43 protein-coding genes (1 of these 43 running past the window's edge) are annotated in these 57671 nt (G+C 50.7%); 23 read left to right on the top strand and 20 right to left on the bottom strand.

What is annotated here, in order from left to right:
• Nucleotides 1–767: the 3' portion of a magnesium/cobalt transporter CorA gene (gene corA, locus EHSB41UT_RS19020; RefSeq protein WP_087112449.1), read on the top strand. It extends 193 nt beyond the left edge of the window; 767 of the gene's 960 nt are visible here — the last part of the coding sequence; the start codon falls outside the window, past its left edge; the stop codon is at nucleotides 765–767.
• Here the strand turns inward: corA and EHSB41UT_RS19015 are convergent.
• Nucleotides 764–2086 carry a hypothetical protein gene (locus EHSB41UT_RS19015; protein ID WP_087112448.1) on the bottom strand — a complete coding sequence of 441 codons (1323 nt, stop codon included), beginning with the start codon at nucleotides 2084–2086 and terminating at the stop codon, nucleotides 764–766. The genes corA and EHSB41UT_RS19015 overlap by 4 nt on opposite strands.
• Before the next feature lie 100 nt (nucleotides 2087–2186).
• Here EHSB41UT_RS19015 and EHSB41UT_RS19010 point away from each other — a divergent pair, with 100 nt between their 5' ends.
• Nucleotides 2187–3509 carry a hypothetical protein gene (locus EHSB41UT_RS19010; protein ID WP_087112447.1) on the top strand — a complete coding sequence of 441 codons (1323 nt, stop codon included), beginning with the start codon at nucleotides 2187–2189 and terminating at the stop codon, nucleotides 3507–3509.
• A 120-nt stretch (nucleotides 3510–3629) separates the two neighbouring features.
• Entirely contained in the window at nucleotides 3630–6020 is a 2391-nt protein-coding gene (locus EHSB41UT_RS19005; RefSeq protein WP_087112446.1) for a Lon protease family protein, read from the top strand.
• 240 nt (nucleotides 6021–6260) lie between these two features.
• Here the strand turns inward: EHSB41UT_RS19005 and amrS are convergent, their stop codons facing one another.
• Nucleotides 6261–7367, bottom strand: a complete 1107-nt coding sequence (gene amrS, locus EHSB41UT_RS19000; protein ID WP_087112445.1) for an AmmeMemoRadiSam system radical SAM enzyme — start codon at nucleotides 7365–7367, stop codon at nucleotides 6261–6263.
• A 97-nt stretch (nucleotides 7368–7464) separates the two neighbouring features.
• Here amrS and amrB point away from each other — a divergent pair, with 97 nt between their 5' ends.
• Nucleotides 7465–8247, top strand: coding sequence for an AmmeMemoRadiSam system protein B (gene amrB, locus EHSB41UT_RS18995; protein ID WP_087112444.1), 783 nt, complete (start codon nucleotides 7465–7467; stop codon nucleotides 8245–8247).
• Nucleotides 8248–8268: 21 nt separating this feature from the next.
• Nucleotides 8269–8847, top strand: a complete 579-nt coding sequence (gene amrA / locus EHSB41UT_RS18990; protein WP_087112443.1) for an AmmeMemoRadiSam system protein A — start codon at nucleotides 8269–8271, stop codon at nucleotides 8845–8847.
• Here the strand turns inward: amrA and EHSB41UT_RS18985 are convergent, their stop codons facing one another.
• The 5 genes from EHSB41UT_RS18985 to EHSB41UT_RS18965 form a co-directional block, all read right to left on the bottom strand.
• Complete coding sequence (locus EHSB41UT_RS18985) at nucleotides 8848–9552, bottom strand: anti-sigma factor (RefSeq protein ID WP_087112442.1); 705 nt, start codon at nucleotides 9550–9552, stop codon at nucleotides 8848–8850. It abuts the gene before it with no gap.
• On the bottom strand, nucleotides 9534–10100 hold the full coding sequence (locus EHSB41UT_RS18980; RefSeq protein ID WP_087112441.1) for a sigma-70 family RNA polymerase sigma factor: 567 nt from the start codon (nucleotides 10098–10100) through the stop codon (nucleotides 9534–9536). The genes EHSB41UT_RS18985 and EHSB41UT_RS18980 overlap by 19 nt, the downstream gene beginning before the upstream one ends.
• 57 nt (nucleotides 10101–10157) lie before the next feature.
• Nucleotides 10158–10484, bottom strand: coding sequence for an Hpt domain-containing protein (locus EHSB41UT_RS18975; protein WP_165767333.1), 327 nt, complete (start codon nucleotides 10482–10484; stop codon nucleotides 10158–10160).
• An 86-nt stretch (nucleotides 10485–10570) separates the two neighbouring features.
• Nucleotides 10571–11110, bottom strand: coding sequence for a 1,6-anhydro-N-acetylmuramyl-L-alanine amidase AmpD (gene ampD / locus EHSB41UT_RS18970; protein ID WP_087112439.1), 540 nt, complete (start codon nucleotides 11108–11110; stop codon nucleotides 10571–10573).
• Between the two features lie 33 nt (nucleotides 11111–11143).
• Complete coding sequence (locus EHSB41UT_RS18965; protein WP_165767332.1) at nucleotides 11144–13612, bottom strand: DUF1631 family protein; 2469 nt, start codon at nucleotides 13610–13612, stop codon at nucleotides 11144–11146.
• 252 nt (nucleotides 13613–13864) lie between these two features.
• On the opposite strand from EHSB41UT_RS18965, the gene EHSB41UT_RS18960 reads away from it, so the two are divergent.
• Nucleotides 13865–14248 (top strand): acyl-CoA thioesterase, encoded by a 384-nt coding sequence (locus EHSB41UT_RS18960; protein WP_087112437.1) that lies wholly within the window; start codon nucleotides 13865–13867, stop codon nucleotides 14246–14248.
• Between the two features lie 14 nt (nucleotides 14249–14262).
• Here the strand turns inward: EHSB41UT_RS18960 and EHSB41UT_RS18955 are convergent, their stop codons facing one another.
• Entirely contained in the window at nucleotides 14263–14535 is a 273-nt protein-coding gene (locus EHSB41UT_RS18955; protein WP_087112436.1) for a hypothetical protein, read from the bottom strand.
• Between the two features lie 139 nt (nucleotides 14536–14674).
• Here EHSB41UT_RS18955 and EHSB41UT_RS18950 point away from each other — a divergent pair, with 139 nt between their 5' ends.
• The 4 genes from EHSB41UT_RS18950 (at nucleotide 14675) to EHSB41UT_RS18935 (ending at nucleotide 18869) form a co-directional block, all read left to right on the top strand.
• Nucleotides 14675–16252, top strand: a complete 1578-nt coding sequence (locus EHSB41UT_RS18950) for a peptide ABC transporter substrate-binding protein (protein WP_087112435.1) — start codon at nucleotides 14675–14677, stop codon at nucleotides 16250–16252.
• Between the two features lie 70 nt (nucleotides 16253–16322).
• Entirely contained in the window at nucleotides 16323–16628 is a 306-nt protein-coding gene (locus EHSB41UT_RS18945; RefSeq protein ID WP_133060578.1) for a hypothetical protein, read from the top strand.
• A 154-nt stretch (nucleotides 16629–16782) separates the two neighbouring features.
• Nucleotides 16783–17688 carry a tRNA modification radical SAM protein MnmL/YtqA gene (mnmL, locus tag EHSB41UT_RS18940; protein ID WP_087112433.1) on the top strand — a complete coding sequence of 302 codons (906 nt, stop codon included), beginning with the start codon at nucleotides 16783–16785 and terminating at the stop codon, nucleotides 17686–17688.
• Between the two features lie 158 nt (nucleotides 17689–17846).
• Nucleotides 17847–18869 (top strand): DUF2860 family protein, encoded by a 1023-nt coding sequence (locus tag EHSB41UT_RS18935; RefSeq protein ID WP_087112432.1) that lies wholly within the window; start codon nucleotides 17847–17849, stop codon nucleotides 18867–18869.
• Nucleotides 18870–18932: 63 nt separating this feature from the next.
• Here EHSB41UT_RS18935 and EHSB41UT_RS18930 read toward each other — a convergent pair whose 3' ends face one another.
• The gene (locus EHSB41UT_RS18930; RefSeq protein WP_165767331.1) at nucleotides 18933–21848 is read right to left on the bottom strand and encodes an insulinase family protein; all 2916 of its coding nucleotides are present in this window, start codon (nucleotides 21846–21848) and stop codon (nucleotides 18933–18935) included.
• A gap of 147 nt (nucleotides 21849–21995) precedes the next feature.
• On the bottom strand, nucleotides 21996–22739 hold the full coding sequence (locus EHSB41UT_RS18925) for an amino acid ABC transporter permease (RefSeq protein ID WP_207626706.1): 744 nt from the start codon (nucleotides 22737–22739) through the stop codon (nucleotides 21996–21998).
• 105 nt (nucleotides 22740–22844) lie between these two features.
• On the opposite strand from EHSB41UT_RS18925, the gene EHSB41UT_RS18920 reads away from it, so the two are divergent.
• On the top strand, nucleotides 22845–23621 hold the full coding sequence (locus tag EHSB41UT_RS18920) for a transporter substrate-binding domain-containing protein (RefSeq protein ID WP_087112429.1): 777 nt from the start codon (nucleotides 22845–22847) through the stop codon (nucleotides 23619–23621).
• 54 nt (nucleotides 23622–23675) lie between these two features.
• Here EHSB41UT_RS18920 and EHSB41UT_RS18915 read toward each other — a convergent pair whose 3' ends face one another.
• On the bottom strand, nucleotides 23676–25055 hold the full coding sequence (locus tag EHSB41UT_RS18915) for a permease family protein (protein WP_207626705.1): 1380 nt from the start codon (nucleotides 25053–25055) through the stop codon (nucleotides 23676–23678).
• Nucleotides 25056–25432: 377 nt separating this feature from the next.
• On the opposite strand from EHSB41UT_RS18915, the gene EHSB41UT_RS18905 reads away from it, so the two are divergent.
• Nucleotides 25433–26644, top strand: a complete 1212-nt coding sequence (locus tag EHSB41UT_RS18905; protein ID WP_087112427.1) for an MFS transporter — start codon at nucleotides 25433–25435, stop codon at nucleotides 26642–26644.
• Between the two features lie 79 nt (nucleotides 26645–26723).
• Here EHSB41UT_RS18905 and EHSB41UT_RS18900 read toward each other — a convergent pair whose 3' ends face one another.
• Entirely contained in the window at nucleotides 26724–27056 is a 333-nt protein-coding gene (locus EHSB41UT_RS18900; RefSeq protein WP_242667361.1) for an HU family DNA-binding protein, read from the bottom strand.
• Between the two features lie 539 nt (nucleotides 27057–27595).
• Between EHSB41UT_RS18900 and EHSB41UT_RS25055 the strand changes: the two genes are divergently transcribed.
• Nucleotides 27596–28252, top strand: a complete 657-nt coding sequence (locus EHSB41UT_RS25055) for a cold-shock protein (protein ID WP_087112425.1) — start codon at nucleotides 27596–27598, stop codon at nucleotides 28250–28252.
• 108 nt (nucleotides 28253–28360) lie between these two features.
• Here EHSB41UT_RS25055 and EHSB41UT_RS18890 read toward each other — a convergent pair whose 3' ends face one another.
• The 3 genes from EHSB41UT_RS18890 to EHSB41UT_RS18880 form a co-directional block, all read right to left on the bottom strand.
• Complete coding sequence (locus tag EHSB41UT_RS18890) at nucleotides 28361–28564, bottom strand: SlyX family protein (RefSeq protein WP_087112424.1); 204 nt, start codon at nucleotides 28562–28564, stop codon at nucleotides 28361–28363.
• The gene (locus tag EHSB41UT_RS18885; protein ID WP_207626704.1) at nucleotides 28561–29013 is read right to left on the bottom strand and encodes an HIT domain-containing protein; all 453 of its coding nucleotides are present in this window, start codon (nucleotides 29011–29013) and stop codon (nucleotides 28561–28563) included. Before EHSB41UT_RS18885 ends, EHSB41UT_RS18890 begins: the two co-directional genes overlap by 4 nt.
• A 125-nt stretch (nucleotides 29014–29138) precedes the next feature.
• Nucleotides 29139–29741: a peroxiredoxin gene (locus EHSB41UT_RS18880; RefSeq protein ID WP_087112423.1), complete on the bottom strand. Its 603-nt coding sequence runs from the start codon at nucleotides 29739–29741 to the stop codon at nucleotides 29139–29141.
• 325 nt (nucleotides 29742–30066) lie between these two features.
• Between EHSB41UT_RS18880 and EHSB41UT_RS18875 the strand changes: the two genes are divergently transcribed.
• Nucleotides 30067–31431 (top strand): hypothetical protein, encoded by a 1365-nt coding sequence (locus EHSB41UT_RS18875; RefSeq protein ID WP_087112422.1) that lies wholly within the window; start codon nucleotides 30067–30069, stop codon nucleotides 31429–31431.
• A gap of 57 nt (nucleotides 31432–31488) precedes the next feature.
• Here the strand turns inward: EHSB41UT_RS18875 and grxD are convergent, their stop codons facing one another.
• Entirely contained in the window at nucleotides 31489–31818 is a 330-nt protein-coding gene (gene grxD / locus EHSB41UT_RS18870) for a Grx4 family monothiol glutaredoxin (protein ID WP_087112421.1), read from the bottom strand.
• A 352-nt stretch (nucleotides 31819–32170) separates the two neighbouring features.
• Here grxD and EHSB41UT_RS18865 point away from each other — a divergent pair, with 352 nt between their 5' ends.
• Nucleotides 32171–36793 carry a hypothetical protein gene (locus EHSB41UT_RS18865; RefSeq protein WP_133060577.1) on the top strand — a complete coding sequence of 1541 codons (4623 nt, stop codon included), beginning with the start codon at nucleotides 32171–32173 and terminating at the stop codon, nucleotides 36791–36793.
• An 88-nt stretch (nucleotides 36794–36881) separates the two neighbouring features.
• Nucleotides 36882–37937: an ABC transporter ATP-binding protein gene (locus EHSB41UT_RS18860; RefSeq protein WP_133060576.1), complete on the top strand. Its 1056-nt coding sequence runs from the start codon at nucleotides 36882–36884 to the stop codon at nucleotides 37935–37937.
• A 39-nt stretch (nucleotides 37938–37976) separates the two neighbouring features.
• Here EHSB41UT_RS18860 and EHSB41UT_RS18855 read toward each other — a convergent pair whose 3' ends face one another.
• Complete coding sequence (locus tag EHSB41UT_RS18855; RefSeq protein WP_242667360.1) at nucleotides 37977–38831, bottom strand: M48 family metallopeptidase; 855 nt, start codon at nucleotides 38829–38831, stop codon at nucleotides 37977–37979.
• Nucleotides 38832–39078: 247 nt separating this feature from the next.
• Between EHSB41UT_RS18855 and glpD the strand changes: the two genes are divergently transcribed.
• Nucleotides 39079–40608 (top strand): glycerol-3-phosphate dehydrogenase, encoded by a 1530-nt coding sequence (glpD, locus tag EHSB41UT_RS18850; protein WP_087112418.1) that lies wholly within the window; start codon nucleotides 39079–39081, stop codon nucleotides 40606–40608.
• A gap of 97 nt (nucleotides 40609–40705) precedes the next feature.
• Nucleotides 40706–41815 (top strand): mechanosensitive ion channel family protein, encoded by a 1110-nt coding sequence (locus tag EHSB41UT_RS18845; protein ID WP_165767330.1) that lies wholly within the window; start codon nucleotides 40706–40708, stop codon nucleotides 41813–41815.
• Here the strand turns inward: EHSB41UT_RS18845 and EHSB41UT_RS18840 are convergent.
• Together EHSB41UT_RS18840 and EHSB41UT_RS18835 are read right to left on the bottom strand one after the other, a co-directional pair.
• The gene (locus EHSB41UT_RS18840; RefSeq protein WP_087112416.1) at nucleotides 41778–43373 is read right to left on the bottom strand and encodes an ATP-binding protein; all 1596 of its coding nucleotides are present in this window, start codon (nucleotides 43371–43373) and stop codon (nucleotides 41778–41780) included. The two genes, EHSB41UT_RS18845 and EHSB41UT_RS18840, sit on opposite strands and share 38 nt — an antisense overlap.
• Before the next feature lie 107 nt (nucleotides 43374–43480).
• Complete coding sequence (locus tag EHSB41UT_RS18835; protein ID WP_278248164.1) at nucleotides 43481–44218, bottom strand: winged helix-turn-helix domain-containing protein; 738 nt, start codon at nucleotides 44216–44218, stop codon at nucleotides 43481–43483.
• Nucleotides 44219–44522: 304 nt separating this feature from the next.
• On the opposite strand from EHSB41UT_RS18835, the gene EHSB41UT_RS18830 reads away from it, so the two are divergent.
• The gene (locus tag EHSB41UT_RS18830; protein WP_165767329.1) at nucleotides 44523–47402 is read left to right on the top strand and encodes an ATP-binding protein; all 2880 of its coding nucleotides are present in this window, start codon (nucleotides 44523–44525) and stop codon (nucleotides 47400–47402) included.
• Nucleotides 47403–47415: 13 nt separating this feature from the next.
• Here the strand turns inward: EHSB41UT_RS18830 and EHSB41UT_RS18825 are convergent, their stop codons facing one another.
• On the bottom strand, nucleotides 47416–48135 hold the full coding sequence (locus EHSB41UT_RS18825) for a response regulator transcription factor (protein ID WP_087112414.1): 720 nt from the start codon (nucleotides 48133–48135) through the stop codon (nucleotides 47416–47418).
• A 318-nt stretch (nucleotides 48136–48453) separates the two neighbouring features.
• Between EHSB41UT_RS18825 and EHSB41UT_RS18820 the strand changes: the two genes are divergently transcribed.
• The 4 genes from EHSB41UT_RS18820 to EHSB41UT_RS18805 all read left to right on the top strand — a co-directional run.
• The gene (locus EHSB41UT_RS18820) at nucleotides 48454–49506 is read left to right on the top strand and encodes an AraC family transcriptional regulator (RefSeq protein WP_133060575.1); all 1053 of its coding nucleotides are present in this window, start codon (nucleotides 48454–48456) and stop codon (nucleotides 49504–49506) included.
• Between the two features lie 180 nt (nucleotides 49507–49686).
• Nucleotides 49687–51843, top strand: a complete 2157-nt coding sequence (locus EHSB41UT_RS18815) for a type I secretion system permease/ATPase (protein ID WP_087112412.1) — start codon at nucleotides 49687–49689, stop codon at nucleotides 51841–51843.
• 11 nt (nucleotides 51844–51854) lie between these two features.
• Nucleotides 51855–53180 carry an HlyD family type I secretion periplasmic adaptor subunit gene (locus EHSB41UT_RS18810; protein ID WP_087112411.1) on the top strand — a complete coding sequence of 442 codons (1326 nt, stop codon included), beginning with the start codon at nucleotides 51855–51857 and terminating at the stop codon, nucleotides 53178–53180.
• 62 nt (nucleotides 53181–53242) lie between these two features.
• Nucleotides 53243–57671: immunoglobulin-like domain-containing protein (locus EHSB41UT_RS18805; RefSeq protein WP_341350358.1), on the top strand; the 4429-nt coding region annotated here is incomplete at its 3' end.

The raw sequence follows: 57671 nt of genomic DNA, 5'->3' as shown, positions 1-57671 counted from the left end.
GGTTCTATCAGGACAAAGACGGTCTGCACATTACCAGTTTCTTCCCGCACCGTTCCGGGAAAGAAGTGCGTAACACCAGCGTCTCCTTCAACCTGCGTCCACATCTGCTGATCACACTGCGGGATGATGAGGTCGGCCTGTTCCGTCTGGTTCGGAATTATCTCAAGCGTCAGCATATTGAGATCTCTTCCCCAATGGCGATTCTTACCGCCCTGTTCACCTCCAAGGTGGACTATCTGGCTGACTTGCTGGAAGAGGTTTATGAAAGCCTGGAAGCGGTCAGTGAGATGACTCTGCGGGAAGATACCAATGACCAGACCCGCGACACCGCTCTGAAAGATATCGCCCTACAGGAAGACTTAAACGGTAAGATTCGTTTGAGCCTGCTGGATAGCCAGCGCTCCCTGCGCTATCTGGTGCGCAACCGTCGTATTCGTATGGCCGACCAGCATCAGCAGGAAATTATGGAGATGCTGCGGGATATTGACTCCCTGCTGCCACATACAGCGTTTTTGTTCGATAAGATCAACTTCCTGCAGGAAGCGGTGATGGGTTTTATCAATCTTGAACAGAACAAGATTATTAAAATCTTCTCGGTTATGGCGACCGTCTTTATGCCGCCGACACTGATCGCCAGCAGCTACGGTATGAACTTTGCCAATATGCCCGAACTGGGCTGGGACTTTGGTTATCCGGCCGCTATTGCGTTGATGATTCTCAGCGGCCTGAGCACCTATTGGATATTTAAGCTCAAAGGCTGGCTCTAACCCTCAAGCTCAACCGCAATTTTTCTAAGCGTCTGCGACAGGGACATGGCTTGCGCTAAAGCAGCCGGGTCCCTGACTCCTTCCTGATCAGCCAAGGATTGCACTTGTTTGCTCAGCTCTGTTGCCAGCTGTCTGGCACAGGCTGCCTGCACTTCTTTCTGACCAACGGTTTTTACCGCCTTTGTGGGAACCCGTTCCCCGGATACCAGTCGTCCAAGAACAACCGCATCGCTATTGATATTTTGCTCTCCAATCAGCTGGTTCATAACCTGCTCAGGTGGAGCTCCTTTAGGCATATTCCCGAACACATCGTCCATACGCTGCTGAAAACCAGACAGGTCTTTGACCTTCAACATCATATCGCCCACCAGCGACTTGGCTCTCAGGGACGCCATATCATCCCGTAACTGATCATGGTCACCCGGCTCCAGTTGATCGAGCAGCATGCTTTCCATCGTGCGGCAAATCTGAGTCGCGGCATGGCTCTGGAAGCGGATATGTTCCACCTTGCCGGGACTGTGCGCTTCCAGATAGGCGGCCGCTTTCTTTGCCGCCTTATCACGGGCTTCTTTCAGCACCTGCCCGCCCTGACGCCGGGCCATATCCAAATCCTTACTGACATTGCTGCCTTCCACTTCCTCAGGTAGTAAACGAAAGTCCTGTGGGGAGCAGCCCCGGATTCGACTGAGTATTTCCACCGGCCCTTCCCCTGATGGCATATTCAGCCGTGTCTTTACATAGTTGGCACCATCCGTGAAAAACAGATTAGCTGTGGATTGCGTCATAAACTCCCGATGCTGGGCCAGCGTCTTGGCGACCTGACTCGTATCAATACGCCCTTTTTTATCCCGGCACTGATTCAGCATGACCTCAACATGACTTTTGGCCTCCAGCACCTTGAGCCGATCATTGATGGCCGACTTCATCTTGGAAAAACTCTTGTCCGGTAGCTGGCGACATAAAGAGCAGAGCTCGCTTGTGGATTTTACCTGCTCAGTCAAAATGGTCTTGTACTCGCTGCTGGTATTGGCACTCTGTAAAGCTTTGATGGTTTTCTTTTGCGCCTTGGACACATCCTCCTGCCGAACCTTTAATTTGCCCGGTTCAATCACCTGAGAAGAACGCTTCCAAAGACTTAAGCCAGACAGAGGCCCCGACTTTTTATTTTTATTCAGCTGAGGAGCACCAATATCCTGGATCGTAATACGACGACCCTTTCCCTTCCCGGGGCGGGAGCCTTTGGTAGGGCCAGTTTTTTGCTCACCCGAAACCGGAGTAGGCGGAGTACCGGATGTATGCGCTTTGGGGATTTTGCCCATGAATCAGAATTCCATTTCCTGAATGCCTCAGATTTCAGTATAAGCCTCAATAACCGGATGCAGTGACGCACTGAGAAAAGCGTGTACTCCAGTTCGGGCTATGCTGAAAAAAACAACAGATCTAACCCGAACCATGCCTTCATTCTTTAATAAGAACTCTGTTCAGCGCGATCCGGGAGCCGTTCGATCCCAGGCGCCTTTTGAAAAGGCCTCAATCTCTGAGAAGCCAGCCGAGACTAAAACCTCTTGGTTTGGCAGAAAAACCGAGCGGCTAAATGTTCTGCTGAAGCAGTATTCCCGCAAGGCGAAGGCGTATGGGCCGGTCTCGGAAGTACCACTCCATAAGCGCACAACCTTTATCCTGATTTCGATGTCCAACAAGCTCAAGGCGGTACTGGCAAAAAAAACCATTACCCTGTTCACTCGCATTGATGATCTTCTGGTGCAGGGAAAAAATGTGGCCCATAAAAAAGACGAGGCTCAGCAACCATTTCCTTCAAATAGTCAGCAACCTTCATCAGAAGCCCGGGAAACCGTGCTGGGTCCTCTTATCGCCGAAAATACCGAAAGCCGTATTGGTATCAACTGGCCACAGGGCCTTCCCCCAGAAGAGCTGGCTCTTTATACCAACCCGAAACTCATTGTGGTGGAGGGTGGTGCTACGAATCGCTATGGCCACGCCCTGATCGCCTTCGGCGACCCGGCAGGTGAAGCCCGCTATGTCCAGATCAGCTCTGCCAACTGGTATCCGGAACATATGACCGAGGTACAGTTTCAGGAATACTGCCAGCGCTGGGAGTGTGAAATCAGTCAGGAGATCAGTCTCCCCTGTACTGATAAGCAGGCCCTGCAACAGGGCGTTGATCGGCTATCCCGCAAGAAGTGGCTGTGGGGCGGGCCTTACCACAACTGCCTCTCGTTTGTGAATGAGCTGGCGAGTTCCGGCGGCGTTGATATGCAGGAGCTTGGACAGTTCCGGAGAGTGAGTAATGAACTGCCGGGCCGGGCAATGTCTGCCTTCAGCAAAGCTATTTATCTCTCTACCGATGGTATTGTGCCAAACAGTCAGAGAGAGGATGTGATCCAGGAGCTGAAACAGGGGCTGAGCCAGGCTCTGGATATCAACACCCACAATCCTGGCAACACCCAGGAGTGGCTCGCCCACGTCACCCAGGATCTGTTAAGCCAGATCCCTCACCTCCCTTTGACTACGGATGCCGCCAACCGCCTGCAGGAAAAACTGGGGCAGAATCTGCAGGAATGTATCTGGGAGCTGATCGAACAGTCTGACTTTGATTTTCTGGTAGACTACCTGAAAAGCGATACTGATATTCCCGTGCATTCCGCTCGCAACATGCCGGTTGGCCTGCGAACAGTCGGCCCCCAGAGCCGCCGAGGATTCGATAACGAAGAGGGCTTGTAAAAGACCCGTGGCAAAGTTGTTTCAGCCTTCCTCTTTTCTGTTATCTTTGATCAGGTTCAAACGGCCCAGCCCGTGCCCGGGACTATCAGGACAGCCACCGACAAGGGATATCAGACATTAATGTCATCAGCAGTCAAAACAACCAGAGTTCCCCTCAATCAACTGACCGCTCGCCAGCCAGTGAGCGAGCTGGGTTTCAAGCATACCAATGAGCTTGAGCCTTTTGCCGGCATTCTCGGGCAGGAGCGCGCGGAAACCGCTATCCGCTTTGGCGTTAACATGCACCGGGCCGGTTACAATATTTATGTGATGGGAGAGTCTGGAACCGGTCGTACTTCTTATATTCGCCACTATCTCGAAGGGCGAGCCGAGGAGATGGATACGCCGGAAGACTGGGCCTACGTCAATAACTTTTCCAATGCCCGCGAGCCCTCCGTGCTCCGCCTCCCTGCCGGAACCGGCTCTCGTCTGCTCAGTGACTTCAATACGCTGGTGGATGAGCTGATGGACACCTTTCCAGCGGCTTTTGAAAGCCCATCCTACCAGCAGAAGAAAAGCCTGATTGAGCGCAAGTTCAACCGCCGTTATGACAAAGCCATCGAGACGGTTGAGCAGGAAGGCCTGCGCCGCAGAATCTGCCTGTTCCGTGAGCAGGGCTCTCTGACCTTCGCACCAATGCATGAAGGCAAGCCTATGGACGAAACCGAATTCGCCCAGCTGCCGGATCGCAAGCGCAACAAGTTCAACAAGGATATTACCCACCTTGAAAACCTGCTGAATGAAGAGCTTTCAGAGCTGCCTCAGTGGAAGCGGGAATCCAGTGAAGAACTGCGCTCCCTGAACCATCAGGCCATCGACAAGGCACTGGAGCCTCTGCTCAAGACTCTGCAGAAGGACTACGGTCACTTCGATGGAGTGAGCGAATATCTGGAAGCCATGAAGAAGGACCTCCACAAAACGGTGGTCGAGCATCTGGCGGATGAGCGCGGCATCGAATTCAAAGAAGATGCCGGCAAGCGTCACCTGCTGCGGGATATGTATGTTCCCAATCTGGTTGTTGGCCATAAGGAAAAAGCTCACGCACCGGTAGTGTTTGAAACGCATCCAAGCTATCGCAACCTGTTTGGCCGGATCGAATACAACACGGAGATGGGCGCGCTGGTCACCAGCTATCGCCAGATCTGTCAGGGCAGCCTGCATGAAGCCAACGGCGGTTTTCTGGTACTGGAAGCCGCCAAACTGCTGGAAGAGCCTTTCGTATGGGAAGCCCTCAAGCGCGCCCTCAAAGAGCAGCAGTTGAAGATTGAATCGCCGGCCAGCGAAATGGGGCTGATCAACACGATCACCCTGAACCCGGAAATTATTCCATTGGATGTCAAAATCATCCTGATCGGTTCACGTCAGATTTACTACTTGCTGCAGGAACTGGATCCGGACTTCCACGAAATGTTCCGGGTACTGGTGGACTTTGATGGCCATCTGCAGCGTACGCCTGAAAGCGTCGGCGCCTTTGCCCGCCTGTTGCACACCCGTGCCAGTGATGAGAAGTATCCACCACTAACGGCACAGGCTGTTGCCCGAATGGTGGAACACAGCTCTCGTATGGCTGAACATAAAAATCATCTCTCTGCTCATATTGGCGATCTGTTCGATCTGCTGGCCGAAGCCGATTACATCCGCCGAGACAGCAAAGGTCGCAAGATTACCCACCTGCATGTAGATAAGGCACTGGAAGCCAAGGCTGAGCGCACCAGCCGGGTCAGCAAAGAGATCCTCAAAGAGATGATTGAGGGCAGCATCCTGATTGATACCTGTGGCGATGCGATCGGCAAGATCAACGGTCTGACGGTTCTATCCATAGGCGACACCAGCTTCGGTTCCCCGGCACGTATTACCGCTGCCGTTTATCCAGGCTCTCAGGGTATTGTCGATATCGAACGGGAAGTTCAGCTGGGTCAGGCCATTCACTCTAAAGGTGTGATGATCCTGACCGGTTATCTCGGTGCGACCTATGCTCAGAAGTTCCCTCTGGCGATTTCTGCCAGTCTGGCCATGGAACAGTCCTACGGTTATATCGATGGCGACAGTGCGTCACTGGCTGAACTGTGCTGTCTGATCTCGTCACTGATTAATGTTCCGATCAAACAGAGCTATGCGGTCACCGGTTCCATGAACCAGCACGGTGAAGTGCAGGCGATTGGTGGCGTTAACGAAAAAATTGAAGGCTTCTTTGATCTCTGTGAAGCCCGTGGCCTCACTGGCGATCAGGGTGTGATTATCCCGGCGGCCAATATCCGTAACCTGATGCTCAGCAAGCGCGTGCTGGATGCGGTGAAACAGAATAAATTCGCTGTTCATGCTGTCTCTCATGTTGAGCAGGCTCTGGAGATTCTGACTGGCCACAAACCAGGTGCGCTGAACAGCCGTGGCAAGTATCCGAAGAACAGCCTGAACAACAAGGTACTGACGCGTCTTATGGAGATTGCCGAACTCTCCAAAGAAGGCAGTTAACGTCTAATTAGAAAAAGTACTTATCAAAGAAAAGCCCCGATCTGAGCAATCAAACCGGGGCTTAAATTTTCAGCTTCGTCACACACTAACAAAGCCTCAACACACAACAACCAAACACACAACAAAGAGCACACAACCGAGGAGCAAACGCCTTTTCGCTCATCTCTTATAACCTCTGACAGCCAAGTTCAGAAAAAGTTCCCGGAAAAATGAAAATAATTTAAAAAAGTTTTCTGTCGCCTAATTTATTCTGACAGGTACACAACGAGCACCCCATACTCCGGGAGAACTTTCAAAGACGCCGGCAATTTGATATCCACAAAATCGGCATAGACCGGAAGGCGAGGACTCTGTTTTTTCTACAGTCCAAATTCCTAATTGATACCAGTCGCGTTCTATCAAGCATTCACCACAACCGGGGCACCAGGTGCTTCCTCCCTGAGAATCGTGAACATTGCCGGTGTAGACATAATGCAGACCATTATTGAGTGCCTGCTGGCGAGCTCGCGTTAATGTTGAGCCTGGTGTGCGCGAATGATCCTGCATTTTCCAGTCCGGATGGAACGCTGTGAAGTGTAAGGGTACATCCGGCCCAAGGTTCTCAAATATCCACCCCGTCATTTGGTCGATCTCCCCTTCACTGTCGTTTTCACCGGGGATCAGGAGGGTGGTGATTTCAAACCAGACAGAAGTCTCCTGCTTAAGGTACGCCAACGTTTCCAAAACTGGTGCGAGAGAGCCACCACAAATTTTACTGTAGAACCTTTCCGTAAAAGCTTTGAGATCAATATTGGCCGCATCCATGACTTCAAAAAACTCTCGGCGCGGTTCCGGGCAGATATAGCCCGCCGAGACAGCAACCGACTTAAGTCCCTGTTCTCGACCCGCGACAGCTACGTCCTTCGCATATTCCAAAAAGATCACTGGGTCGTTGTAGGTAAAGGCCAGACTGCGACAGCCCGTTTCATAAGCTTTGGCTGCCAACTGCTCAGGCATAGCCTGATCAGCAAGGGTATCCATCTCACGGGATTTGCTCATATCCCAGTTCTGGCAAAATTTACAGGCCAGATTACAGCCGGCAGTGCCAAATGAGAGAACCGGCGTTCCTGGAAGAAAATGATTAAGGGGTTTCTTTTCGATGGGATCGATACAGAAGCCACTTGAACGACCATAACTTGTCAGCACGATCGCATTATTCACTCTGCTACGAACAAAGCAGAGCCCCTGCTGACCTTCTCTTAAACGACAGGCTCGGGGACACACATCACACTGAACCCGGCCATCCTCCAAAGTATGCCAGTATTGCGTAGGCCAGTAAGCTGGTGGTGTGGCAGAGTTATCGATCATTGATATCTCCTTGCTGGAGAATCACAGACACTATAATTATAAGTCCAGATCCACCTTTCAATAGTGAACCCAGCTTCGGCCAAGGAGGTGTCACTCCATGACCATACGACAACCGGCTGTTGCTGGTGCTTTCTACCCAGCCAACCGCTCGGCTTTAACAAACGAGCTGAGTGAATATCTCAACCAAACAAATCCCGTCGCAGGTTTAGTCCCTAAGGTTCTGGTTGTTCCCCACGCTGGATATATTTACTCCGGTGCAACTGCCGCCGCAGGCTACCGGCAGCTTACTGCCCTTCGCGACACCATCAAACGCGTGATTGTGCTCGGACCTTCACACCGTGTTCCGTTACAGGGATTAGCCTTACCCGAGAGTGATGTTTTCCTTACACCGCTTGGCTCACTGGAAATAGACCAGAACGCTAAAACACAACTCAGCACACTTAGTCAGGTGCACAGTTCAGAAGCAGCCCACGAGCTTGAACATTCACTGGAAGTTCAGCTGCCCTTCTTACAGACGACACTTGATGATTTCACGCTTGTTCCATTGGTGGTCGGAGAAGCCTCCCCTCTTGCAGTAGCAGAGGTATTGGAGAGTCTGTGGGGCGGAGAAGAAACGCTGATTGTCATCAGCACCGATCTCAGTCATTTCCTTAACTATGAAAATGCCGTCAGCAAAGATCACACAACCATCCACCATATTGAACAGATGCAGCCGGTTCTTGATGGTGAACAGGCTTGCGGCTGTCGTCCACTCAATGGTCTTCTGAGACTGGCCAAAGAGAAAGGCATGTCGCTACACACCCTTGCCTACTGTAATTCGGGTGATACGGCAGGTGATAAAAACCGCGTGGTGGGCTATGCCAGCTTTGCTTTGCAATAATCGCTTCTGAGAGAAACCCGTATGGATAAAGAACAGCAAAACGCTCTGCTTAACCTGGCTGAGAAAACCATTCGACTTGGATGTGAAGGATTAAAAGAACCTGCTATCTCTAATCAGCTGACCACAGGCCTTGGTTCTCCATTTACAGAGTTACAGGCCACCTTTGTTTCATTGCATAAATATGGGGAACTTCGCGGATGTATTGGATCGCTGGAAGCCCAACGATCACTGGCTAACGATATTATTTATAACGCCTATGCTGCAGCCTTTCACGACCATCGCTTTACTCCGGTCGACACGACAGAGCTTGATGAACTGGAAATTGAGATTTCAGTACTGACCGTTCCCGAACCCATCAGTGCTGACTCCGAGCAGGAACTGTTAAATCAGCTTGTCCCGAATATTGATGGTCTGATTATTGATGACAACCACGGCCATAGAGCCACATTTCTTCCGCAGGTCTGGGAACAATTGCCAGCTCCGGAAGAGTTTTTAAATCATTTGAAAAGAAAGGCAGGGTTATCCGGAGATCTCTGGCCAGAAGGAATGCAGTGTTACCGCTATCACTGTCTGGCCTTTAATAATCGGCGGGAAGGTTAATTAAATACTCTTGTTCACTGGCGTCCATTGCCCACGAGCCAGTACCGGCCCCATCTGATAACCATTTGGTGCGCCTTCCGGCTTCTCCAGAGTAATAACCAAAGGAGAGTTTTGCAGCGCGTTGCGCCATTGAGGATCAATCACCACTTCATTGATACCACTCTTTGGAAGAATCCCCAGAGAGACAGGCTCCTGCCCTTTCACCATCAACCACAGTTCACAAACCTGACCATTGGGCAGAACATCCGGCTGAACCGTTTCTACAAATACCTTATTTTGATTCAGGGACGCATTCACAATCCACTCTGGCTGGCTACCACTGCCCTGAATGACATAGACGTAATCAATGTCACGTTCATCCAGCTCTTGGCTAGCAGGGGAAAGCCAAAGACTTAATGAAACCACTAAAGCGGCTGCCACACCGACACCGGTACCCTGCCAGAAACGCAGGCTGCTCCAAAGAGACTCTGGTTTCGTTGCCCTGGCAATATTTTTCCAAACAGAAGACGGCGGTGTTTGAGGCTTCAGTTCATCATTGAGAATATTAAGATGCTCACGCCATTGCTGCACATCTCTCTGCGCCTCATGGCTGATCGACAGCAGCGCCTCGAACCGTGTGAGGTCAGCACCGGACAACAGCCCCAGAACATAGTCTGCAGCTGCTTGATGGCGCTGTTCAGGATCACTCAGATTCCAGTCAGACATGTCCGTAACCTCATCAATCCTCTTCTGATCCAGGTCTTCACACTACCTAGTGGGTAATCAAGCTGATCCGACATTTCCTGATGGCTCAACCCATCAAAGTAAGCCAGCTCGATACAGGCACGCTGTTGATCGGATAATTCTGCCAGACAGCGGTGAACATCTTCCGAATCCCGGGCCAGTGCCACATGGTCAAACTGACCGCGAGCGTCGTCTGCAACCTGAGCCAGAGCCTCGTCGTCTGATATCTCTTGGGGCTTCTGGCGTCTCAGCATATCGAGCGCCTGATTACGAACAATGGTATTCATCCAGGTCATGGGGCGGGCTTTTCCCGCATCATAACGACCGGCATATTTCCAGATTTTGATGTAAGCACTTTGAAGACAATCCTCTGCCAGTTCCCTGTTCTTAAGGATACGCAGGGCAACGGCAAAAAGATTCGGAGAGGTTTTCTGATACAGCAGCTTAAGAGCCATATGCCTTGAGTCAGCACATTGCTGCAGATAGAGAGAAAGCTGCTGGTCTTGCCCGGTGTCTGGACTCATTGTCATTATTTGTCGTCAGTACAACACCGCTATGGTAACACTAAACAGCAAAAGATCTCATGCTCAGCGCAGTTTATCGATGGCGTTCAGCACCTGCTGAAACTCGGCCGCAATTTTACTGGACAGATCATCAAACCGGGAGGCGTTATCTTCCCGTCCATCTCTTTCCAAAAGATCAGCGAATTCAGCCAGTTGGCTCGCCCCAACCACAAAGCATGAACCTTTGATGCGGTGAGCAAGCCCGGCCACATCCCGGGTGTTACCGGCGGCTATGGCATCCTGCAGGTTGCGCATATCATCCTGGGTGGTTTCGATAAATTGACCCAGTAATTCTTTGACCATATCAGGGTCATTTCCCACCATCTCATGGAGCGATTCGAGATTCAGCACAACTACCCCCAGTCCAACTCTACATTCATGCTCTGAACATGCAGAACAGCACATCGTAAAGGGAACTATAGTCACGCTTTTCAGGCTCAGAGCAGTGAGCGGTAATACTCCCAGTCAAAAGCCTCGCCGGGGTCAGTTTTTCGACCGGGAGCAATATCGGAGTGGCCGGTTATCGTATCAGGCGTCAAATTCGGATAAGCCTGAAAAAGTGCTTCGGTAACACCCGCCAAAGCCTGATATTGAGCCTGCTCAAAAGGCGTTGTATCCGTCCCCTCAAGCTCAATCCCGATAGAGAAGTCATTACAGGCTTCCCGTCCCTCCCAACATGACACACCGGCATGCCAGGCTCGGAGATGGAACGGCACAAACTGGATCAGAGTGCCATCCCGGCGAATCAATAGATGGGCTGAAACTTCAAGACCAGCGATCTCTTCAAATGAGGGGTGAGCAGAGACATCCAGACAATTGGTAAAGAGTTGCTCGATATGTGGGCCGCCAAAATGTCCGGCAGGGAGGCTGATATTATGAATAACCAGTAACCCTATTTCGGAGCTGTCAGGTCTGAGGTTGTGGTTAGGACTGGGACACTTTTGCGCCTGATCCAGCCAACCCTGAGAGATTTTCATGAAGAGCCTTGAAGAACAAATTGAAGATCAGATTTATTTTTTATCACCAAACAGTTTGAAATTGCCAATAACAGATTTTAAAGCCCGATCAAAAACTGCTTCCCCACCTTTGCTCTCTGTTGTTGAAACCAGCTTGATAACACCTTTTTTCACCGCCAACCTAAGCTCGCTGCGACTCTTTTCCGCAACACGCAACCCATTGGCGTTTTCAAAGAGATAACGACCATCATGGGTAATTTCTGCCAGACGGAAACGAACATCCTTTTCTCCTCCTGCAAAAATCACTTCATCTCCCACAGCCAGATCGGAAAGACCGTCATCCTTAACAACAGGGTCTTCTATAACCGAGAAATCCAAATCGCCTTCCACCGACTCAAGAACGATGCACTCTGCATCATCTTCATCAAACAGCTCCTCGCTCGATTCCGGTTTGTCATCTTGATCGTTCTGCCACGTATTTAGCAGCTCGTTAAAATTAGCTTTTGCTGGCTCAGTGACCAAAGATTTCGCTTCAGCTGGCTTATTCTTTTGGGGGGCGACCAGCGGTTCTTTTTCAACATGATTATCAGAGGGCTGTTTACTTAGGGAAGGTGCATCAGAAACATGGGGAGAAAGCTTGCTCTCACTTATCTGCTCCAGCGCGGCAACATTTTCCAGTAGCTGATCTTCATTTTGCGAAAGCTGCTCAACGTTCTTAATCAAAGCCGAATGAACACTCTTCAATTCCTTCAAATACAACTCGGTTAAACAGGGGTCGTAGGTAATGCTTTTCAATGCCAGCTCGATGGTTTCATAAAGCTTAGGGAGCATGGCTCTTCTTCGTTGTTCGCTATCAGGCGTCAATGGCTGGAGCGATGCCACTATATGATCAACGACTCGCAGAGCTCTTTCCCAAGACGTACTTTCATCACCTTTCTTAAGCGCGGTAATAAACAGATAACTCCCCCAGGCTTCATAAACCAGAGGCATAACCTTCTTCGGAATATCCTGCCCTTTGAGTTTATGATCCAAGGTATCCTGAACCTGAACACGCAGCATTTCTGAGCGGTTACGGGCTTCCTCGGCTTTTTTCTGTCGTTTTTCCAACCGACCTAAACGTTGCTTTTCCTGCTGGAGGAATTCTTCAAAGCTCTTCAGCGCCCTTTCAAACAAAGAGATATCTGTGGCAAATTCCCGCAGGATGGTAGAGACAATCTGCTCAACCTTATTGCCCAGACGTTTTCCCTGGGCTTCTCCCTGCCGCAATACCTGTGTACCCGCGCTGGCCAATCCATTTAGAAGCTGCCGTGCCGGATGTGATCGTTTGCTCAGAAATTGTTTATCAATAATGGCCAGTTTAAGAACGGGGACTTGCAGACGGCCAATCAGTGATTTGATATGCGCTGAGAGTTCATGGTCATCCATGATAAATTCAAACAGCATGGACACCATATCAATCAGCTCGTTGTCGTGCAGGTTCAGGGCCTTCTTGCCATGAACACCGGCAAGAGCAATATCCATCGTTTCCCGCAAGCTTGGGCTGGCCGGCACAATACCACCCTCTTCGATCTCCGGCTGACGGGACTGGATCACAGACAGCAACTCCATCAGCTCCATCTGTTCAAGTTCAGAAGCCGTCGTAGATTCGTTGGGCCGAGAAGAGCTGGCGACAGGGTTCGTTTTTGCAGGTTCTGATGAGGTGGAAACGGGAGAAGGTTCAGGCTTGGGAATCGGATTATCGACTTCTGACGGTTCTTCTATCTGTTCACTGTCTTCTTTATCGCAACCATTGGCTTCGCGGGTGGCCTGCGCTCGCTGCTGACGCAGCTCTTTTTCAAGCTCGGGGCAAACACCCTGATCACGCAGTTCGTTGTTGGTTTTGCGGTAGAAGTTTTCAATATCGGAAAGATAAGACTGCTCAAAGATTTTTAACACCACCAGCCGTACTTTTAGCGGCAGTTCCAGAGGTTGTAACGCCGAGAGGAAAACCCTGCCCGCTGCCACCGGCCCGACAGGGCTGTTCTTTAACGCGAGAGAGTCCAATTGATAGAGTGAGGTCAGGCGATTATTAAGCAGCTTAAGCTGTTTACCGGACTCACCATGCTGCACACGATCCAGCAGGCCAGCAATGGCAAGCTGTTCCTCCAGGTCTTCCTCACCCACTAAAGCCAGATTATCGGAACGCACTTCTGTCAGAGCCTGCTCACTTTCCCCTTCGTTAAGGTGCTTCCCAGGCTCAAACCAGCGCGCCAGCCCGGAAAGAAAACGGTCCGAGACGGCCTGCTTTTGCACCCGCAGAGTTCTCATTCCATCAAACAGTAAGGTTTGCTCGCCGTGGAGGGTGGCATGGCCAGACATCATAAAGAGGGTGTCGTCAGCCTGATCGAAGAGAGGGGGGAGGAGATGGCGGATATAATCGATGGTTTGTGTACGCACAGGAATAATCTGAGCTGGCACCTCATCAGGCGGAGGGAGCTCGCAACTGGCATCCAGTCTGATTATGTTGGCATCCTTACCAGCCATGTACACCTCATCCCATAGGCTCTGGCACAGCCACGACCTGCGTGAAAAGTGCATAAAGGAACCATTAAAGTATATGAGAGCCAGGCCGAGCGGGGTTGTAGATTCCTATAACTTTGAGCGATAAGCAGGGCTCACAGCTATAGAGATATGTATAACTGCGGTCTATCTGTAGAAAACCGCATTGAGAGAGCACGCCGCTCTGGACTAATCTTGCCTACTCGCCATGAATTCCCCTTCCGGAGTAACGACCTGATGCCTCATCCCCGCGGAGAACTCTCCCTCCGAACTCTGGCCATGCCAGCGGATACCAACCCCAATGGTGATATTTTTGGCGGCTGGCTGCTGTCACAGATGGATATTGCCGGCGGGCTGGCTGCTAAAGATCGTTGCCATGCGCGCGTCGCAACCGTAGCGATTGAGTCCATGTGTTTCCACCACCCGGTGGCTGTGGGAGAAGTGGTCTGCTGTCATACAGAAATTATCAAGGTAGGCCGAACCTCCATGCGAGTGCGCATTGAGGTCTGGAGCAAGGGCGTTCATCATGGAGCTCAGCGCCGGAAGGTGACGGAAGGGATCTTCACTTACGTCGCGATTGATGAACAGGGACAGTCTATCCCTGTCGATAGAGAGTATTGAATAAGGCTGAAAAATCAGCCCTCAAAGTTCTTTTTAGTCTCTTCTGTGTGTTCTTTGGAGCGTTCCATAAATTGTTTTACGGAATGCTCTGCCATCGCCTTTTTTAACTCTTCTTCTGGTGTCAGCTTCTTCTCTTCTTTCACCTTTTGATCCGCGCCCAGCGCATTATCAAAAGCATCGGCGTCAGCATTATCAACCTTACCTTTGGCGGCAGGATTCTGATTACCGGGGATTCCCTGCGGTGCACCGGTTGGCGTAGACTGAACTCCTGAACTTCCCACACTCATAAGAGACTCCTTTCTCAGAAATGATTCTCAGAAATTAAAGACCCGCTGCCGGTTTGCAGCCGAGCCTCCTCATACGCCATGATTGGCTATCTCTGGATTCACCAGTATCTTAAAGGCTAGCTTAAGGAATGGAGCCGCCATGACCCCTGCCAGATTTCTGACACTCCTGTTGCTATCGGCAACAGCACTCTTTAGCTGGGCGCAGCCATCAAGCGACCAGCATATCAACCGGGCTAACACTTCAGAGCCTGAGTCCCTCGATCCCCAGCTTGTACATACCCTGCCCGGCATGCGGGTAGTGAACGACCTGTTTGATGGTCTGGTTCATCGCAACCCGGAAGGAAAGATTGTTCCCGGGCAGTCCACCAGCTGGACAACCTCAGAAGATGGCAAAACCTGGACTTTCAAACTCCGCAGCAGCCAGTGGTCCAATGGTCAGCCCGTCACCGCAGATGACTTTGTTCGCGCCTGGCAAAGGGCCGTAGATCCCAATACTGGTTCTCCCTATGCCTGGTATCTGGATATGATGTCAGTGCAAAACGCTAAAGCAATCACCAAAGGCGAGGCCAAACCAGACTCCCTGGGCGTCAAAGCGATTACTCCCGATACTCTGCAAGTACAGCTCGAACAATCCACGCCATGGCTGCTGGAGATGCTGGTAATGCCGGTTCTCTACCCTACTCCTCCCGGTGTACTGGAAAAGCATGGCCAGAACTGGACCCTGCCAGAAAATCTGGTAACCAATGGTCCTTATTCTCTCAGTGAATGGATCGTCAACGAGAAGATGGATCTGGCTGCGAATGCGAAACATCCGGATCACGACAAGCTGGCCATCAACAGCGTCAGCTACCTCACGCTCCCATCAGCCAATGCGGCTTTCAATCGCTACCGGGCGGGTGAACTGGATATGACACTCGACATTCCTGCCGAGATGTATCCAAAACTCAGCAAGGAACTCGCTGATGAGTTGCACAAAACCCATATGCTGGGTATCGAGTATTTTGCATTTAATACCCGCAAGGCGCCTTTTGATAACCCAAAACTGCGCAAGGCTCTTTCTCTGGCTATGGATCGGGAACTTATAACCGATAAGGTGCTGGGTGAAGGTCAGATGCCAGCTTATACCTTTACGCCTCCCTATATGAGTGGCATGCCGAAGATGACCACCGAGCTGCAACAGGCGAGGGATGAACGCCTTGCGGAAGCTCGCAGGCTCTATAAAGAAGCTGGATATTCAAAGGACAATCCACTGCAGTTCACCCTGCTCTACAACACCAGCGAAGCCCGTAAAAAGATCGCCATTGCCGCAGCCAGCATGTGGAAACAAAATCTGGGAGTTAAAGTCACGCTGGAAAATATGGAGTGGAAGTCGGTACTTGCCAAGTTCCGGGCACAGGATTTTGAAGTCGCCAGAGCCTCTTGGGTCGCCGATTTCAATGACCCGGTCAGCATGCTCTCCATTTTTGAAAGCGACAGTGGCAGTAACAAGCCTGGCTATCAGGATAAGGCTTATGACAAGCTACTCAGCCAGCTGAATAAGCCGGAGGCCAATCGTCAGACGCTATTCATTGAGCTGGAGAAAATCCTGGCTGAAAGCGCACCCGTCGTGCCGCTTTATTATTATGTCTCTCCTTCCCTCGTGAACCCGAAAGTTAAGGGCTGGTACGATAATCCCCGCGATCTGGTTATGACCCGCTACCTCTCCCTGAAAAAGTGATGAGATAGCCCGTAAAGTGCCCTGCCGCCATGCCGACATAGGGTTTATGAGATTACAGAGGCGAATGGCCATGAGCGGCGAGCACTTTACATTGACGATCTCCCAGAGCACGTCAGACAGCGGCGACTTTGCCATTCATTTCAATGAGCAGGGCAAGCCCCGGGAAAAGATGCTGATTCAGCTGCAGTTCGTCGATAAGAACATCTTCGATGACACCTTTATGGATGAAGTGGTTGCCATTGTTGCCCGCAAGCTGGCCCGCAAGATTATCGATCAGAAAGGCAATCTGAAGCCCGCAAAATCCCGGGCTGCCTATGAGCGGGATGCAAAAAAGGTCGTTAAGGATATGCTGGAGAAAATCCGCAAGCAGTCCTGATTCCTTCTCAAAGCCTCTCTCCGGAGGGGCTTTTCCTACCGTAAAAACCTTCCTGTCACCGCCAAAACCGCCAATCGCTATCGGCATTATCCCGCATAGGCTCAGCCGCCATTTCCAAGTACCGTGCCGCCTCTGCTAATTCAGTGTGACAGCCATGGATCTGACCCGCTACGTAAATACTTTTGGCCGCTATCTGCAAAGCAAGTATGGCGAACGCATCCACAAGCTCTCTGTGAATGCGGCCTTCACCTGTCCAAACCGCGATGGCGCCAAAGGCATTGGTGGCTGCACCTTTTGCAATAACCGCTCCTTTAGCCCTAACAGCACCAACAGTGCGCTCTCGGTCACCGAGCAGCTTGCCGCTGCCCGGGAGAAAGTTGCCAAGGTCAGAAAGGCTCGCAAGTATCTGGCGTACTTTCAGTCCTACTCCAATACCTATGGCGATCTGCAGCAGCTCAAAGCTCTCTACGATCAGGCTCTGGCCGAGCCGGATGTGATTGGTTTGTGCGTAGGCACCCGCCCTGACTGTGTTCCTGACCCGGTTCTGGAACTTCTGGCCTCTTATCAGGCTCAGGGAAAAGAGATATGGCTGGAGCTGGGTCTGCAATCAAGCTTTGATGCCACACTCGAGCGCATCAACCGCGGTCATACCTTTGCCGACTATGAAGATGCCATTATTCGGGCGCATAAATACGATCTGAATATCTGCACCCATATCATCATGGGCCTGCCTGGTGAAACAGCCAAAGACACACTGGTCACCTACAAGAAGATTCTCGATCTGGGTGTCAGAGCTATTAAGGTACATCCGCTGCATATTGTGAAAGGTACGCAGATGGCGCGGGAGTGGAAGCAGGGAGATATTCCTGAGCTCTCCATGGACGATTACGTTGAAACCCTGACAGAAATTATTCTTACCGCTCCCAAAGACCTGCTATTTCATCGCCTTACCGGTTCAGGTGAGCACCAGTATCTGCTGGCTCCGGAGTGGGTTAAACACAAGTGGGATATTCTGGGTGCAGTTTACAAGCGTCTGGAAGAACGCAGCACTAAAGACTAGATCGTTCATCCAGACTCTAGCCCTCTCACCTATTGACGAGGGCCTCCCATCCAAACATCCATCGTCGTTTTCGGCATTTCTGTGAACGCCACACAATCAGAAAGCGTCATCTATGCTTGAGAAGTTTTGCAAGCTTCTTCGCACAGGGTGACGCTTCGATGGATAAACTCACATTCGGTATTGTCAGCGCAGTCTCTCTCAATCTTGGCGTCTGCACATCGGCCATAGGATCCATGCCTGATGAAACAGGTTTCTCTGGCTTTATCAGCGTTGGATTGAATGGCATCTCTTTAAAAAGCAATATGGTTGCCGGAAACGCGACCGATAAAATTTCCAAAGACCGTATCCAGAGCCTGACTAAGGCACCCAAATCAGAATCCAAAGCCTCAGCCTTTGTGAACGGTGAGCTGGTTTATACGTGGGCTGAAAGTAAAACGCAGGTGTACCTCGGCAATACCCTCGAAGACTGGATACGTTATGACTACGCAACTGAGCTGGGTGTACGTCAACAGTGTAATAATCTCGGTGAGTTCTCCGCCGGCCTGCTCTTTACTGCCTTCCCAACCAAAGTCTGGAAGGATCCTTATCAAACCAATACCAAACGTAAGGAGACCGATCGGAAGAGCACCGGTGGTGTCATTGGCTGGAACGAGATCATGGGCAGCCATGCTCAGGTCAAACTGTCTGCACGTAAAATCAAGATTGATAAGGAGTACAGTGGTGAGAGCCTTGGGCTCACACCTGCACAACAGCACTTGCTGGAAAGAAAAGGTGATTCGCGCTCAGCAGAGGTTCTGTACCGCTGGTCACTGGATGAGAAACAAATACTGATTCCATCCTTTCAGGCGACCAAATACGACCTTGATGGCAAAGCCATGGCCTCGGATGAGTATATTTTTCAGCTGAGCTATATCTGGCAAGACACTCAGTGGCAAACAGTTACTAACCTGATAGCCGGCAGAAACAAACACGACAAAGCCAATCCAATTCCAGCATTCAGCGGCAAAACACAAAAAGATAATATCTATGGAGCGTCGTTTTCACTGTTCTACAGTGAACCTTTTGAATGGAAAGACTGGCATGCCATGCTGAGCCTTGCAGCCATCCGTTCCCATTCAAACATCAAATTTTATGATGCCGATGTGGGAGCGTTGTCGGCCGGGATGGTTTATCGGTTCTGAAAAGATTACAGCGACAATAGAAGAAGACGATAGTAAAACCGCCTATCGTCTTCTTCATCAAGATCAAATCAGAGGAACTTTTTGATCATCCAGGCAGGATTCAAGGCACAAAACTTTGTCTGCTTTCTTTATATTTGAATAACCGGTCTGATCATTGGTTCCTACACTGTGAACTTCCAGCGAGAGAGCGCCATCCGCAAGCACAGATTTCTTAAATAAATGAATTAACTGTTCCTTGGTTACCGAGTTAACGGCTTCAGCTAAAAGCTTGGTTTCCTGAAAGTCATAATCCTCATCAAGAATAGCTCTCCAGTAACGATTAGAGCGTTCACCAAGATTTCTATCCTTGGCTGCAAGCCGATGAAGCAATGATTCCTTTAATGTATCCAGCTTCTCTTGTTCCACCTGCTGAATGACAGCCAGTTGATCATGTAAAAACTCATAAATTTTACTATTCAATTCATCCGGACCGGCAACCGAAGACTGAACCATAAACGTCAACCCAGGGCGATCATTAACGTGATACGACCTTGCCGAAACGGAGTAGCCCAACTGCTGATTGGTTCTTAACTCTGTAAAAAACTCAGGCCCTAGCAAGTCTGCCAACAGACTGAACTGAGCATTAGCTGTACGGCTGTTTTCACTTCCCTGAAAATAGAGAAATGAAACCGAATCCGTATGGTCTACCTCCAAAGGAATAAGAAGAGTATCCACATTGCTTAAATCATAAACAGAAGTCCGAACGGAGCTGCCAGGCCTATCAATCAGACGGCTGGCTGTATCAGCCATAGCAAGAGTATGCTCCCGGGTAACATTACCGTGTGCGAACACCTCCAAATGAGCTTCACTCAAAAGCTGATTTTTAAATTGACGAATATCTTCCAATTTAATATTTTTTAGGGCTGCCAATTCCTGTTTATCACTGTACATTCGTGGGTTCAAAGTGTCCCTAAAGGAATAGGAAACCTGCGTCATCGGCTTTGAGAGGCTATAGTTTTCAAGATCTTTTTTTAATTTCTTCTTTTGACGTCTAAAGTCAACCTCAGTTAATTCTACAGTTTCCCAACCCGAAACGAGCATCTCCAGGAGCACAGGTTGCTTGTCACTATAACCGGACATTCCTAGATAAACACCTTCACTTGTCCCTGATATCGTTCCCCACAAGCCAGCATAACCAGCCGGATAAAAGTATTTGTTAATCTGACGGGCGACCATACCAAAAAGAATCTGCCGCTTCATAACACTTGCAGCTGAGTCACTGGCCAGAGGTGATGAAAACTTCATGTGGATATTACTGGTTGGCACATGAAAAGTAGCATCCTGCAGATGCCAGACTCTTAAACCAGGCTTTTCGAGAAGCAGCTCTGGAACCGTTTGCCCCTCCTTTTCCATGGAATATAACTCAACACTCTCCGGAATATAGGGATTAGATTGAGGTAAAGATAATTCGGGCTGAATCTGAGGGTTCTCCAGGCGCTTCATCAACTTATTATCAAGTGCTTCAATGCTATACCGAACATCATAAAATGGCTCCACACGATCAAAACTTTGATCCTTTGCAGCAACATACATTCGGAGGTTTTCAACCGTCAAATTCTCAAGATACTCCCGTATTAACCCCTCATCGAAATGCTTAAAACCATAGCCAACATCTACAACCCTATGGGGTGGATAGTGATTAAGCCGATATGAGAGTGCCTTAGCCAGAGAATAGGCACTCCCTTTTTGAGCAAATCGAAAACTAAGATCAGCCATTACAGCAGCTTCATCAAAGTGCTCTCGCTTGATCCCTTCTCGTCGTACAAGATCAATGTGATCGAAAACCAGAGCAACAATCTTATCTATTTGGTTATATCCATCATCTGTCAGCTCTATACCAATAGAAAACTCACTGAGATAATTTCCAATACCTGAGGTGTAAGCCTCTAGTGATTCGATAAGACCTTCTTCTTTCAATAAACTATGGAGACTCCCTGAGGCTTCATCCCCTAGATAAAAACCTAAAAGATACATCGGGCTTTCATCATAAAACTGTTGAGCTGGAGGCTGAGGAAAGTTAAGTGTCAAATAACGATTATCTTTTATCGGCTCGAAATTAATTCTCACCCCACGCTGCCCTGGTAGAAAAACAGGCTCATCAAGATTGAGTTCAGGAACATTCCCTTCAGGGAAGATTGAAAAAGACTCTCGAGCCCAGGCTTCAAGAGTAAGCAAAGATTCTTTTCCATAAACAACCGCACTCATATTACCGGCAACATAATAATTTTCGTAGAAGCTTTTGACATCTTGCAGAAGCTTGCCTGCCTTATTATCTAGAGTATCCAGTGACCCAACACCAAATTTTAAATAAGGATGATCAGGATTGGATGTTGCACCACTAATGGCACGACCTCTTCGGCTGTCTGATTTAAATTTTAATCGATATTCTGATTCAATAGCGTTTCGCTCACGCTCAACATACTCTTCGCTAAGAATGGGTTGCCCAATGGAATAGGCAAACCGGTCAAGAGATTCCCTTAAGCTGTCAGAATTAACAGAGAAATGGTAATTCGTATTTAAGTCCGATGTATAAGCATTTGAACCGCCACCATGATCTTCCACAAAGTGTTTATAACCGTCGATTTTGGGGTACTTTTCACTTTGGATAAATAGCATATGCTCAACAAAGTGTGCCAGCCCTGCTCTATCCTTCGGGTCATGCCAGTTTCCAACATTGACATCAATAGCGGCAGCGGCCTTATCGGTTTCAGGATCAGAAATCAGAAGCACCTTCAAACCATTTTCAAGTACAAGATACCGATAATCACGATCATCGTTGGGGCTTTTGATAATTTGTGCCGAGCTTTCTTGAATAGCACCTGTTGGCTCGGAATCAGAAGAGCCATTGAACCTTGCACAGCTTGTCAAAGTGACGGATGCCAAAATTGATAAAACGGTAAAACAAAGCCTTTTCATTATTAAATTAACATCCTTATTCATTTGCCGGTTAAAACCCGACATATCTCTTTTTTATTCAACAAAAAGACAACACCTTGTTGTCCTTATCCAACCATAACAATACAATCAGGCCTCATATCAAACCGCCTACAGAAGCTCGTTCCATAAGCGGCCATGATCAGCTTTTGGTTAAGCCGCTTTCCTTTCCAGCTTTCTTGCCAGCCATGAAAACAGCAACACCAATACCAGATATTCCAGAACCAGAATGGAGTATATCTCCATAGCCCTATATTCACTGATCTGCAGCTCATTAGCTCGACGGGTTAACTCCTGAACACCTATCACCGAAGCCAGAGATGACATCTTCAACATATAGACAAACTGGTTGGCCAGAGGGGGAATCATTTTCCGAATGGCCTGAGGGAGAATCACACAATACATTTTCTGGAAGTAGTTCAGCCCCAATGCTTCGGCCGCTTCAAACTGCCCCTTGCCAATCGCATTCACACCGCCCCGAAAAATCTCGGCATGGAAAGCACTTTCACAAATCGCCAATGCAATCACTGCTGCCGCAAAAGCCGACAGTTCGATTCCCGATACAATTGGCAGGCCGTAGTAAATCCACAGGATCATCACCAGCACGGGAATGGAGCGGAAGGTCTCTACATACACCCGGTTAAATGCCCGTAAAGGCTTGTGAGAGGAGAGCCCGGGCAGAGCAATAATCAGGCCCGCCAGCATGGCAAGAGTAAACGCCAGCAGACTGATACCCAGCGTATACAAGGCGCCTGTAGCCAGAAACTGAAGATTGATACGTCCGGATTCTGTTACCGGAGAAACAACATACCAGCCCCACTGATAGTCTGAAGAACAGCCAGACAAAGCCAGTGCAATAACGACCAGACACAAAGGGCGTAAAATAGAACTCAACATGAATAACATCTTTATTTTCATTTGTTCTGTCATGATACCTGCTTGAGGGCAGCAGCAAAAATCCGTTATGGTCTGGCTGATACCCTCAAATAATGAAAACGGATCATGATAAAAATATTTTCTCGTCTGGTGTTTTCTGCTCTGCTGGCGGTTCTGCCCCTGTCACAGGCTGTCGCTGATGGTTCCCGCCTGCACAGCATTCTGGAAAGTGGTGTTCTTCGCGTTGGCACAACCGGTGACTGGGATCCAATGTCCGTCCGCAACCCGGCTACCAATCAGTATCAGGGTTTTGATATCGATGTCGCCAAGGCTCTGGCAGAAGATATGGGCGTAAAGCTGAAACTGGTTCCTGCAGACTGGAAGACACTGGTCAACGGTGTAGTGGCGAATAAATACGATATGTCCACCAGCGCATCCATCAATATGGGCCGCGCCAAGGTTGCCGGCTATTCCCAGTCTTACTTCTCTGTGGGTACTGTGCCTTTGGTCCGCAAAGCAGATCTCGAAAAGTTTTCCAATTGGGACGATATCAACAAGGGTGATGTGAAAGTCGCCGTGACTCTGGGAACGGTGTTTGAACAGGAAGCCAAAGAGTATTTCCCGGCGGCAAGCTTGAAGGCTGTTGAAGCCCCTGCACGGGATTTCCAGGAGCTGCTCTCTGGTCGAGCCAACGTTGCACTGACTTCAAACCTGGAAGCTTCAAAACTGGTCGCCAAGTATCCTCAACTGGCCGTTCTGCCCTTCCCTCCGCGCAAAGCCAAGCCTCTGGCGATTCTTTTACCTCAGGATGATCAGGTATGGATTAACTACATTAATCACTGGATCACCTTCCGCAAAGCTCAGGGTTTCTTTACTGAACTGGAAGCTCGCTGGATGCCTTAACATTCTTGAAGACAGCCACTTGGGAATCACTTAAAAAGAGTGGCTGTCATTCACTCAGGTTTCTTCAGCAGGCCGAGCTTTCAAATCCACCAGCAACAGCACCGTAACAACCGCCATCAATAGCCCTATCCACGGTTCCATCAACGCCAGAAAAACACCTCCCATTAACATGGCACCAAACTCCGTATTTGTTCGTGCTTTGCTCAACGCCACATAAGTACAGGCAAATCCGGTGAGTGCGAGTGTTAAGACCAGCGCAACCGGCATCATCGGTTTAATACCCGTCACAACAGGCGTAATACAGAAAATCAATGGCAGCCCCAACAGATAATAGGAGCTGATACCATCGAAGAGGCTGCGAATTTTGTTTTTCTCTTCCCTAATGCGCTGAACAATCACTACATGAATACCCGTCCAGAGAATGCCCTGCGTAGGAAAGAAAGGAGCAATCACGCCCATCAGAAAATTACGTATCGCCATGCTCAAATGGGTACGGGAATGGTTGATATTTAACTCATCATCGGTCTTTTCTTTCGCCGCATCTTTCAGCAGAGCATCGCCCGTAACCAGATCACCAAAGAACAGCAGATAAGCAATCAAGGCAATGGGTAAACCATTAATAAACATCTCCAGGCTCGGCCACCCGATGGCAAAAGGAGAAACTTTGGCAAACAGGTCACCAAACGGGAGCAGATAAAATCCGGATTCAATTTCAAACGTCAGCTCACCGGTCAGACCACCCGCCAGCATTCCGATAACAAAGCCCGGCAAAAGACCCAATGCTGCGAGGCGGGCAACAAGTGGGTATTTCAGCCGCAACCGCTGCACAGGCTCAGAAAATGCCAGCAAAAGAGAAAGGCCAATAGCCACAGAGGCGGTTATCGGGTGTGAATTAAAAATATTCTTCTCTACAGAAAGATCAAACACCTTGATAAAGGCCGCCAGCCCCGCACCGAGAATCACCGCCCCTTTTAAGACATCGGGAATAATACGAACCAAACGGGCTCCAAGACCGGTGACACCCAGCACAGCCAAAAGGAAGGCAAAGTTTAGAGAAAGGGCCGTCATCAACTGAATACGTTCCGTTGGCGACTGGGAAGGGTCAGCCAGCACCAGCGTCATAACAAACGGCAATGCCGGAGTAATCCAGCCAGGGGCATAGGGCTCGCCAAATACCCACCAGGAAACACATAGCAACGTTGAGTGAAGAAAGGTCATGGCAACCGCTTCTTCAAAACTCAGCCCGAAGTAACCGGTTAATAAAGGCACCAGTGCCAGAGCCGTGGCTGCAGATACCAGGTTCCCTTGCAGAAACTCTCCCCAGCGTAAACGTGTGTGGATAAGTGGAATGCGGGTAGTGACGCCAAACCAGCGTATACCATTACTGGGCTCCGGACATTCCTGCCGGGAAGCCTGATCCTGAGTCTGTTGCATAGTCTGTTCTTATTGTTTTGATTAACCAGCCACTTTGATCATACGGAGGAAGCTCTACTTTGTGAATTCACCTTCAGGACAAGCAAAGGTCTGAACTGTCCATTCTTGTATTGCCGATACGCTATCTACTCATTTACCCATTCAAATATCGGCTTATTATTCAAATTAATTTTAATCCCCACTCTCTCACCAGCCAGCATCATGTTCTCACAGTCTCTTTCTGCCCAACTGGCAAGGATGACGGCTTTACTGATTCTCAGTTTGATAGCTGTCCATCATTCGCCCTTGTTTCTGAATACTCTGGCACAACAGGCCACCAGCGCCGGTTGCCATCAGGAAACCAGTCACTCTACCCAGACTCATCAGGTCATTCTTCCATGAGCATTTTCCGCTTTCCTCTTCTGGTCTGGCTGGGTATCGGTATTCTGATTACCAGTCTGGGTATCCGTCAGTCGTTCGGTATTTTTATGATGCCGGTGTCCGAACATTTTCAGACAGGCCGTGAATTTTTCAGTTTTGCAATTGCACTGCAGAACCTGCTCTTTGGTGTGTTCCAACCTTTTATTGGCATGGCCGCTGACAAATGGGGTTCCAAGAAAATTATTCTGGCGGGTGCGATCAGCTATGCACTGGGCTTGTATCTGACTTCTACAGCTTTGGCGCCGGAAACACTGTATCTCTCGCTGGGTGCACTGGTTGGTCTGGGATTAAGCTGCACCAGCTATGTGATTGTTTTAGGGGCTGTGGCGAAGGTTGTTCCTGCTGAACATGCGGCGAAAGCTTTTGGCCTGACCACGGCGGCCGGCTCTTTCGGCATGTTTGCCATGATCCCGGGCGCGCAGTCTCTGATGACTCAATTCGGCTGGCAGGGAGCCCTGCAAGCATTCGCCATGATGTGTACCGTGATGATCGCCTTTGGACTGTTTATGAAAACAGCACAGCCAAAGCAGCAGGCGGCCACCAACTCCGAAGATGAACAAACCCTGAAGCAGGCACTGCAAGAAGCCTTTGCCCACAAAGGTTACTGGCTGATCCATGCGGGTTTCTTTGTTTGTGGCTTCCACGTCATGTTTATTGCCACTCACCTGCCCAGCTATCTGGCAGATAAAGACCTGCCGACCGCGACTGCAGCCATGGCTCTGGCTTATGTCGGCATTTTCAATATCTTCGGTTCCTACTTCTGGGGCGTGATGGGCGATAAGTTCAGCAAGCGCCATGTGATGTCTGCACTGTATCTGTTGCGTACCGCTGTGATTGCGGCTTTTGTAACCCTGCCAGTCACGGAGCATACGGCCGCCCTGTTTGGTGCCGCAATTGGCTTTTGCTGGCTGGGAACGGTGCCACTGACTTCAGGTCTGGTAAGACAGATTTTTGGTGCCCGTTACCTCTCCACCCTTTACGGGCTGGTGTTCTTCACCCATCAGGTGGGCAGTTTCCTGGGCGCATGGGCTGGCGGTCGTATTTATGACTTCTACGGTTCCTACGATCCAATCTGGTGGTCTACTGTGGTTCTGGCTTTTGCCGCTGCCTTGATTCACCTGCCGATCAATGACCGCCCGGTGCCAAGACTCAGCCTCGCTATGGCTTGATTCGTTAATGCGAGTTTAAAAATTGCGTCCATAAAAAAGGCCTGAATCAAATCAGGCCTTTATTACACCACTCAAAAACTTACATAGAGGCAAAGTCTTTCAGCTTCTTGAGCGGACGAACCTTCACTTGAATTGATGCAGGCTTGGCAGCCACATCCATCAACTCACCAGGACGGAAGGGATTAGGGACATTCTTTTTGGCTTTCTGGGCCGGCTTTTTCTTGGTCACAATTTTCAGCAGGCCGGGAATAATAAATTCACCACAGCCACGCTTTTTAATATGACGTTCGATAAGATCAGTCAGCTCATCAAGAACGTTGCTGACGTCCTTACGACTGAGTTCGGTGTTTTCTGCGATCTCATTCAAGATCTGGGTTTTGCTGTATTTTTCTTTAATTGCTGAGCCAGCCATATTTTGTCTCCGGAGATGTCGTCCTAACATTGAAATTCCGAATTCTTCAGCGATGGGCTGACTAGCCCTCACATCCAAATGACCTGCTGAACCCTTAAAAGTCAGGATAAAAATATCCGACTCATTGAACTCTGTTTATATAAGCGCGCAGCGGAGACAACTGCAGGTCACGACAACAATAAAGCTAACATCCTGTGAAAACACCTGATCGCTTCCGATGCGATCACTCCGGATATTCCCTTCCGGAGATAAACTGAATACTACTCAGGATCCGACAGGCTTAACGGAAATATTTTCAGCCAAACCCGCTTACAACCTTTTTTCAGAAGCGGTTAAAAACCAATATAAACCACGTATTTTCGGCTTGCGAGTGTTTTTTAACCTATTTTTACCGATTAAAGTGATTTTCTACTATTTTTTATGCGCTGCATTGTTACACAAATATTGTGACGCACCGGCAATTCGCGTTAAATTACTATTGCAGTCCTTTATTTTTTCAATAATACCAACAACAGATTTGTGACATACACGGGACGGACATGTTTCTCTCAACACTTAAATTTCTGCAATTCATCACCGGTCTTATTCTGACCGTGCTGTTTTTTGCGGCACCTTCAATCACCCAATCACTTTACCCAAATGTTTCTCCTGTCGCTTCAGCCAGTGAGTTTTATACAGACAGCGCCCTGCTGATTATGCTGACCGGCGCCTTTGCCAACCTGCTGTCCGGCTGTTACCTGGCAACCTTGCCACCACCGAGAAAGCCTCTACAGGTTCTGGCCTCACTGGCTTTTCTGGCAGCGGGTATCCTTGCTGCGGCAAACGCGTTCGCCAGACTGCATGTTGACCCGGTTCTGGCCAATACTCCGCTGGTTACCCTCGGTCTGTTGATTTCCGGTCTGGTTCTGCACTTTATCTGTAACCTGCACCTCCTGAATCCAGCCAACAGCAATGCTGCCAAATCCGCACCTGTCGCGGCTCTGGAAAGCGGCCGTGAAGGCGGGATTGTTAAATGGTTTAATGTTTCCAAAGGATTCGGGTTTATTACCCGTGATTCCGGTGAGGACATTTTCGTACACTATCGGGCGATTCGCGGTGAAGGCCATCGGACTCTGAGTGATGGTCAGCGCGTACACTTTGTCGTAGCGAAAAAAGAGAAAGGTCTGCAGGCAGAAGATGTGGCGGTAGAACGCTAACAGCTATTTAAATCTTCCCAGATATTCGTGCCGGGCTCGCTGTTCACACAGCCCCGGCACAAAGTTTCTACCCTTTCAGATTCTGGTTTTCAGAATCCGGCTTCGGGATCAGTAGTGTGGTGGCGGGACGTTATCAGCATCCGCTTCACGAAGATTTGTGATCAATTCGCGCAGCTTGTCTTTGAGAAAATCCACCTCCCGTCTCAGGGAATCGATTTCACCCTGCTGTCTCGTGACAACATCATTGAGTTGCTGAAGGCTATCGTCCTGATAACTTAACTGTGTTTGCACTTCCAGAAGTTCATCTTTCATGACTCAACTCCACTGAACTCTTCATCGACGGGTTTCAGCCAGGTGGTAAAAACCGTGGCCAGACGCTGTTGAACCTGTGCAGCCTGCTCAGCGGAGTAAGGCACACGCTCCCCCTGCCCCCAGACTGGTCCGGGCCAGGCATCGTCCCCAGAGCGACGAACAACGATATGCATATGCAACTGGCGGACAATATTCCCCAGTGCAGCAACGTTCATTTTATCAGCCGAAAACACATCCTTGAGTTTTTCTGCAACATAACTGCTTTCTTTCAGCAGCTGGTGCTGATCGGAATCAGTGAGCTGAAAAACCTCTTCAGCACCCGGCACGCGCGGAACCAGGATGATCCAGGGATAACGGCTGTCGTTCATCAACAACATCCGACTCAGGGGAAAATCCCCGATCACAATACAGTCGCCAGCCAGTCTCTGGTCCAGTTGAAAGCCACTCACAGGCTTTACCCTCCATCCGGATCTGGGAAAACAGGCAATATACGCTTGTGCGGGAAGCCGACGCAATAAGACGCAATAAAAAGGGGAGCCAGCAGCTCCCCTTGTTTTACCGAAAAGAGAACAGATCAGAGAGTATCGGCATTCTCTGAGAGGTAGGAGGCCACACCATCAGGGTTGGCATTCATGCCCTTGTCACCCTTCTTCCAGCCGGCCGGGCAGACTTCACCGTGCTCTTCGTGGAATTGCAGTGCATCCACCAGACGAATCAGTTCATCCATGTTACGGCCCAGTGGCAAATCGTTAACGATCTGCGAACGAACAACACCGTTCTTGTCGATCAGGAAAGCACCACGGAAAGCCACACCACCTTCAGACTCAACATCGTAAGCCTTGGCAATGTCATGACGCATATCCGCTGCCAGCGTATAACGAACCGGACCAATACCGCCCTTATCGACCGGGGTATTCCGCCAGGCGTTATGGGTAAAGTGGGAATCGATGGAAATCCCGATCACTTCTACGCCCTTCTCTTTGAACTGGTCAATACGATGATCCAGTGCAATCAGTTCGGATGGACAGACAAACGTGAAATCCAGAGGATAAAAGAACAACAGTCCATATTTACCCTTGATGGAATCCATCAGATTAAATTCATCAACAATAGAGCCATCACCCAGAACCGCGGGAACGGTAAAGTCGGGCGCCTGCTTGCCAACAAGAACAGCCATGTTTTTACTCCTGTCATTTTTTGGGGAAAGTTATACCTCCCTGCACACATCCCCAGGAGAGGTAAGCACAAACCACTACATCATACACAGTCCACAGCGACTCGCCCACAAATCCGGATCATTGGCTATTCTTGCCGTGCATTAATGCAGGGGTTTGAGCACATTGATTCTAAAAAAAGAAGGCTTGGGCGCACTCAGGCTCGTGTTGGTCAGGGCGTTGGGCAGGTTATATCCAGGGGCTTTTGTAACGGTCATTTTTAGCTTGGTACTCACAGGGTTTTCTTGGCCTACTGTTGCCGATAGCGCTGATCAAAATGAGTTCACCATGCCGGATCTGGCCACCATGATCCGCATTGCCAGATCGGCCGGCGATATTGAAGCCGTGGCCGGTCAGCGTCACTATTCCGGGCATGCGGTGATTGAGTGGGATACAGAGAACCAGTCATTAGCTGATACACCGGTCTTTCATGCCTATGGCTTTGGTGGTGCCGGCCTGACTCTTTCACTGGCAACGGCTGAGTATGTTGCCGAGCAGACCGGGCCCGAGTTAGTTCGCACAATAAAGAACGAACAAGGCCTGCCTGAAAAACAGGAAGTGATTGTATTCGGGGCTGGTTATGTCGGAATCTTTTCTGCCTTGGCAGTTCGGGACTATCTGGATGCCCACCATGGCAGGGATATTCCGGTTAGAATTATTTCCCATGCCTTTCCCCGGGGTATATCAAGCCTGATTCCCACACTGCGGGAACCACAACTGAAGGATAATTACTCCAGCATGTGCGCCGGTGGCTGGGTGATGCCGGTCTCTATCGATCCCCATCCCAACAGCAAACTATGGTGCCGGCTGTTGAACCGAACTCAGGATCTGTGGCTGGAGTTTGCCAGTAAACCTCCGCTTAATACTGCTACTCATATGACCCGCAGTCTGGTGTTCTACGATCTGCACGCGGATCAGGACTTCTTTGAAGATAAATCCGGCATCCGCACTGTTAACCAGTCCTGCTCGCCTGCGCTGTATCCCGAACACCCCTTCGATAAAAGCTTCTTCCACCCGCCTTTGGTGCGTGAAGAGCATTCGCAAAACATTTCCAGTCAGCGCTATCCGGCCCATTATGATCAGGTCGTAGCTTTCGATAATGTTCTGCAGACTGACACCGTCTCGGTTTTACGACACTTCACCGATCAGCTGCTGAAAAAGAATATCACCGTCACCCAGACCCCCGAGCTGATTGAAAACTTTGACCAACTGGCCCACTACTTCAGCCCATCCACCAAGACCACAATTATCAATACCAGCGGCCACGGCGCCTGTTCGGTGTTTGGCTGCCGGCAGGCCACGCCGGTTCGGGGCGATCTGGTCATTCTGAAAATGCCGGTTGCCCAGCTGACCGAGAATATCCGGCAGGCCAGCCGCTATGCGTTCTGGGCCGGGGGAACCAACTATGTGTTTTTCCGTTATTCTCTGGACGGCCAGTGGCTGGAAGTGGTGATGGGCGGGACTTTCCTCAAGGAGGACAGTGATCTCAATCTGCGGCCAGACACCATCCGCACCATTATTAGCTTCTGGCTGGACTTTTTCCATGGCCGTGAAGCCAGACTGGCAGCTGAGGGCACCCGCGAAGAGCTGATACGCTCAGTGGTGGATAAAGCTCACCCTCGCACCATGAGTCTGGATATCAGGCAGAAATAAAAAATCCCTGTTCTGCGCTCCGGCAAAACAGGGATTTTTAGAAACTCAGAAGCAGGCTTATTCGGCCTGTTCAGCAGCCGCCTTGATCAGCTTTTGCAGTTCGCCCTGTTCGTACAGGTCGCTGATAATATCACTGCCGCCTACCAGCTCACCCTGAATCCACAGCTGTGGGAAGGTTGGCCAGTTTGCATATTTTGGCAGGTTGGCACGGATATCCGGATGAGACAGAACGTCAACATAAGCAAAGCGCTCACCACAGGCAGACAGCACCTGAATAGCACGGGCAGAGAAGCCGCACTGGGGCATGCGTGGAGATCCCTTCATAAATAGCAGAATCGGATTGTTTTCGATCTGCTGCTTGATTTGTTCCATGACCTCTTCGGACATCTGGACACCTCAACTTACGGTTCGATTTCCGCGCAGTATACATGAGCCTCGTAACAACAGAAATCCCGTCTGGCAGTACCAAAGCCCGGAATCCCATCTACACTCCTGCCCCAGAAAATAATCTGTGCCGCATCAACGGAGTGCAGGGATTAATATGCGCACAAGCTTGATAACAAAATCAGCAGGATACTTCTGCGTTTATAGCTGCCCAATCAGAATGCTGCAGGCTGTTCTGGTTTGCCTGTTGTTGATTCTACAGCAGCCGGCTTTTAGTGCCTCGGCAGGCGGCTCTGTTTTCGCAAAGGCCGATAAACAGACGCAGAAAAAAAGAAATAAACTGCATCAAAAACATATGATGCTTAAGGAGCAGGTCGAGCACCAACTGGAAGCTCACTATGATAGAAACCTGCTTAAGCCCGATAAACATGCTTTTCGTAAGCTGGCGCTCTACCACCCGGTTACAGGTGTTATCGCTCCTCTGTTTGGCAGCAAACCTTCACGTAAGCTCCATGGCCACACTGTGGAAAGCCATGCGCTGCCTCTGAACGCCACACTCTGGAAAGCTGCGCGGGCCGAGATTCAGGATCTGGAAAGCAACTGGCTGTTAGTGATTACCGACAGCAACGATCTCCCTCTACATGTACTGGGCACCAGTCAGGATGAACTGGAAGAGCTCCCCGGCTATCAGAGCGAGCGAGGAAACCGTTCCGAATATCTGAATCTTGATCAGTTCAAGGTGGAAAACAACCGTGAAGTCTATGGCCTGACAGATATCACTCAGCCTGATTCGCCGATTCTGACCATTGCCTCGCACAGTCCATCTTCCAGTAAACAGACGCAATTCCGCGCCAACATTATTGAAGCTTTCCAGCAGCTGCCGGCCGATTTAAGCGACCGGCTGGCTTTGGTGACAGCCACGCCTTACAACCATGCCCTGCGGATATCGCGGCTTCTGACCAGCATTCACAACCTCAGTACCAAACCGGAAGTACTGACACCGGCCGGAGATATTGTGTTTTCAGCGGCCTATCCTATAAAGCAGCTGACGCCCCAGGAAAAATTGCCAACGCCATCCGGAAACCAGCAACAGTTCACGCCACTTCCGCAGGATAACCAATACCGGATCGATCTGGTATTGGCCATGGAAGATGATGACGGCCATGCCTTTTATCACCGGATCAGCAGCCTGCCTCACCCTGATAACTGGCAGGCTGAATCCTCAGAGGAAGCCAATCAATCGGAACAATTCCAGGTGGAAATACCGGCAGAGCAGTTGCTAAAACTATCCGGTTCTTCTCACCTGCGTCATCAGAAACTCTTCCTCAAGGAGCATGACCCCGAACATAACCGGGATGCTCTGTACCCTCTGAGCGGAAGGTCAATAAACAGCCTTCTCCTCGCACTCGATGAGATCAAGGGCCAGAAAAAGCTGCAGGCCTTACAGACAACACCAAATGCCAAAGGCCTGAAAGGATTAATTACTCTGCAGCTGCCGGGCAAAAAACCAGAACTCGATCCTGCTCTGCTCCCAGAGCAGGAACAACAAACATCTTCCGAAGCTGTCGTGGAGGAAGCGACTCCAACATCTTCTGGCAAGTCTGCTTATGACCCAGACGCTCCTGGCAGCCTTGGGGCCAAAAATAGTGAAAAGCCGGCAGCGGTAATGAGTACACCTGCTGCTGAAACCAATCAGAACAAGGTCGAGCACAAACTCTTGGAGCCAGCCAGGCTGGCGAACAGAAATGGGCAACCCGTCAGCAAAGTCGCAATAACAGCTCCGTCAAAGCCTAACCTTCCGTCGATCTCATCCAAAAAACAGCGGGCACAAAATAAGGACGTAAAAAATGTCTTTCGTGCAGTTCAAAAATGGCAAAAAGACATTGTTAAATCTCAGCCGAATCTGAAAGTCAGCTCAGAAAAAACAACATCTTCACAACTGGCACTGCTGCATATGCCCACCGGAGCATGGGTTTATCTTGTTGATGAACAAGACCATGCTCTCGCTATAACGCCAGAGCTGATAGGCAGTCTTCATCAAGCAGTATCGCTATCAGCTGAATGGTTTTTGACAGTGAGCCAGCCGGTAGGCTCTCACCCAGAGCAAACTCTCACCAGGCTCCTGCCGCCCACCTTGCCACAGCTGGAAAAGTGCAAAGCTTTTGACAAAAAGAAGCAGCAGTTCAATTTGGACTGGAACTGGCTGCCCATCGGCCATGAAATTCTGGCACTGGCAGATGTGAGTCAAAACAATAAGTTGGTGTTTACTCTGCCATTTCACTACGACAAACAGGGCTTTGTTCGAGTAGAAGCCGAGCTGATTAAAGCACTGCAACAGTTGCCCGCTGATCTGCAGGACAGATTGGCTCTGGTCACCGCCAGCCGTCCTGTTCACCCAACCTATATAGACCGGCCAGAAGAGTCTGACGCACCATCAGTCTCTCGACTTCTTATGCCACTAAAGGCGTTGCGGGCAGATAAGAATTATATGGTGGATCAGGAGAATCTTGCGATATCAACAAGCTTCCCAGCCAAACAGTTAAAGGTCGGCAGTCTCAATCCCAATCGTCAGGAAGATCTGCGAATCACCAAGACCTATCAGCATATGTCCACCCCAGCTGATGGCGTCAGGCACCAAAACGTTGTTCTTTCCGCCCGTGGTGAAGATGGCACCACGATATACCATAGACTGGGCTCCCTGCCTTCCTATGAAAGTTGGGGACGCCCCAACAGCCTGCTACCGGATAAAGCTCTGCCACTACCGGTACAGCCCCTGCTAGCGCTGCTATCCATGCCGGCCTTTCAGGACAGTCAGCTGTTGATTGAAGATGTGTCCACCATATTGAGCAACAATATTGAGCATTTCCCACTCTCACAGCCATTGCATGAGATTCTGCCTCAGGGTTTCCAATCCCGAAAAGCATTCAAGAATGCTCTCGCCTCATCCGCAACAGTTCTCCAACAAAAAGAACTGGAGGATCAGTATCTGCTTTGCCAGCTTCCCGATATTCGCTATGCCAAGACAAGACGCAAAGCTCCGGCTAAAAATGACGATGAGGAAAAAGCACAAAAACTGGCCAGACTGCAGGCTGATATAGCAAAGACGCGCGCGGCAAAGCAGCAGGGTTTCCTGCTTGATATTTCTCAAGCCGAAAAAATACATCATCCACAAGCCAATACACCTGTTGCGGATAACAGACCCGTTCGCAAAAGCCGTCAGATGACCGTTGACGATCTGGCGGGCGCGCAGAAAGACAACCAAAACGTCGATAATGCCAACAATCTGGTGCAGATTGATGCCGAAAAAGCCCAGAAAGATAAGGACCGAATTCTGGTACAGAACAGCGTCCCACCGGTTAGAAATCCGTTAATCCCCACCGGTCGGGGTATGAACAATAACAAAGGAGTACCATCCCAACCAGACGAGGATGGCAACGACAATAATAAACCTACTGCCAAACCGGATAAGCCTCAGCCGAAGCTGAAATGGAGCGATGGCAAGGATGAAACTCCCATGAAAATTCGCCCTTCGGGGGCTCCGAAAAAGAACGATATTATGAATATGCGCGGGGAACAGGCGCAGCTAAGTGAGCGGCTGAAGGAACGTCAGCTTCGGGAGAGACAGGCTTTTGAAAAAAGGCAGGCCGGACAAACTGATGAAACCGAAGCTCTTGAGATGGAAATTCAGGATCCCTTCGCTGAATCAGCGGAAACCGTTCAACAACAGCTGGCTCCACATATCGAACAGCCCCCGATTGAGCGTATGGGACGCTGGCTGGGTAATTATATTGTTACTAATCCAGTGCACTCCGCAGCAGCAATTGTTACGGCTATCGCTGCATTTAACCTGATTCGCCAGTGGTGGCAGCTCCCCGATGCCAGAGATTTACTGATCAAGGATACCGTACATCTGATGGGACCATCGGCTCCGCCTTTCTGGCATGAGGCACTGGAAGTTCTGGTCTATGGCACACCGGATGATCTGCTTGATCTGTGGACGGCCGACCGCCTCTACGCCTGGGTGAGCCAGGCGGCTACCGCCTGGTGCAGCCGTAATACCTGCAACGCCCGCTACTTATCCGATATCTTCGTTCACTATGTGCTGTCCCCGGTCTCATCCGATAGAGACTCTTTCATTAAGGAGCTGCAACTGCGTATCAGCAGTGCCAATGTGAATAAGAAAGATCCCAGACAGTGGGCCGTTGCCCTAAGACGTGCCGGTATCCCTGCGGTTGTTGATTTTAATCCAACGACGCAGCAGGAATGGATGACCGAACTGAATGACAATGGTCTGATAAAAGCCGTGCACGCCAACATTAATGAGCGACACTTGCCCGTTAAAGTTTTCCGCCGCAGCTTCCTGAAAACCGGCCTGACACACCCGCAGCATGAGCGCTATAAAGAGATTATTAATCAAGGGCTGATCACTGATGTCACCAACCAGTACCGCCCTCACGTAGCGCCATATCCCAGCGAGAATTATCGATTTGGTGTCTATACCTGTACGACGGTTGATGGTGATACCTGGTATGTCGTCGATATTACCGATGAAGAACCAGGCATGCATGCCCTGCCTGGGTTGGTGGCTTATGCCCATGAAGCCAAGAACGGCATCTGCGTAGTGCCCAGCATGGATATCTGGTTATCGACCCTGCAGGAAAACGGCCAAATCCTTACCCTTAATCCGGATGGTGCGCATACCCTCTCCGTCAATATTGATCTGGCCGATACCATGCGTGGTGTTGACCCTGCCAGCCTGAATAACGAGACCTGCCGCTTGCAGTACTGGAAGAACCGCAGCTGGAAGACTGTCAGTACCCAGGAGCATGAGCCTGGCATTATGCAGGCAGCATTACCTCAGTTTGCTCTCTATCGACTGCGTTGCCATAAAGAGACCACACTGTTCACTATAAACACGCTCAAGAGCGAACTCACACTATGGAGCTGGCCGGTCGATAAAACTGCCCCAGATGGATAAGAGCAAAAGAACTCCGCAAACCTTATTGCCAAAGCCAATAGCCCACCGATAAGATTTGTGACCGGTTTGCACACTTATCAAAATAACTATGAGCACACTTCTGGATGTCTGTGATATCTCCTGTTCATACCGCTCGCACCTGTCGGGCCAGCAGGAGACTGTTGTACACAATCTGTCATTCCAGGTTGGCGCTGGTGAAAATATCTGCCTGCTCGGACCAAGTGGCTGTGGGAAAACAACCACCCTACGGGCTATTGCCGGTTTTGAAACGCTAGACACCGGAGAGATCAGTCTGGCCGGTACGACCTTATCCAAATTCGGTTTTACCCTGCCCCCGGAAAGAAGACAGCTGGGAATGGTCTTTCAGGACTATGCCCTGTTCCCCCATCTGAGTGTTGCGGACAATATTCGCTTTGGTTTAAGCGGCTCGGCCAAACAACAAAACCATCGCGTCGACGAAATGCTGTCTCTGACCGGGCTGGAAGCTTTCGCCTCCCGAAACCCGCAGGAACTGTCCGGAGGCCAGCAACAACGTGTTGCCCTGGCCAGGGCTTTGGCACCAGCACCTCGGCTTTTGCTACTGGATGAACCCTTTTCCAATCTTGATTCCAGTCTTCGCCAGAGTCTGAGCCATGAAGTTCGCAACCTTCTGAAGCTGGCAGGAACCAGTGCGATTATGGTAACCCATGATCAGGACGAGGCCTTTGCCTTTGCTGACAAGATCGGTCTGTTTGATCAGGGCAGAATCAGCCAGTGGGGCACTGCTGCAGAGCTGTATCAACAGCCGGCTAATGCCTTTGTTGCGTCTTTCATCGGTGAAGGCACCCTTTTGAAAGTGATCGCCAGAAAGGAAGGCTTTCTGGAGACAGCTGTCGGGCAATTTCCAGCTGAGTCCATGTCACAGGAACAGCATCGTGTTCTGATTCGCCCGGACCAGCTCACCTGCTGCACGAACCTTCCCCACAATGCCCGGGTGATTCAGAATCATTTTCGCGGCAATCATCAGTTGCTAACAGTAGTGCTGCCTTCCGAAGAAGAGCTGCTGGTAGAAGCTGGTGCTGATATGAAAATCCAGCCGGGTGACAGTATTCAGGTACATCCAAAAGGGATACCTGTGCGTGGCTTTCACACCGAAGCTATTTAAGGAAAGGTGGCACAGCATCAAGATACTGTGCCATTTCGATTAACCGGTTTTGACAACGGCCTGCTGATAGAGCGGGCGTACCTTGGGAATATAGCTATTCAAACCATCAATCCGGGTTTCGGTCGCGGGATGCGTGCTCATAAACTCCGGTGGACGCTGGGTATTCTGGGCCGCCATTTTCTTCCATAGAGAAACAGCAGCTTCCGGGTTGTAACCAGCCCGAGCCATCAGCTCCAGACCAATAATATCTGCTTCCGCTTCATTGGTTCGGCTGTTTGGCAGAGTCATCGCGTAGTGAACCACCTGATTCGCCATATCCAGGGTTTCATTGCTTACACCTAACAAGGCGCCAGTGAGGCTGCTACCCAGCTGAACCATATAAGCCTCGGACATGGCTTCGCGACCATGCTCACGCAGGGCATGGGCAATTTCATGCCCCATAATCGCTGCAATCTCATCATCATTCAGTTTCAGGGTTTCAATAATCCCTGAGTAGAACACAATCCGACCACCCGGCAAGCAACTCGCATTCAAGGTATCTTCTTGGATCAAAGTCACCTGCCATGGCCAGTTGCCAGCATCTGGACGGAATACACCCACCTGACGGGTCAGACGGTCGGCAATGGTCTGTAACCGACGAACCTGCTGACCGTGGGAAACCAGCTTGCGTTCTTTCTTGGCCTGACTGCGCATCTCCTGATAGGACTGGCTGGACATCTGATCAACCTGTTCAGATGACAGCAGGCTGAACATCCGCTGCTCACGATCAATCCCGACACTGCCACCAGACGTTGTGTGCACAGTCTGACAGCCGGCCAGTAATGTTAAGAACAATACCGGCACCAGATTTTTTAGTTTTCTTATAACAGCCGTACTGTTCATAACCTTGCTCACCGTTTACTCCTGTCTTTATCAATCTGTTATCGCGTTCAATCGTTATTCTGCCGATGAGGTGCCAACTCGGCAACTCCGAAAGGCTCCGGTGACAGACACATTCCGTAACCCTGACATACAAAGATCATAAAAAACCGGTACCCTGTGATCAGCCTGCCAACTAAACTCAGAGTCTAAACAGCAGGCGCTTTACAGAAATCACAAAAATAACGCCCTAAACAGCACAGAATATCGCAGGAAAGTGTTCATGCAGTCAGACCCGACCCGGCCAGTCGTATCGTCTCAAAGCCCGGATTTTTATGATCTGGTCATCATCGGCGGTGGTATTAACGGGACAGGTATAGCACGGGATGCCGCCGGGCGAGGTTTGAAAGTGTTGCTCTGCGAGCAGAACGATCTGGCTTCCGCGACCTCTTCCGCCAGCAGCAAATTAATTCATGGCGGCCTGCGTTATCTGGAACATTATGAGTTCCGTCTGGTTCGTGAAGCCTTGAAAGAACGGGAAGTTCTTCTAGCCAATGCACCGCATTTGGTTAAACCCATGCGCTTTCGCCTCCCCCACGAACCGCACCTGCGCCCAGCCTGGATGATCCGAGCCGGCTTGTTTCTTTATGACACTCTCGCCCGCCGAGAAACTCTGCCCGGCAGCCGGGGTATCAAGCTCAATGGTCAATCGCCCTTAAAACCGGCATTTACCAAGGCCTTTGAATATTCGGATTGCTGGACAGATGATGCCCGTCTGGTGATTACCAATGCTATTTCTGCCCGCGAGCTGGGCGCAGAAGTCTGCCCAAGAACACGCTGTATCGCGGCTCAGCGCGGCGATGAAAGCTGGGAAGTTCAACTTCAGGATCAACACAATGGAGAAAATCGCTCCATTCGCTGCAAGGCGCTGGTGAATGCATCCGGCCCCTGGGTTGCCCGCTTTATTGAAGAGAGTCTGCAAACCAAACCGGAATATGGCATCCGCATGATTAAAGGCAGTCATATCGTGGTGCCTGCTCTTTATGATTCCGATGAAGCTTACATTCTCCAGAATCAGGATAAACGGATAGTCTTTGTGATTCCCTGGGAGGGGCGCTGGTCCATGATTGGTACCACCGATGTCGAGTACGAAGGCGACCCTTCCCGTGTCGAACCGAGTGCATCCGAGGAAGAATATCTGCTGGATATCGCCAACCGACATTTCAAAACACAGAATACCCGAGAGGATATTGTCTGGGGTTTTGCCGGCGTCCGTCCGCTTTGCAATGATGAGTCCAACGATCCTTCGGCCATTACCCGGGACTATACCCTGACTATCTCGGAAACAACCGAATCACTTCCGCTACTCAATGTATTCGGTGGCAAGCTGACAACCTTCCGTAAATTAGCCGAATCGGCCATGGAACATCTGCGTCCCTGGTTTCCAGATCTTAGCGAAAACTGGACCGAGAATGCTGTTATGCCCGGTGGGCAGATCAGTTCTCAGAAAGAGTATTCCGAAGAACTACAGGCCACCTATTCCTGGCTGCCTCCTGAAATGAGTCAGCGTTTTGCCAGCAGCTATGGCGAACTAAGCCATCAGTTTCTTTCCGGCTGCCAGACCCTGAACGATATGGGTGAGGATTTTGGCAACGGTCTTTATCAGGCCGAGGTGGATTATCTGCGCAGCAATGAGTGGGCTGAGGCTGCTGATGATATTCTCTGGCGCCGCTCCAAAACCGGTATAGGCCTGACAGCGCAGAATAAAGAACGGTTGGATAACTACCTGCAAAAACATTCTGCATCACCCTAGACATACCGCCGGTTACCAATACTGACGCTTCCGTTACACCGTCCGGAGCGGTTATGTACCAAACTGCATGGGTTCCAGTGCCGAGAGCAGCGAGCCCATGTCCATCCCTCAGGAATTACATCACATCCTTCCCCTGTGCATTCGGCTGCTCAGTATTGTCGCCCTCAGCATTATTGCTTCACTACTGAGCCATCGTCTGCTCACCCGGCTGAGTGAACGCTTTCGTCGCACCCCCAGCCACTGGGATGACACCCTGACCCGTGCGGCTCGGCCGATCGTGACCATAGGCTTTATGCTGCTGGGGCTGAGTCTGGCAACAGATGTGCTGGTCCGGCACTTTGAGATCAACACCAAAGCATTCAATATCAGTCTGGCACTGGGTTATATACGACGCTTCTCCACCATCATTCTGCTCTACGCGTTTCTCATGCGTTATCTGAAAATGGTCAGAGACAGCTTCGAGGAAACCGAACGCGCACAGCTAAAGATGGATCGTTCCAGCGTGGAGCTGATGATCAAGCTGCTGCAACTGGGTATCAGCATCGCAACAGCGCTGACACTGTTGCAGAACACCGGCGTCAGTATCAGTGGCTTGCTGGCCTTCGGTGGTGTTGGTGGTCTGGCCGTCGGTCTCGCGGCCAAGGATATGCTCGCCAACCTTTTTGGCGGCCTGACCCTGTATATGGACAGACCTTTTGTCGTAGGCGACAAGGTCAACCTGAAGGAGAAAGGAGTTGAAGGGTTTGTCGAGCATATTGGCTGGCGACAGACCCGCATCCGCGGTTATGACCGTACTCCAATTTACGTTCCCAATGCTCTGTTCACCAATATTGCCGTAATCAATCCGTCACGGATGCAGAACCGTCGGGTGGATATGTATCTCGGAATTCGCTACAAAGACTTTGATCGCCTGGAAGCGGTGACCACCGCAATAAGAAATTACCTGAGCGGCCATGAACAGCTTGATCATATTCGCGGTTGCCTAGCTCACTTTACCGACTACGGCGACAGCAGCCTCAATATCCGCATCCGCTTTTATACGCTGACTACGCTCTGGGACAACTATATGAATCTGCGCCATGAAATCCTGATCCATATCGGGCAGATCATTCATGAACATGGCGCAGACTTCGCCTTCCCAACACGCACACTGGATTTACCGGAAGGTTTTAACGCCCCCGCTGACGGCGCGGCCACACCAGACTGAAGCGAGCACCACCCAAGCGTTCACTGGTAGTCACCAGAGCCTTGCCGTTGTGCCAGTGCATAATCCGGCGAACGATAGACAACCCCAGACCATAACCACCCGATGCACGGGTACGGCTGTCGTCCAGACGGGCAAACGCTGTAAACACCCGCTCCCGCTGATCTTCCGGAACCCCGGGACCATCATCTTCCACATCAATACGGCAGTTGTCGTGGCCAATACTGAAGCGGACTTCCACTTTAGAGTCGGCATAGCGGCAGGCATTGCTCACCAGGTTCTGAACTGCCCGGTGAATATAACGCTCTTCCACATCCACACGACGGCGGGCATCCAGCATACGACTGGGGATATATTCCACAGCCACATTACTTTTAGTCCGCTGATGCTCATCCACGACCCGGGCAGCAATACTCTCCACATCCATACGCTGGAAGCGGATATCCGGGACCCCTTCTTCCAGCTTGGCGTAAGTGAGAATCTCATCGATCAGGTGATCCAGCTCTTCGATATCACCATCAATACCCTTGATATAACTTTCCCGTTCGCCCTGACTTTCTGCATCCGCCACCATTTCCAGGCCGAAGCGCACCCGGGCAACCGGCGTTCGCAGTTCATGGGAGATACCGCGGATCATCTCTTTCTGGATACTCAACAAACGCTGAATATGACTGGCCATATTATTAAACGCCGCCGCTAGCTGACCAACCGAGTCACCGCCATGCAGCTTGACCCGGGTGTCAAGATCACCCCGCGCCAGCCTTACTGCTGCACGTTCCAACTTGCTTAATCGCCGTTCCAGACCACGCACCAGCACATAGATAGCAATACTGACCGATGCCAGAACAAATAAGGCAATGGTCGCCAGCAGCTTGAACGGATAAGGGTCCAGCATCGACATCGGCCCAATGCGCACCACTTCACCACTCCCGGCCAGACGACTGTATACATCCATACTGCGTCCGGACTGGTTAAACATGGCAATGGCATAGCCCTGTTCCAGCTGTACGCGCTGCCGTTGGCTGAGCGTGTCCGGCATGGAACTCAACAGGCTGACCGGATAGGCAAACAGCTCCGGGCCCTTATCCTTGAGCATCAGAATACGACGCGCTGGGGGAATGCTGTCCAACCAGTCCCGGATCATGGCTCCTGTCCCTGTGGCCAGCTGCTCGTTCAGATCGGAAATACTGCCACGTAGCAGCCGGTCATCATTAATAGCTGTAAAAATTTCAAAATTATCACTGTCGCCATCGCGCACCAGCACCCGGCCGGCATCCAGCTGATTGCGGGTCTGGTTGCCCAGCACACTCTCGGTTGCCGGCAGCACAGTCAGATCAATGCCGAGCAGGTTTTCCCAGCGCTCCAGAAGAGCCGGCCAGCGTGCTTCCGACGCAGACTCCAGCTCCATGCTCATAATACGGAACGTTCCCCGGGCGGCGGATTCCCGAAACTCCTGCAACCGAACACCGTTGATAATGGTCAGCGCCAAACCTGACAACACCGCGACCAGTACCAGAGTGAACAGCAGGCCACCATAGATTCGCAGAAAAATACTGCTCACTCATTCTTCCTCAAAGCTTGCATGGTAAAGAATGGTCCCTAAAAACGAACAATGGCCGGTACCCACAGTGTTTGAGTAACCGGCCACAGTACCCGCTGATGAAAAGCTTACACCGGGCGAACGAACAGATAACCTTTTGAGCGGACGGTTTTGATCATGCGTGGATGCATCGGATCATCACCAATCTTCGGACGAATACGGGAGACCCGTACGTCAATGGAGCGATCCTGACCGTCGTACTCGATACCGCGGAGCTTCTCGAAAATCTCTTCACGGCTGAGAACTCGGCCGGCATTGGAGCTGAGCAGCCAGAGCAGATCGAACTCAGCACTGGTCAGTTCAATGTTTTCGCCTTTCAACCAGGCTTCACGCATGGCGGCGTCCACCACCAGATCGCCAAACTCAAGACGCCCCTTGTCGCCCTTATCATCAATGGCAGGAGCGTGGGTACGACGCAGCAGGGCACGGATACGTGCCAGTAGAACCCGCGGACGCACCGGCTTGGCGACATAATCGTCTGCCCCCATTTCCAGGCCGAGCACTTCATCCAGATCGTCTGTACGAGCCGTCAGCATCAGAATGGGGCGATGGTAATCACCACGTACCCGACGACAGATGGACACACCATCTTCACCAGGCAACATCAGATCAAGAACCACCAGATCAGGGTTTTCATTCAGAATACGGTCAACAGCCTTGCTGCCATCATGTTCGACGGTAACAGTCATGCCGTTGTTTTCGAGGTATTCACGGGTGAGACCGGCCAGACGCTCGTCGTCTTCAACGATCAGGATGTGGCCGGAGTCTGCCTGTTGTTCAACAGGCTGTGTTTCTGTCTGCATCATAAATTTGTAACCAGATTCTACCATTCCCAAGGATAACCGCACAGAGGGGCATAAATCCGTTGCAGTCTGTAACCGGCAACCCTTTGACCCTGACAGACGGGAAAAATTCCATCTTCGATTGTGCAGCCTTTCACTATCAGAGGGCAACGTCTGCTGACAATTTGAAACGAAACTGTGCCCTGCACAGTAACTTGCGACACTTTGTCTGTGGTTTGTCGGTATTGCTCAATGACAGTAAGCCTGACAAACCTTGAGATTCCGGCATAATAACACTTCTGAATGGATGCATAACGACAACGTCACAATGAAAATAACAGACGTTAACAAACCGGTACCGGCCAGTTACTGGGAACTGCCCAAAGGACGTTATTGGGCCATACACACGATAACAGCCCTGTTGTTGGTGGTGATGTGCTGGAGCATGCTATCCGGCATTTTAACCTCCCGTCCGGAGAATATCGCTGCAACTAACGGCACACTGGTTTTACCGTCCGATACCTTACCTGTTGCCCTCAGAGGCGAATGGCATTTTGCCTGGCACCAGTTGTTAAGCTGGGAAGAATTTCCTGAAAGCAGCCCCACAACCATTCCCGTTCCATCCCGCTGGAACCGACTGGGTGATGATTCCTATCCCGGCCCTGGCTATGGCACCTACTCTTTGCAGCTTACACTCCCCAACGAGCGGAATGACCTGGGGTTAAAGATCAAAAGTATTTACCGGGCCGCAAGCGTCTGGGTGAATGGCGAGCCAATTAAACAACTCGGCAAGGTTGGAACGTCAGAAGAGAGTGAAACCCCACGGGATGAAACCATTCTTGTGCCCCTGCCGGCCGCTAAAACCTTTAATATTCTGATTCAGGTCTCCAGCTTTCATCATATTGATGGCGGTATGGCCAAGGCTCCCATTATTGATACTTGGGAGAACCTGATGTACGAGGAACGCATCCGGGTTGCCGGCACCACAGTTCTTTCAATCTCCTTCCTGACTCTCGGCATCTTCGTACTGTTTCTAACCATCAGCAGCCGGATGGATACCGTCTCTCTGTTGCTGGGCAGTACCTTTCTGTTTGGTGGCCTGCGGGTGCTGGGTGTTGAAAAACTGTTTTTCTATATAGACCCAGAGTTCTCTGTCGAGTGGCTGTTTAAAGCGGAATATATCGGGATGTTTTTATCGGCCTCCTCCTATCTGATGTTTCTGCAGCGCCTGTTTCCAAACGACATCAAAAGCCTTCCGATAACAGGACAGTTTTATCTGGGCGTTATTGGGTCAGTGCTGACACTGCTCACACCACCACTGTTTTATGTCCATTTCCGTGATCCCTGGATCTGGCTCAATATGTCGACCATCTGTTATCTGATTTTCTGCATGATCCGTATTGTTATTCTGCGTAGGGATCACGCGATTCAGGTTGCGGCACTCACCGTTATGTTTGCACTGGCTGCGGTGAACGAAACTCTGTTCTATGCACGGCTGACTGAGACACGGCTGTCCAATTGGGGCTATGTGTTTGTCGCGGTCAGCAGTGTATTTTTTCTCGGAGCCCGCATTCGCACGCTGATCACTGCCGCCATGCTGCGCCGAGCAGAGCTGCAACAGGCCGTTGACACAAGTACTCACGAATTGAAGCTACGCCTTGATCAGCTGGAAGAAGCCCGAAGCGAAGCCCAGTCCGCGTCATATCGTAAAAGTGAGCTGATGGCGATTATGAGCCATGAGGTCAGAACACCTTTGGGCGGCTTGATTGGAGCTCTCAAACTGTTGCAGGGCAATAACCTGTCATTGAAGCAGGAAAAGTTAAGAGCCAGCGCAGAAGCGGCCAGCCAATCATTGCTGGATATCGTGAACGATGCGCTCGACTTCTCCAGCCTGGATGCCAAAGAGAAGGCCTTGAAAAGCGAACCTTTTGAGCTGGGCCGCTGGCTGGGTGCGATAGAGTCATTAATGACTATCTCTGCCAGAGATAAAGGGCTGCCTCTGATTGTCCAACCGCCGCAATTTGAACAAGTCCGTGGTGAAATGTGGTTACAGGGGGATCAGCAGCGGTTAAGGCAGGCTCTCATTAACCTGATACACAATGCCATCAAGTTCACCGAACAAGGCTCAATCACTGTCAGCTGTCGTTATCAGCGAGGACAACTGCATCTGGCTGTTACTGATACTGGCCCGGGCATTCCTGAAGAGAAAAAAGTTTCCATATTTCAGTCGTTTGTTCAGGGAAAACAGTCCAATAACGCTAATGACACATCCCGAACCCGAGGCGTAGGGCTCGGACTGGCGATCACCCATGAAATCGTCAGCCGAATGGGCGGGCGGGTCAGCCTTAACAGCCAATTGCACCATGGCAGCTGTTTTACTCTGGATGTTCCACTTGAAAAAGTGACACCTGACACCGCGAAAAGTAACCAGACGTCTTCAGCAGATTACCGGCGAATCACCCGCTCTGACTATAAGGTTCTGGTTGTGGATGATGATCCAACCAACACCTTATATCTCAGTGAAATTATTGAACGGGCAGGATTTACCTGTATCGCAGCCCATTCCGGCCAGGAAGCCCTCGATCAGACCGAAGCTCAAAGTATCAACATCCTGATTCTGGATTACCACTTACCGGATACCAATGGTGCAGCGCTCCACCAACAGATTCTTCAATATTATGCAGACCAGGCCTGCCACCATAATCTCTATGCCATTCTGCTCAGTGGCAATATTGATAATGGTTTTCTCCCTGATAAAGAGCTCAACCAGTTTGATAACACGCTGCAAAAGCCAGCCCGGCCTTCAACCCTGTGCCAGCTACTGGACAGTGCGGAGCGACAGTTCCTGCTCGCCCGAGGCATATCAATCAACCTCTCAGCCTTGCAGGAAACAACTGAACTTCTTGGCCAAAGCGGTATGCAGCGGGTTGTACAGGCGGCAACAGGATCTGTGGCTGAATCATTTAGAATGATGTATTCCGCTCTTGAAGAGCAAGATCAGAAGACACTGGCAGCATCAGCCCATCGTCTGCGCAGCGCCGCATTGACTATTCATGCGTCGCAAACATCCCAACAGGCCAAATTCATCGAAGAGGCTAACGACAGTTTTATCAGAGATCTGCAGATGTTGGAGATGTTCTGGGAGAAGGAATTGGCCGAAGTTCGCCAACTCATCACCCGGCAGCAGGAACAAACGACATCAGCCTAAAAATACGACTGGCCTAATCCTGATTACCGGCATTAAAAAGATAACCCACACCATACTGAGTTTTTATCAGCTGGGAATCACCGGAAATTTGGGTCAGCTTTCCTCGCAGCTTGCTGACCAGTACATCGATACCCCGATCTTCGGGATTCCATTCGGTTCTGCCGGTCAGCTTACCCAACTTCTCCCGGCTTAAAGGCTGGTTAGCATGTTGAATCATAAAATTCAGAACCCGCGCCTCATTACGAGTCAGACTCAATGTACTGCCAGACTCTCCTCGAATCGTCAGGTCCCGATCACTGAATTCCCAATTGGTAAACCGGTAGCTCTTTTCAGTAGCTGGCACGCTGGCTGAGGCGGATGAACGTATCCGCTGCACAAGGTTCTTTGAACAGGCCAGAATCTCCCGTAATGGCAGCGGTTTTACATAATAAGCGTCCGCACCATTCTCCAGAGCAATTATCTTTTCAATCGGATCATCACAGGACGTGGTGAAAATAATACCAACATCACCCTGCTTGCGAAGAGTTTTACAAAGAGTCTGACCATCTGCACCCGGCAGATGCAGATCGAGAAAGATAAGGTCGACAGGTTCTTCTGCCACCATATCAAATATACGGTTTGCTTCGGAGCACTCTCGAACTACCCATTGCTGAGCCTTGAGATATTCCGCCAACATCGTACGGGCGGTTAAATCGTCTTCAACGATGAGCGCTCTGATCATGTTATTAGACATAACCACTATCCTTGCGCTGACTTTTAAAGTCCTGTTATTACTATAAATCAAACGTTAAAAAAACGTAAGCCTTAAGAAAAACCTGTTAAGTTTCCCTAACAATCGTTACTCAATACACAACAGAGTCATCCTAATAAATTATTAAAACGTGCGGAACCACACAAAAAAGCCGAACAACCTCACATTCAAATTATTTATTAACTGTTAATACCATTAACAATTCCATTGCCTTTTCATTTCAATTCCTACAGACACTCTACAACATCAAAAATACAATAAAGTCTCCAATTGCAGCTCTGAAAATCATACTGAGCTTCAGTGAACCAACAAGTCTACCACCTTATATTTATGGATATTTTTGTCAGCGCAAAGACCGAGCATATGGAATGCTCCTGCTATCCCTGGTCTATACAGATCGGGAGTGCGACGCTGTCACTTTATCTGCAATGTCCAAAGCACAGCTCAGGCCAGTGGAACCAGTTCAACGGCTATATCGTCGACAATATGCTGCTTTGCCAGATTGACAGTAATGGTTTGATAACCGGCCAGCCAAATCGACCAGTGGCGTTCCAAGCCGAAAACATTACCGCTCTTTATATTCCTCAATCCGGTTCGGTTCACCTTGGATCCTCTACCGGTACCGATAAGCCAGATAGGCACTCTTGCAGGACAACCATCTTACCGGGGCAGATAGGCTTACTGTCTTCATCCGAAACTGAGGATATCCAGTTCAGCCCCGACTTTAAAGGGCTGGTAGTAGCGATTAGCGATTCCTGGCTCGATAACGCTCTAAGACAACACGCCAACAACTATTCACTCAATGCCCGCTCCGGCCCGGCTTTACTTGCCAGACAAATGCTGGAAAACCTGCCTGGGGTATTGAACAACGAGGGCAGTATGTCTCGGAGACGGGAGCTCTCCCGCCATTTTCAGGGGCTGCTTGCCATGGCTCTTAAAACCGAATGGGATATGAGCCCGCAATTATCAGATCGGCAGCAGAAACACCTCTACCGGATTCTAGACAAAATTGATCACCACATGATCGATCCGGATCTGGATCTCGAAGCTATTGCTGAGCAGGTTTACCTTTCCCCCTCTTACATCAGTCGCCTGTTGGCACAGAATGGCACCAGCTTTCGAGACGAGCTTCGTCAACGCCGTTTGCAACGGGTTGCTTCTGCTTTGGCGAATCCGGCAAGAAAAAACACCAGTGTCACACTGATTGCACTGGAATCTGGTTTTGGTAACAGCAGTGCTTTCTCCAGAGCCTTTTTAAAACACTTTGGGAAGACACCCAGCAAATACCGACAGCACTATTTAACAGAGCAATTATCGAAATCAGGCAAAGCACTGACCAAAGCTGACATTTAATACGACTTATTAATAAAAGCTGATGAACATTGTTCATCCGCAGCATGTTTTTTGTGTTCGCACGGCAAAGTAAGAATCAAATCTGGAAATAAAATAACAATAAGCAAAAGGATTTTGTGACGTTTTACCCCGAACCGAAGAAAGATTTTGCACATCTTTCTGAAATGGAAATGCAAAGACATGGATAGCAAACTTGCAGGAAGCAGTCTTAATGACTGCCTGATCATTCTTTGTGATATGTTCGGCCGCAATCATTCACTAAGCAGCCTGACCGCAGGTCTGCCTCTTGAAGATGGCGCCCTGACCCCTTCTTTATTTCCAAGAGCGGCAGCCAAAGCCGGCCTTGAAGCCCTGGTCTGTGAACTCGACAACCAAACACTCATTGAACAAACCTGCCCTGTTGTTCTGTTTCTTGATAACAACAGCGCTGCCATTCTTCTGCAGCTGGACAGTACCCGCAATGAAGCCCTGACTTGGGAAAACGGCCAGCAGAGTATGCAACCTGCAGATAAATTTCTGGCTCGCTATACCGGGTATGCCATTACTATCAAGCAGGCAGAAGACAATGAACTTCTGCCGGAACAGAGACAAGAGCATCAACAACAGAAGCAACAAAGCCAGAACCGTTACGACTGGTTTGTTTCCGTTGTTCGCTCCCATTGGCGTACTTACCGGGATGTTCTGGTTGCCAGTTTTCTCATTAATATTTTCGCACTGGTCTCGCCACTGTTCGTGATGAACGTCTATGACCGGGTTGTTCCCAACAATGCGACCGAAACCCTTTGGATGTTGGCATTCGGAGTTGTGCTCGCTTTTCTGTTTGATCTGGTGCTGAAAATCCAGCGTTCCTGGTTTATTGACCATGCGGGCAAAGGTATCGACCAAGAGATCTCCGCCAAGTTGTTTGAAAAAACTCTGGGTCTGCGGATGGCCGCCCGCCCTGTTTCAACCGGCAGCTTCGTTAACAACCTGAATGAATTCGACAGTCTGCGCAGCTTTATCACTTCGGTCTGCATCACCACTCTGGTCGATCTGCCATTTATTGTTCTGTTTCTGGCTCTGATCGTCTGGATTGGCGGCCCGCTGGCACTTGTGCCACTGGTCAGTATTCTTGCCTGCCTTGCCATAGCCTGGGGATTAAATCGCCCATTACAGGAGCGCATCCTTAAACAGCAACAGATGTCATCCTCACGACAAGCCATGGTAACCGAAACTCTATTAGGGTTAGAGGGTGTGAAAACCACACAGGCCGAATCTTCCATGCAGTTTCGTTGGGAGCGCATGGTCGCCTTTCTGGCAGGCAACGGCCTTCATATCCGTCGGCTGCAGAATATGACCAGCCACAGTGCCATGTTTATTTTGCAAATGAATACTGTGTTGCTGGTGATTGGCGGTGTTTACCTGATCGGTAACGGTACTCTATCCATGGGTGGCCTGATCGCCATGATTATGATTGCCGGCCGTTGTGCGGCTCCGGTTACCCAGATGATCGGCCTGCTTAACCAGTATGAGCGGGCCCGCCAGGCACTGGATCAGGCTGATAATGTTATGTCTTTTCCACAGGAACGGGAGCCTGATCGCAACTACCTTTCGATCAAAAAGATTCGGGGTTTCTGGAAAGCCCAGAGCCTGAGCTTTGCCTATCCCGAGCAACCACCTTTACTTTCCGAGCTCGACTTCCAGATTAAATCCGGGGAGAAGATAGCCATTCTTGGTCGTATGGGTTCCGGCAAGACCTCGTTAATAAAACTAATGATGGGTCTTTACCAACCCACCTCTGGCAACCTGTCACTGGATGGCATCGACCTTCGCCAGATTGACCCAGCCTCCCTTCGCGAACATATCGGCTATGTCCCTCAGGTTGTCAGCCTGTTCAGCGGCTCCATTCGGGAAAATATTGTTCTGGGTCGTACCGGTGTCACCGATGAAGAAATTCTGCGGGTTGCCCGTCTGGCCGGTCTGGGCGAACTGATCAGTAACAGTCCCAACGGCCTCGATTTTCAGGTTGGCGAGATGGGTCGCAATCTGTCCGGAGGGCAGGTTCAGGCTGTCGGTTTGGCCCGTGCTCTGGTGGGTGATCCTCCACTTTTGATTATGGATGAACCCTCCAGCGCCATGGACAACCATACGGCGGCGCGCGTCTGTGAAACCTTGACGCATATTTGTGAAAACAAAACCCTGATTATGGTGACCCACCATCTGGCGATGCTCAATCTGGCTGAACGCATCATGGTTATCGAGAAAGGCAAGATCATTGCCGACGGCCCCGCCGATATGCTGGCGGGTGTGTATGGCGAAGGTCAGCGCCGTGAACAAACCCTGCAACCTGGCACTTGAGGGCATCACGGATGAAATCAAATCACGAAACCAATCAAAGCCCGGACAACGCCTTCCTTGCCGACGCCCAGGCTGCCGTTTCACGTACCCGTCCTAAAGGCGGGCAAGCCATTATCTGGATCGCCATGCTGGCGGTTGTACTGTTTATTGCCTGGGCCAGTTGGGCGGAGATGGATGAAATTACCCGCGGCTCCGGCAAGGTGATTCCATCCAGTCAGGTGCAGGATGTCCAGAACCTGGAAGGCGGCATTGTGGCAGAAATCCTGGTTAAGGAAGGTGACCAGGTTGAAAAAGGACAGGTACTGCTGGTGCTGGATGACACTCAGTTTATGTCCAGCCTGGGCGGGCAGGAAGTGAACCGCAAAAGTCTGAATATCAAACGCATCCGTTTACAAGCAGAGATAGACGGCATTGAGCCGGTGATGCCAACGCAAGTCTGGCAGGATAATCCGGATCTGGCCCAGCAGGAGTTGGATCTCTATACCAGCCGCGTTCAGGAGCTGCAAAGCCGAAAGGCCGTTTTTCAGGAGCAGCTGCAACAGCAGAAACGTCAGCTGGAAGAAAACCGGGCGCAACGTGATCAGCTCCAACGCCGGACAACACTGCTTAAGGAAGAACTGGATATCGCCAGTGGTCTCTCTGAAATCGGAGCGGTTTCACGTATTGAAGTGCTGCGTCTTGAACGACAGATCAGTGACAGCAAGGGTGAGCTGGATGTGAACAACAAAGCTTCACAACGGCTTGTGGCTATGCAGAACGAAACCCGCCAGCGCATCAATGAACTGCAGCTCACGTTTATCAGCACAGCCAGAGCCGAACTCAACGAAACCGTGACCCGACTAAAAGAACTGGAAGCGACCAGCACCGCGCTGGCCGATCGAGTTGAACGGGCGCAGGTTCGTTCCCCCGTGAACGGCATAGTGAAACAGGTTCTGGCCAATACCGAAGGCGGTGTGGTTCAGCCTGGGATGAAGATGATGGAGATTGTTCCACTGGGGGACAAGTTACTGATCGAAGCCCAGATTCGGCCACAGGATATTGGCTTTCTGCATCCAGGCCAGAAAGCTGTGGTGCGCTTTACTGCCTACGACTTCACCGTTTATGGCGGTCTGAAAGGACAACTGGTTCATCTCGGAGCAGACACCATTACCAACGATCAGGGCGAAAGCTTCTATATCGCCCATATCGAAACCGACAGAACCCAACTGGATGACAGTAAGCCCGTTATCACCGGCATGGTGGCAGACGTGGATATTCTGACCGGAAAGAAGAGCCTGATGTCCTATCTGATGAAACCGGTCTTACGAGCAAAACATATGGCTTTCAGCGAAAGATAAACGCTTAAAACAGTATCAGAAAATAAACACAACAAATCAGGACTGATTCGGGAGAACACAACATGGACGCTGTTATCGAAAATCAATTAGGTACCGTTCAACAGATTTCCGGTTCACTAAAGGTTATCCGCACAGACGGCAGTGAGCAGACACTTCTGCCCGGGGATAGTGTGTTTCAGGGTGATGTGGTGATTGCTGAAGGCGGACCTGCACTTCTTTCTCTGGGAAATGGTCGTACAACAGAAGTTTCTGAAGGCTCACCTCTTGATCTTGGCAGCCTGTTAACACTGTCAGCATTGGGTTTTGAGATTAACGACAGCGCCCTGGCTCAGACCGATCTTTTTGATGAGATTAACAACCTGCCGTCGCCAACCGCAGGTGAGGAACTGCCGGATGAGCCTACCGGCGCAGGCGAACCCACTATTCCCTCTGAACCACCGGCGGCTGGTACTCCACAAAATGGGCGTTTCTCACCAGGTGTTGACCTTGGCTTGAACTCCGATGAGGTGGAGGTTCAGTTTGGCTTTGATACCACAGCACCAGCTCAACAGGCGTTTTTCCGGATCAGCAATCAGGCTGACGCTGCCCCCAGAGATACATCGGTTACGCTAACAGGAACACCACTCACTCTCACCGAAGCCGGTGGCATAGTCACATTCACAGCGACACTTGCCAATGCCAGTCAGGGCAATACGATCATCAACACCACTCTCGGCACAATTATTATTGGCGATGGTTTAACCAGTGGCAGTTTTGATTACACCATCACAGATGGTGAAGATGTATTCCTCGATCCTGACAGCATTAATAATCAAATAGAATCGGCCTCAGGCGGAGGCTTTAATGAGATTGTTATTGATGAAGATATTATCACTGTCAGCATCGATGACACGATTGATGAGACTACCCTCACCCTGACCGCCACACCGACCACCAGTGAAGATGGCGGCTCTATTACCTACACCGCGACTTTGTCTAACGTCGATGGCTTGCCGGTTGCCAACCACAATGGCCTGACTGTGACGCTGGCGAATCAGCAGCAGATCACCATCCAGGCCGGGGCCACCAGTGGCACTGTGGACCTTGCCATCGATCGTGATGATGTTTGGGTGGAGAACAACGACACGGTTTCCAACAGCATTACCGGCGTCACCGGCGGCAGCGAGTTTGAGAACCTGACGTTCAGCGAGGAGGAAGTGGTCACCGCGATCACTGATGATCAAGATGAAGTGACGATCACGCTGACCGCCACCCCAACCACCAGTGAAGATGGCGGCTCGATTACTTACACCGCGACTTTATCGAACGTCGACGGCTTGCCGGTTGCTAACCACAATGGTCTGACCGTGACGCTGGCCAACCAGCAGCAGATCACCATCCAGGCCGGGGCCACCAGTGGCACGGTGGATCTGGCCATTGATCGCGATGATGTCTGGGTCGAGAACGGGGACACGGTTTCCAACAGCATTACCGGTGTCACCGGCGGCAGTGAGTTTGAGAACCTGACGTTCAGTCCCGATGAAGTGGTTACCGCGATTACCGATGACACCGATACCGTCACCGTGACCCTGACCGCCACTCCGAGCACCAGTGAAGATGGTGGTTCGATTACCTACACCGCCACTTTATCTAATGTCGATGGTCTGCCGGTTGCTAACCACAATGGTCTGACCGTCACTCTGGCGAATCAGCAACAGATCACCATCCAGGCCGGGGCCACCAGTGGCACGGTGGATCTGGCGATCGATCGCGATGATGTCTGGGTCGAGAACGGTGATACGGTGTCCAACAGCATTACCGGCGTGACCGGCGGTAGCGAGTTTGAGAACCTCACCTTTACGTCGGATGAAGTGGTCACCGCTATTACTGATGATCAAGATGAAGTGACGATCACGCTGACCGCGACACCGACCACCAGTGAAGATGGTGGATCGATTACTTACACCGCCACTCTGACAAATGCCGATGGTCTGCCGGTTGCCGGCCACAATGGTCTGACCGTCACGCTGGCTAACCAGCAGCAGATCACCATCCAGGCCGGGGCCACCAGTGGCACGGTGGATCTGGCGATTGATCGGGATGATGTCTGGGTAGAGAACGGTGATACGGTCTCCAACAGCATTACCGGTGTCACCGGTGGCAGCGAGTTTGAGAACCTGACCTACAGTCAGGATGAAGTGGTCACCGCGATCACTGATGATCAAGATGAAGTGACGATCACGCTGACCGCGACACCGACCACCAGTGAAGATGGTGGATCGATTACCTACACCGCCACCCTCAACAATGCCAATGGTCTGCCGGTTGCTAACCACAATGGTCTGACCGTCAATCTGGCCAACCAGCAGCAGATCACCATCCAGGCCGGGGCCACCAGTGGCACCGTGGATCTGGCCATTGATCGCGATGATGTCTGGGTGGAGAACAACGACACCGTTTCCAACAGCATTACCGGCGTCACTGGCGGTAGCGAGTTTGAGAACCTCACCTTTACGTCGGATGAAGTGGTCACCGCTATTACTGATGATCCAGATGAAGTGACGATCACGCTGACCGCGACACCGACCACCAGTGAAGATGGTGGATCGATTACTTACACCGCCACTCTGACAAATGCCGATGGTCTGCCGGTTGCCGGCCACAATGGTCTGACCGTCACGCTGGCTAACCAGCAGCAGATCACCATCCAGGCCGGGGCCACCAGTGGCACGGTGGATCTGGCGATTGATCGCGATGATGTTTGGGTTGGGAACGGTGATACGGTCTCCAACAGCATTACCGGCGTCACCGGCGGCAGTGAGTTTGAGAACCTGACCTACAGTCAGGATGAAGTGGTCACCACCATTACTGATGATCAGGATGAAGTGACGATCACGCTGACCGCGACACCAACCACCAGTGAAGATGGTGGCTCCATTACTTACACCGCGACTTTATCTAACGTCGATGGCTTGCCGGTTGCTAACCACAATGGTCTGACTGTGACGCTGGCGAATCAGCAGCAGATCACTATTCAGGCCGGCGCTACCAGTGGCTCTGTGGATCTGGCGATCGATCGGGATGATGTCTGGGTCGAGAACGGGGATACGGTGTCCAACAGCATTACCGGCGTCACCGGCGGCAGCGAGTTTGAGAACCTGACGTTCAGTCTGGATGAAGTGGTCACCGCGATTACCGATGACACTGATACGGTCACTGTCACACTGACCGCCACCCCGACCACCAGTGAAGATGGCGGTTCCATTACCTACACCGCCACCTTGGTCAATGCCGATGGTTTACCGGTCAACAATCACAACGGCCTGACCGTCAATCTGGCCAACCAGCAGCAGATCACCATCCAGGCCGGGGCCACCAGTGGCACCGTGGATCTGGCCATTGACCGCGATGATGTTTGGGTCGAGAACGGTGATACGGTTTCCAACAGCATTACCGGCGTCACCGGCGGCAGCGAGTTTGAGAACCTGACGTTCAGCGAGGAGGAAGTGGTCACCGCGATCACTGATGATCAAGATGAAGTGACGATCACGCTGACCGCCACCCCAACCACCAGTGAAGATGGCGGCTCGATTACTTACACCGCGACTTTATCTAACGTCGATGGTTTGCCGGTTGCTAACCACAATGGTCTGACCGTGACGCTGGCGAATCAGCAGCAGATTACCATCCAGGCCGGTGCTACCAGTGGCACGGTGGATCTGGCGATCGACCGGGATGATGTCTGGGTCGAGAACGGTGATACGGTCTCCAACAGCATTACCGGCGTCACCGGTGGTAGCGAGTTTGAGAACCTGACGTTCAGCGAGGAGGAAGTGGTCACCGCGATCACTGATGATCAGGATGAAGTGACGATCACGCTGACCGCGACACCGACCACCAGTGAAGATGGCGGCTCGATTACCTACACCGCGACTTTATCTAACGTCGACGGCTTACCGGTTGATAACCACAATGGTCTGACCGTCACGCTGGCCAACCAGCAGCAAATAACTATTCAAGCCGGTGCCACCAGTGGCACGGTGGATCGGACCATCGATCGTGATGATGTTTGGGTCGAGAACGGGGATACGGTGTCCAACAGCATTACCGGCGTCACCGGAGGCAGCGAGTTTGAGAACCTGACGTTCAGCGAGGAGGAAGTGGTCACCGCGATCACGGATGATCAAGATGAAGTGACAATCACGCTGACCGCGACACCGACCACCAGTGAAGATGGCGGCTCCATTACCTACACCGCCACCCTGGCCAATGCCGATGGTTTGCCGGTTGCCGGCCACAACGGTCTGACAGTTAATCTGGCGAACCAGCAGCAGATTACCATTCAGGCCGGCGCCACCAGTGGCACGGTGGATCTGGCCATTAACCGCGATGATGTTTGGGTCGAGAACGGTGATACGGTTTCCAACAGCATTACCGGTGTCACCGGCGGCAGTGAGTTTGAGAACCTGACGTTCAGTCCCGATGAAGTGGTCACCGCGATTACCGATGACA

This window comes from Parendozoicomonas haliclonae (assembly GCF_900174585.1).
In the GTDB taxonomy this organism is placed as follows: domain Bacteria; phylum Pseudomonadota; class Gammaproteobacteria; order Pseudomonadales; family Endozoicomonadaceae; genus Sansalvadorimonas; species Sansalvadorimonas haliclonae.
This window is presented reverse-complemented; position numbering and strand designations above follow the sequence as displayed.

Excerpts from the sequence above, each read along its gene's own strand:
- EHSB41UT_RS19015 (WP_087112448.1), bottom strand. The coding sequence starts at position 2,086 with ATGGGCAAAATCCCCAAAGCGCATACATCCGGTACTCCGCCTACTCCG.
- EHSB41UT_RS19010 (WP_087112447.1), top strand. The coding sequence starts at position 2,187 with ATGCTGAAAAAAACAACAGATCTAACCCGAACCATGCCTTCATTCTTT.
- EHSB41UT_RS19005 (WP_087112446.1), top strand. The coding sequence starts at position 3,630 with ATGTCATCAGCAGTCAAAACAACCAGAGTTCCCCTCAATCAACTGACC.
- amrS (WP_087112445.1), bottom strand. The coding sequence starts at position 7,367 with ATGATCGATAACTCTGCCACACCACCAGCTTACTGGCCTACGCAATAC.
- amrB (WP_087112444.1), top strand. The coding sequence starts at position 7,465 with ATGACCATACGACAACCGGCTGTTGCTGGTGCTTTCTACCCAGCCAAC.
- amrA (WP_087112443.1), top strand. The coding sequence starts at position 8,269 with ATGGATAAAGAACAGCAAAACGCTCTGCTTAACCTGGCTGAGAAAACC.
- EHSB41UT_RS18985 (WP_087112442.1), bottom strand. The coding sequence starts at position 9,552 with ATGTCTGACTGGAATCTGAGTGATCCTGAACAGCGCCATCAAGCAGCT.
- EHSB41UT_RS18980 (WP_087112441.1), bottom strand. The coding sequence starts at position 10,100 with ATGACAATGAGTCCAGACACCGGGCAAGACCAGCAGCTTTCTCTCTAT.
- ampD (WP_087112439.1), bottom strand. The coding sequence starts at position 11,110 with ATGAAAATCTCTCAGGGTTGGCTGGATCAGGCGCAAAAGTGTCCCAGT.
- EHSB41UT_RS18965 (WP_165767332.1), bottom strand. The coding sequence starts at position 13,612 with ATGGCTGGTAAGGATGCCAACATAATCAGACTGGATGCCAGTTGCGAG.
- EHSB41UT_RS18960 (WP_087112437.1), top strand. The coding sequence starts at position 13,865 with ATGCCTCATCCCCGCGGAGAACTCTCCCTCCGAACTCTGGCCATGCCA.
- EHSB41UT_RS18955 (WP_087112436.1), bottom strand. The coding sequence starts at position 14,535 with ATGAGTGTGGGAAGTTCAGGAGTTCAGTCTACGCCAACCGGTGCACCG.
- EHSB41UT_RS18950 (WP_087112435.1), top strand. The coding sequence starts at position 14,675 with ATGACCCCTGCCAGATTTCTGACACTCCTGTTGCTATCGGCAACAGCA.
- EHSB41UT_RS18945 (WP_133060578.1), top strand. The coding sequence starts at position 16,323 with ATGAGCGGCGAGCACTTTACATTGACGATCTCCCAGAGCACGTCAGAC.
- mnmL (WP_087112433.1), top strand. The coding sequence starts at position 16,783 with ATGGATCTGACCCGCTACGTAAATACTTTTGGCCGCTATCTGCAAAGC.
- EHSB41UT_RS18935 (WP_087112432.1), top strand. The coding sequence starts at position 17,847 with ATGGATAAACTCACATTCGGTATTGTCAGCGCAGTCTCTCTCAATCTT.
- EHSB41UT_RS18930 (WP_165767331.1), bottom strand. The coding sequence starts at position 21,848 with ATGAATAAGGATGTTAATTTAATAATGAAAAGGCTTTGTTTTACCGTT.
- EHSB41UT_RS18925 (WP_207626706.1), bottom strand. The coding sequence starts at position 22,739 with ATGTTGAGTTCTATTTTACGCCCTTTGTGTCTGGTCGTTATTGCACTG.
- EHSB41UT_RS18920 (WP_087112429.1), top strand. The coding sequence starts at position 22,845 with ATGATAAAAATATTTTCTCGTCTGGTGTTTTCTGCTCTGCTGGCGGTT.
- EHSB41UT_RS18915 (WP_207626705.1), bottom strand. The coding sequence starts at position 25,055 with ATGCAACAGACTCAGGATCAGGCTTCCCGGCAGGAATGTCCGGAGCCC.
- EHSB41UT_RS18905 (WP_087112427.1), top strand. The coding sequence starts at position 25,433 with ATGAGCATTTTCCGCTTTCCTCTTCTGGTCTGGCTGGGTATCGGTATT.
- EHSB41UT_RS18900 (WP_242667361.1), bottom strand. The coding sequence starts at position 27,056 with ATGGCTGGCTCAGCAATTAAAGAAAAATACAGCAAAACCCAGATCTTG.
- EHSB41UT_RS25055 (WP_087112425.1), top strand. The coding sequence starts at position 27,596 with ATGTTTCTCTCAACACTTAAATTTCTGCAATTCATCACCGGTCTTATT.
- EHSB41UT_RS18890 (WP_087112424.1), bottom strand. The coding sequence starts at position 28,564 with ATGAAAGATGAACTTCTGGAAGTGCAAACACAGTTAAGTTATCAGGAC.
- EHSB41UT_RS18880 (WP_087112423.1), bottom strand. The coding sequence starts at position 29,741 with ATGGCTGTTCTTGTTGGCAAGCAGGCGCCCGACTTTACCGTTCCCGCG.
- EHSB41UT_RS18875 (WP_087112422.1), top strand. The coding sequence starts at position 30,067 with ATGCCGGATCTGGCCACCATGATCCGCATTGCCAGATCGGCCGGCGAT.
- grxD (WP_087112421.1), bottom strand. The coding sequence starts at position 31,818 with ATGTCCGAAGAGGTCATGGAACAAATCAAGCAGCAGATCGAAAACAAT.
- EHSB41UT_RS18865 (WP_133060577.1), top strand. The coding sequence starts at position 32,171 with ATGATGCTTAAGGAGCAGGTCGAGCACCAACTGGAAGCTCACTATGAT.
- EHSB41UT_RS18860 (WP_133060576.1), top strand. The coding sequence starts at position 36,882 with ATGAGCACACTTCTGGATGTCTGTGATATCTCCTGTTCATACCGCTCG.
- glpD (WP_087112418.1), top strand. The coding sequence starts at position 39,079 with ATGCAGTCAGACCCGACCCGGCCAGTCGTATCGTCTCAAAGCCCGGAT.
- EHSB41UT_RS18845 (WP_165767330.1), top strand. The coding sequence starts at position 40,706 with ATGTCCATCCCTCAGGAATTACATCACATCCTTCCCCTGTGCATTCGG.
- EHSB41UT_RS18835 (WP_278248164.1), bottom strand. The coding sequence starts at position 44,218 with ATGATGCAGACAGAAACACAGCCTGTTGAACAACAGGCAGACTCCGGC.
- EHSB41UT_RS18830 (WP_165767329.1), top strand. The coding sequence starts at position 44,523 with ATGAAAATAACAGACGTTAACAAACCGGTACCGGCCAGTTACTGGGAA.
- EHSB41UT_RS18825 (WP_087112414.1), bottom strand. The coding sequence starts at position 48,135 with ATGTCTAATAACATGATCAGAGCGCTCATCGTTGAAGACGATTTAACC.
- EHSB41UT_RS18815 (WP_087112412.1), top strand. The coding sequence starts at position 49,687 with ATGGATAGCAAACTTGCAGGAAGCAGTCTTAATGACTGCCTGATCATT.
- EHSB41UT_RS18810 (WP_087112411.1), top strand. The coding sequence starts at position 51,855 with ATGAAATCAAATCACGAAACCAATCAAAGCCCGGACAACGCCTTCCTT.